This window comes from Bradyrhizobium forestalis (assembly GCF_002795245.1).
Lineage (GTDB): Bacteria > Pseudomonadota > Alphaproteobacteria > Rhizobiales > Xanthobacteraceae > Bradyrhizobium > Bradyrhizobium forestalis.
On the sequence record NZ_PGVG01000037.1, the window covers coordinates 1 to 57671 of the forward strand.

Genomic DNA, 57671 nt, shown 5'->3' on the forward strand with positions numbered 1-57671 from the left:
CCGCTTGGATCAGCGATTGGCCGAGCATGGTCTTCTAGGCGATCCAGATGCCCAGCGGGTGCTCGGAGCCCAAGTCCGAAGCGAGATCGCTGGCGAGATCAAAGGCGAGGTCATGCACCGTGTGCTCGCAGAGCGTGGCCTCGAACTATGAGGCCTCGATCGTCAAACATCTACGGCGGTCTCGACTCCCTTGTTGATCTGGATCCACCCACACCCCACGACTTGCGTGACGATGCGCGCTCCGCGCCAGCACCTGAATTCACGGCCGCCTCGCCGTTCGCAGGACCGCCGGGGGCGACTTCGGAGCTGCGGGACATTGGAGCGATCGTTGGCGCCAACTGGCGCCACGGCTCCCAGGCGGCTTCAGACGTGCTGATCGATGTATTGGGCAACATCAATCTGCTGCCAAACCAGTTCGGGCCAAGTCAGTTCACGATCAATGGGGAGCGCTATTCGGCGACATTTGGACCGCGCGGTCGCAGGGATATTCGCCTGATCCATCACCCGCACGCCGGTAGAATGAACGAAGCCGGGCCATCCCGGCCGCTGCATTGCCCACCGCCAATCGTAAGCGCAAGGCCAGCCGGGGAAGGTCCAGTCGATCTTGGCCATCTTATCCGGGGCGGCTGGGAGCATAGGGAGCGGTTCCTGCCGCCTTACCTCGTGCGCGTTTTGGAAGGCGAGCGCCTCATATCCTGATCGTGGCTGAAGAGGTAGCAGGGCTGCAATCTCAGTCTATCGGCGGGGCAGCTCACGTGAGCTAGCGCTGCAGATCGAACGCATTCGTAGTCGACGGAGCGCACGCGACGGAACAAGGACCAAGAACATGGCTACCAGACAAAGGTTTGCTGACGAAGGCTGCTTCTCCTGATGCGCGGGCCAAATTCCTCCGCGAGCGCGGTACTTCGCAACCTGCATTCGTTTAAGTCTTCATGGGCAGTTCAGTTACTGCGCTATAGAAAGTCTCCTCGCGATGCCTTGCAAACACCTCTTCCGCTCGGTGCACGGTGCAAGTGCCCGCCGGATCTTGGACGCGATTGAAGCAAGGTTCGTGGGAAAGAAATCGATATACCATCATATAGCTCGTTTAGCCCTTTCCTTTCGGTATTTATCGCACAGTCGGCTATTGGAGCGTAGACTCTCCGTGGCGATTGTCTCCGCCGTCGTCGGACAGGATTTGTCGCGAGCTACGGCTGATCGGAAAAGTGTGCCGAGATGTTGATACATCATGTAACAGCAAAGATTATGCCTGAGACAGCGCACGATCGCGATCTCGCTTTGGACTTCACCAAAGGAGTGCTCATCATTTTAGTGATCGTCGGTCACCTGATCCAATATATCCTCTACCGAAATGAAGGGTTTTGGGATTCGGCAAGTTTCAAATGGATCTACATGTTCCACATGCCCCTCTTTATGGGAATAAGCGGTTATCTTTCCTGCCGAGCGCTGCTGGAAAAGTCCTTCATGCAAGCCATGGGCGATCGTGCGATGCAGCTCCTGGTGCCTATGCTGTTTTGGTTCTCTCTCCTGGCGACATTAAAGTTGACCGTGCTTCCCCGACTGGCGAGCGCACCAGACAACGCTTTGCAGTTCCTGAATGATTTCGCCGGCACATACTGGTTCGTCTGGGCCGCGTTCATTTGTTTTCTTCTCGCTAAAACTATTTCGATCTTCAGTCATTCGTCACCATGGGCCTTGTTCGTATCGGTCATTCTGGTGGTCCTTGCACCTGCGACCTTTTCCATATTCCCTCTCATAAAGTATACGTACCCGTTTTTCTGCCTGGGGTTCTCATTTGCAATGTCGAGAGAACGGTGGACCAGCATGATGCGCTCTCACAGGCCGTTCTTCATTATGTTTGTCACAATCGCGGCTATGATGTGCTTTCCGATCTGGCGCAAGGACACTTATGTCTACAACAATCTAGCTTTGGTCCAGGATTTGCAGTCGGCAAAAAATGTGCTTCTGATGTTTCTTGGCTCCGCAGCTGCCTCAGCGGTGATGATTAAGGTCCTGCTTCGATCCTGGAATATTGGTCGTTCAAATCGGGTGGTCCGCTTTATCGCCGCGAAACTGGGACCCAGCACGCTGGTGCTGTACTTGATCCAGGGTACGGTATTCCGTCTCATGGATTCGATACAGTATGGAGAATCTTGGGACGCCACGATGAGGTCGGCCGCGGCTGCATTTCTCGGGACAATAATTGTTGCCGCCGCGCTAACGGTTCGCTGGGCCGTGCGCGACATTCCTTATCTCTCCCAGCTCGTGCTCGGAGTGCCACCCCGCTCCTTGTCGGGCAGCCAAATCAATCAGGAGGCTCTCGCAAACGATCGTAGCTTGCGGGACTTGTGAACCTGCTGTCCATTCATGGCGCCCCAATCTGGGTGCCTCGCCGAAAAATGTTCCAGAAGATTGCGTCTTTGCTCCACGTGATTTGCTTCCTCCGAAAGTGACGGAGTAGGGACAGCGATGAGGCGGCTTTGGATGTCGACGCACGAGATGCTGACAAAGAGTTGTTGGCGAGCGTTACAGATCGTCAGACCTCGCGGAGAATATGCGAATTCTGGAAGGCTTCGCCACCATCACGGGCTTCCATCGCAAGTACGCCATGAGGTCTTCTGTCAATCGGCTTCCAACTATTGCAGGCGGAATGACAGCCGTAACGGTGACTTCGCGCGGCAGTAGCGTGCAGGTCAATAATGCCGGCTCCGCAAGCGACCGTCCAACGCTATCATTATCATCGACACGATCAGCTCGAAGCTCTCATCTCGCCGACTTCATCGCCTACAACTATGCACGGCGGCTAAAGACCTTGAAGGGCCTCACGCCTTACGAGCACATCTGCAAATGCTGGACGTCCGAGCCAGAACGATTCAAACTCAATCCGCTCCAGCAAATGCCGGGACTAAACACCTAACAGGGCAGTTACAATCATTCAGATTCCTCGTCAGCTTCTCGAAAGCTAAGCCTCGTAGCAAGAACGCGTTTATCCAGGTTCGACGTTAGCTGCTCAGATTTGTCAGGAGAATCGGATGGATGCGTTCAACCACCTCCACCCCGTCGAGGCCCCAGATGTCGAGCGGGCGTACGACGACGAGCTGGGACAGCAGCAGGATTACCAAGCGGGCTTTCAGCAGCACCTGAACGAGTTGCATCCGCACGAGCGCCCGCCCCAGAATTCAAATAACCTCAGCGACCGCGACGTTGTGTCGAACAGAGATGCGGATTTTTTGAGAATGCCGCACGGGGATCGCGTCGGACAAGGCACCTCGCGGTTGCCCTCGGATTCGCCTGCCTTCTCTGGACAAGGCGTCAATCAAGATCTGCTTTTTCCGGGCGCGGATCGGAGTGGTCAGTTGCCAGCCGGCAGTTTCAGTCTGACGGATGGTTGGCGCGGCGTGGATGCAGCTGCCGATTGGCCGACGCAAAGTTTCGATCAGGAGGGGCATTGGTGGGCGGAGCCCGGTGATGTGGTGCCTGAGTGGCCAACGACCGCGGCAATTCCTTGGCAGCAAGATCTCGGAGTATCAATCCTCGGCCGACAGCCTCGGCCGGGCGATGGCAGTACGACGGACCTTGAGGACCCCGTCCTCAGGCAATCGCGGCTCGACCACGTCTTGGACACCTGGGCCGGCGAGGAGGGGCAGACGCAAGACGAAGACCGCCAAGAGGCCGTAAGACGAATAAGAGCCTGGGCAGAGGCCGGCGACGTCTATGCAGGGCTGGAGCTGCATGATCTGGGCCTGACGACACTGCCTGCCGCCCTTCCGCCCGGGCTCCAGTCGCTCAACGTCAGCGACAACGAGCTGGTGCGCCTGCCTGACACCCTTCCGTCCGGCCTCCGGACGCTTGGCGCCAGCAACAACCGGTTAACCGACCTGCCGGACACTCTGCCGACCGGACTCCAGTCTCTGGTCGTCGGCAGCAACCAGCTGACCGGGCTGCCTGAAACGCTTCCGGAGAGCCTTTCGACACTCGCCGTCTGCAGCAATCGGTTGACCAGCCTGCCAGACAACCTGCCGGCCGGGCTCCAGGACCTCGATGTCCGCGGCAACCTGTTGACCCGCCTACCCGACACCTTGCCGACCGGACTTCAGTCGCTTGCCCTCGGTAGCAACCGGTTGACCAGTTTACCCGACACTCTCCCGCCCGAACTCAAAGAGCTCGAAGCCGACGGCAACCGGCTGACCAGCCTGCCCGACACTCTCCCGGCCGAGCTCCTGTTGCTCTTCGCCCGCGATAACCGGCTGAACAGCCTGCCCGAGACTCTTCCGACTGAGCTCCAGAGACTCCACGTCAGCGGCAACAGCCTGTCGAGCTTGCCCGAGAACCTCCCGACCGAGCTCCAGATGCTCGAGGCACGCAACAATCGGCTCACCAGCCTGCCAGAGAGCCTGCTGACCCGGCTAGGGTCTGGGTGCATGGTTTATGTGGAGGATAATGCGCTGCCCGAGCAGGTGCGGACGAATTTGGCGGCAGCCCTGAATGCGCCGAGCTATGCCGGCCCGCGGGTCTTCTTTTCAATGGGTGGAGGAACGATGGTGGACCAGGAACGGCCGCTGGCCAATGCGGTCGCGGACTGGTTGAAGAGCGAGCCGGAGGCGATCGCCGTCTGGCAGAACTTCGCCCACGAGGAGGGAGCCCCGGAATACGCGCTCTTCCTCGACAAGCTGCAGAAGACTGTGAATTATGACAATCCCAAATTCCGAGAGGCGGTGGCCGAGGATCTACGGCAGGCGGCGATCAGGCCGGAATTGCGGCGGCAGTTTTTTGAGCTGGCCTACGGGGCGAGCGAGACCTGCCAGGATCGCGTCACCCTGACCTGGAACGGCATGCAGACCGCACGTCTGAACGCTGATGTTGAGGACGGAGCCTATGACGATCGGCTCGGCGAACTCATCCAGCAGGGGCGGGTCCTGTTCCGCCTGAACGCGCTCGAGCCGATCGCCCGTCAGAAGGTCGACTCGCTCGGGTTCGTCGACGAGGTCGAGGTCTATCTCGCCTATCAGGTCAAGCTACGTGAGCGGCTGGACCTACAGCTCATCGCTCCGGATATGCGATTCTTTGATGTCGCCCACGTCACTGAAGACGACCTCACCGCAGCCGAGATCCAGGTGCGCAACGAGGAGGCGACGGGGTTCGCCGACTATCTGGCAACTCGCTGGCAACCCTGGGAGATGGTGGTGAGTCGGATTGCCCCACAAGCTCATGCACAGATGGAGGGCCGGCTCAGGGAGGCGATGGACGAGGAGTTTCCGAGCCGCCTTGAGCAACGGCTCGCCGAGCATCAGCTAACCGGAGATAGCGATGCCGAGTTGCAATTCGGAGCCCAGATTAGCGAGGAGATCGCCCGCGAGATCAAGGGTCCTCTGATGCGCCAGGTGCTTGGGGACCGCGGGCTTGAGCTGTGAAATGGCCATCCTTGCGAGGAGCGTCAATTTTACGGGGACCTATATCTCAGTGACACAGCGTAACTGGCGGCTCAGTCTTGCAAATATCGATTCGTGCCGAGCCTCTGCTAGTCCCGGCACCATCTTCCACTTCCGGCAGCCGCGAAATGCTGTGGCGCTGAAGACATCGATGAAGCGATGAGCGGGTCAGGTGCGGAATCGTGGCCTGAAGAGCGTAGAGACAGTCGTCGAGCGGCAACAGGGTATGCTTGCGAAAGGCCACGATGATGGCCTCGTCCTCTACCGATAGAGAGGTGGACTTTGGCTCCTTGGGTCCTGTCTTCAGATCAGTGACGGAGCCGCGCCTCTTCCACTTGGCGACCGTTTTGGGATTGATCCCATAGCGCTTAGCCACGCTCTTAGGCTCTCTTGACTATTTTGTATTGCTCGACGGACCGCCTCCGTCGTGGTGGCGCAGCCGTGTAAAATTTGTCCCATAGCGCTTCCTTCGAATCGTGCGATAAGGATGCACCATCAAAGCCCCGGACTAAACATCTAGTGCCGGCGGCGTTGCCGCATGAGGAACGAGATGGCGGACTGAGCAGAAAATGGTCTGTTCACGAAGCTGGTATTGTGTCCTGCGTGCAGCCACCCTTATAGCCACCCTCCGGCCACCCGGAGTCTTTGCGTTGACTAAACCTATGCGCGGGACAAGCCCGCGAAGTCACCCTTCAGAGGCCCTGGATGCTGAAGGTGTCATTCGGCCTACAATATTGGCTCTGACGCAATCTTGGTGCAGCTCGTTATTCTGCGCCGATTAGTCTCGCTTGAAGCAGATCGAGTTTGCCGCGGCCGTACATCTGACGTCTGACGAGCTTGAGGCGCGTGATCTGACCTTCGGTCTGGCCATTAGACCAGGGCAAAGTGATTGCTGCCCGGACCGCTGCTTCGTCCCTTGCGACGCCACTGGCGAACGAGGCGACGAGACTAGCGCGGGCGCGCTCTATCCACGTCATGAGACCCGCCTCCGTCTTGCGCTGGATCATCAGATGGAATTCGGCAATGATGTCGCGTGCCTCGACCAAGGTTGGCACGCCAGCTTCGATCGCCGCGACCGTCATGGTCTCTGCTTTCGTGAGCAAGTCTCGCCCGATTGTCATGAGGCGCGCGATCGTTCTGGCCGACGGAATCCTCTGAAGGTTTTGTGTGTCGGCTCTTTCCGCTCGTCGTCTGCGGGTTGCCCACTCGCTGATGACGCGGAGCGAGCCTCGGAAGCCCCGCACTTTTAAACGACGCCAAAGTTCAGCCCCGTTACGGCAGCCGGACGCCCACTGCTCGTCCAGCCATGGTAAATGTAGATCCAACGAACTTTGTCGGGTTCGGAAGACGTCGTGGCGTTCGCCGCGGACCACCTGTCGCACCAGCTTCCTGCTGTGGCCGGTCTGACGCACGATCTGCTTGATAGGTATGCCGTTCTTCGACAGAGCCAGGATGGCCGCACTGGTCTCCTCGCGGCGCAGATGGCCCTCATACTGAAGACGCTCGGCGGCTGTGAGCAGCTTGGGGTCGATCGTGGTCGCACCGATCACGGTGCGGATCTGTCGCATCGACTTGCGCACGGCCTCGAGGAAAGCCCGACTGGCGTTCTCCATCAGATGCCAACGATCGGCGACCTGTACTGCATGCGGCAGGGCCTTGGCCGCGGCTTCGCCGTATCCGCCGCCACGATCACGGGCGACGATTGCGATCGTGGGATGAGCAGCGAGCCACGCTTGTGCAGTTGCTGGTTCACGATCCGGCAGCAGGGTGACCATCCGACGCTTCTCCAGGTTGCAGACAATGCTGGCGTATCGGTGATTGCGCCGCCAGGCCCAGTCGACAATGCCGATAACCCTGAGCGGGTCAGTTGGGGGACGGCTTTGGCGCCGGACCACCCGAAGAAGCGTATCTTTGCTTACCGGCAGCATCAGCCGCTTTGCAAAGCCTGCTGCCGGTCGACCGCCAAGCGCCAGGCCGAGGTGATGGACGATGGAGTCCAGCCTTGCCGTGCGTCGCGCCGATGGCGCCAGTGCGCCTTCGGCGAAGCGCTCGGTGAAGATTTGGCGCCCGCTTAGGACGGCGTCACAGCGGAAGCGGCGGGCGATCACCAGGAGCTGGACGATCCGCCCCGAGAGCGGCAGATCGGTCACGCGGCGTCGATAGCGGCTATGGACACGTCGGGAAGCCGTTCCGCAAGATGGACACAGGCCAACGCTTCCGGAAGCCCGAACCACAACGATCGCCATGTCACCCTCGTAGTAGGCACTCTCTACAACAACCCCACGCGGCACCAAACTGGAGCGGTGGAGTGCCTGCTGCATGGCGCTGATTCTCCTCCAATCAAAGCGCCAGACATCCCGCAAACTGCATCAAAAGTGAGTCAGAGCCAAATTTGCAGGCCGATTGACACCAATCAGGCGGAGTCATTCTTTTCCCGCCTGCGGCGCGCTGAGATCGGCATTCATCACCACGTCGCCGGTCCTTATCTGGCGGCCTACGCCAGCGAAATGGCTTGGCGCGAGAACAACCGCCTCATTAGCAACGGGGAACAGTATCTAATGACCTGCGATGCTGCTTTGCAGCACCCAGTTTCGCGTCAATGGAAGGGTTATTGGCAGAGAAATTCTCGCTAAAGAGTTGAAAACTCGCTAGATTCGGCAACCCCTGGTTTATTTACCACAATCGAACCGATAAACGATTTGTAAGGACGGAGAGGAACCAAGGGTGTTGACATCTGTTAACGGATCGCCAATTGTTCGGTGCAAGGATGGCTAAGAGGCCTTCCCACCCAAACAAGGAGATCGAAGCTGCGGTTACCTATGCCGAAGAGCAGGGGTGGTCGTGGGTTAAGGTCAATGGTCATGCTTGGGGAAAGCTCTTGTGTGAGCACCATGACAGAGAAGGATGCATGATCTTTGTCTGGTCTACGCCAAGAAACCCTCAAAACCATGCCAAGCAACTGAAGCGGGAAGTGGACCGCTGCCCCCACAAGAAAGAGGAGGAGAACGATGAAAACGTTTGAGTTCAGCATCATTGCTTCCGGCCTCAACCCGGAGGCGGAAGATTTCGCAGATCGGTTTTTCAAGGCCGGTTGTGACGACGCGACCATTTCCTTTCAAAAGGGCCACATCATCGTTGATTTTGCCCGAGATGCGGAATCAATCAGCAAAGCGATTGCTTCTGCGTTAAAGAACGTAGAAGCGGCTGGAGCCTCGGTTGATCGCGTTGAACCGGACCCGCTTGTAAGTTTGTCCGACATTGCCGCGCGAACGGGCATGTCTCGCGCGGCAATGACTCAGTATTCCAAAGGCCAGCGCAGCAAGGACTTTCCCGCACCTGTTGCACGCGTGACGTCGGATAGTCCTCTTTGGGATTGGGCGACAGTTGCGAAATGGCTTTTTAAGAATGAAAAGCTATCCAAGGAAACTGCTCTTGAGGCAGAGGCCGTTCGGATGGCTAATGCTGCCATTGAGTCCGACAGGAAGAAGCTGGAAGAGACTTTGCAGGGCCGACTAACTGAATACGAGAAGCAGTTAGAAGCCGCCTAGCGCGCAATCTCCCAAAGCATGTACTGCCCCGGCCCCTGCTCGCATCGGACAAGGCCGCGTTCTCCCGCTGCGTACCGAGGGCGACCCCATTGGCGACGCTTGCCGCGTCGCCGCACCTCAGTGACCGTGATACCGTTTCCGCATCCGTCGGTCGCGTAGAGACACCACGTTCTCTTGACTGGCTTCGCCGTCGGACGGGAGCTTCCGCTTCCTGCCCGGCGGCTTCTTCTTTTTGGACCGCTGAGCATCCGCCGATCATGTTGCAGCGTATCCTGCGGCGATGAAGTAGTTGCGGCATTCGGTTCCTGTGATGCGACCAATCGCGCTCCAGAGGCCGTGAACGGTTCGTTTTGCGGCCTCTACGCAAGAATGGCTTGAGCTTGGCGAAGGCGTTCTCGATGGGATTGAAGCCGGGGCTGTAGGGAGGCAGGTAGAGCAGGCGTGCACCCGCAGCCTCGATCATCTGGCGCACCCTTGGTTCCTTATGGCTGGAGAGGTTGTCCATGACGACGATGGCGTCTGGCGCAACGTCGGCGATGATAACCTTCTCGACATAGACTTGGCGTATCTGCAGTACCGCATGGGTACATCGATGCGGTTGATTTCTTCGATGAACTCCAGCGCGAAATGAGAAAATTCGCTTGATATCTGCGGTGCCCGGCAGAAATTGGCGAATTTTCCTCTTCATGACGAGGTAAGTTTTCAATTGTGGACGGTGTCCGGTCGAAGGGCCAGGGTCCGGACGAAGGCTCAAGCCGAATGAGCTCACGCCGCAGCAGCTTTTTTCTATCGATGCCGAGCAGCTAGGCTGCTTCGGGTGCTGCACACCAGGGTTTCTGACTCCGGAGTTGCAGAAGATGAAGGCGTGGGATCGTCGCGAAGGCTTTAAGTCTCGCCCAGGAGCGACAACTGGAAGTGATCGGCATCTCGGCATGTCGGCTCGCTTCGATCGGGGTCCGTGAGAGTGACCAAAGTTGGTCCTCTCCAAAGCGTCAGCGCGGCACGGTGTGTGTTCCCAGCCGATCGCCGCATTTGCCAGAATTTCGACGCAAGGTCGCGAGGAAAGCGGCTCGCAGGACTGAGGAGCTGGCTCAGATTCGACTTTGTACGAACCCTACCCAAAGACACACGGTCCGCAACATGGATGACGCGATACTCATGTTAAACGTGCCGACGAATCTTCGCGTCGCCCTCAAATTCGGCGGCCCCTTCGAGCCCTCATCGACAATCCCTTTCAGCGTTTGCCGATACTTGGTGACAACACTCCGCGCAAGATTGCGATAAGAGGATTTTACTAGTTTGTTCTGATTGGAATTAAGCGAGTCCTGTTGTGAGCACTTTCCAATTTATCCATACCGGCGACATACATCTGGACAGCCCCCTGAGAGGCCTGAGCGGACAGGGGGGGCCAGCGGCCGAGCGTATTCGAACGGCGACCCGAACTGCCTTTGAGGACCTCATTACTCAGGCAATCGATAGACAGGCGGCTTTCGTGGTCATCGCCGGAGACCTCTACGACGGCGATTGGCGCGATTTTCACACCGGCCTGTTTTTCGTTCGGCAGATGGGTCGTTTGCGGGGGGCGAAAATCCCCGCCTTCGTGTTGCACGGCAATCATGACGCCGAAAGCCAAATCACGAAACGGCTGACGCTTCCCGACAATGTTGAGGTGTTTAGCTATCGAAAGCCTCAAACTTTCAAGCTCGATGATTGCCGCGTCGCCCTTCACGGTCAAAGCTTCCGCCTGCAGGCGACGACGGAAAATCTGGCGGCAGCCTATCCCGCGCCGATCAAAGGCTATTTCAACATCGGCGTGCTGCATACTGCACTCGGCGGAACGGGTGGTTCTCACGAGAATTACGCCCCTTGCACGCTCGAAGAGTTGGTCAACAAGGGGTACGACTATTGGGCGCTCGCGCACGTGCATCAGGGCGGCGTACTGCATCGAAATCCGCACGTGGTGTTCTGCGGCAATCTACAGGGGCGCCACATCCGCGAAGCCGGCCCGAAATCGGCGCAGCTCGTTACGGTGCAAGACGGAGCGATCGAAGGCGCTGAGCTGCTCCAAACGGATGTCGTGCGGTGGATGCATGTCGATGTACCGGTCAGTGGTAGCGCGCGGTTCGGGGATGTAGTAGATCAAATCAAATGCTCGATCGACGAGGCGGCCAAGAACGCAGAAGGCCGACTGCTGGCTTGTCGCATCAAACTAACTGGCCCGACGGCTCTTCACGCCGAACTGATGGCGTCTGCGCCGCAATTGTTGGCTGAAGCGAGGGCCGCAGCACTGGCTCTTGGCGAAGAGGTTGCATGGATCGAACGTGTGATCAATGCGACCGTGCCTGCGACGGCAGTTTCTAACCAGCCAGAGGGCAGCGCGATCAACGATCTCAATGTCCTGCTAGCTCAGGCTGCGGGGGATTCCGATCTCCAGGCAGAAATCGCGAACGATCTGGGCGACCTTGTCCGCAGGCTTCCTCACGACGCGGCACTTGATATTGACGATTTTCTTCTCGAAGCGGTGATCGCGAAACAATACTCGGTTGTGATTGAGCAGGCTGGCGAATATCTGAGCGCACGTCTGACTGCGGAAAGGCGTTGATCGGTGCGTATTCGTTCTCTTGACCTGATCCGTTACGGACATTTCACCGGCACGACGCTTCATTTTCCGTCAGGCGAACCTGACTTTCATGTCGTGTACGGCGAGAATGAGGCTGGAAAGTCGACGACGATGTCGGCGATTGAAGATCTTCTCTTCGGTATTCCCGGGCAATCATCCCGTAATTTCCTGCATGAGAATGCGGCGCTGCGCATCGGCGCCGCCCTAGAACGCGACGGCGCGCTGCTTTCGGTCCGGCGTCGCAAGGGCAACAAGGACACGCTTCTCGGTCCGGACGATCTGCCGCTTGCGGCTGGCGATGGCATGCTTGCTCCTTTGCTCGGCGGGATGGACCGCGCGTTTTTCTGCCGGATGTTCTGTCTTGACCATGAGCGCCTGCGGGCTGGCGGGCGGGATATCACCCAGGCCAAGGATGATATCGGCGCGGCATTGTTCGCCGCCGGGGCCGGCGTGTCAGGTCTCCGCGATCGGCTGGGTGCGATGCAGGCAGAGGCGGATGGGCTCTGGGCCAGCCGCAAGGCGGGACACCGAAAATACTACCAAGCGGAAGACCGCCTTAAAGAGGCTGATGCGGCGTTGCGTCAACACACGGTGAGCGTAAACAAATGGCAGGAATTGAAATCCGCATTTGAAGAGGCGCGCGGCCTTTGCAATCAGATCGAGAAGGAAATCGAAGAGCACGTTTCCGAACTTGCGAAGATTTCTCGAGTCCGGCGCGTATATCGCGGTGTGCGTCGGCTTCAAGAGATTGAAACCGAGATAGTGGACCTCGGCGCGGTGGTCGAATTACCTCCCGACGCGGCTAGCCAATTTGAGAAGGCCTCGGGCGATAACGCTGCTGCAGAAGTGCGTATAAGCGCATTCCGCGAACAGATCGCAACAATCGGCACGGAAATTTCCGGACTTGTGGTTGACGATGGCGTTCTGCTCCACCAAACGGAGATTGAACGACTTTCGAAGCGCAGCATACAACTCTCTTCGGGCCGGGCGGACTTACCGAAGCGACGGGTCGAACTCGCCGCAGCGGAAGAAGTCCTGAAGCGCGCGGCGATTGAATTGGGGTGGACAGGGTCCGTCGCCGACCTGGTCGAGAGAATTCCGCCGCGGGCCAAGGTTGCAGCAGTCCGCGGACTGTTGACATCGCGTGGCAGCCGATTTGCCGCCGTTGATAGCGCTGAAGCGGCGCTAGAGGATGCCAGCGAAAAACTCGCCGATATCCATGCACGGATTGAAGCGCTCGGAGCGCAGAAAGACCTTTCGGTGTTGGCTGGGGTCGTTGAGTCCATTCGTGCTTTTGGCGATCTCAATGCGCGTCTCCTGAGTATCCATCAAGAGCATCAGGATGCCGATAGATCATGTCAGCGGCAAATGGCTGATATGAATCCGCCTATCGTGAGTGAAACGAGTTTGCAGGCCTTGAAAAGCCCGACGGAAGAGGCGGTAAGGGCGCATCGCGATGCTGCCCGCGAGCTTCAGGCGCGTATTCAGCGCCAGCAAGCTGTGACGCGTGAGCTGACGCGTACAGTCGAAAACAATCGAAAGTCTTATGCTCGTCTTGTGTCAGATGAAAGAATTGTCGGCGTTGAGGAGTTGAAGAAACTGCGCGAACGGCGAGATGCCGGATGGTCTATCATCAGGCGCAGACATGTCGACAAGATCATGGTGCCAGAATCGGAGGAGCTCGCTTTTACAAGCGGCGAGCCGCTGCTCAATGCCTATGTGAAGGCCATCGAAGACGCCGACACCGCGGCGGACCGTCGCTTTCAGAATGCGCAGTCGACGGCTGCGGCCATGGTGCTGGCGCGGCAAATCGCTGACGAGCAAGACGTCCTTGAATCCGCCAAGCAGGAGCTTTTTTCGTTCGCCGAAGAGCAGAAAGCGTTGGCCGAGGCTTGGGCGATCCTCTGGAAACAGGTTACCGATGACCCGCGTTCTCCGGACGAAATGCTGGAATGGCTCGATGCGAGGGCTGGCGTGCTCGATCAAATCGCAAAGCGTGACGCCGCGCTTCATGCAGGGTCCTCGCTCCAGGAGCAAATTGCAAAAGCCAAACAACAGCTCGCCAGCTTGATGGCGGACACGGCAATCGCAGCCTCGGCAGATATACTGCCGCTGAACGGAATTCTTGGGGCTGCCGAAGCGCGCCTCCGCACGGAGGAGGGCAACACACAAAAGAGGAATGAACTCGCGCTCGAGGAACGGAAGGTCGCAACAGAAGTCGAACGCAGGCGCGTGGCTGTTGAAAACGCTGCGAAAGAGCGTGATGTCTGGAACGCGCAATGGAAGGAGGCCCTGAGGGGTCTCAATCTGTTACCCGAAGCCCCGCTTGAGACCGTTCAAGAGCAAATCGAAGCAATCGATCAGATGCGGGAGACGTCTGCCAAGATCGCGGATTTGAAGCACGAGCGCATTGGAAAGATCGAGCGGGACATCACGGCGTTTACGGAGGATGTCGAAAAGCTCGTAAATGCGATCGCGCCACGGTTTTCGGGGCAGAATGCAGATGAAGCAATCCTCCAACTCCATGCGCAATTGAATGCGGCGAGGCAGACTGTCGTCTCCCGCGACGAAAAAGCTGAGGCGATGCGGAGCCTCCAGAAGAAATTGGAAGAATGCGACAAGTCCAGGACGGACGCCGCGGCCGTAATGGATGGCCTCAAAAGGGCCGCAGCCGTCGATTCGATCGACAGATTGCGAGCGGCTATTCTTCAGTCCGATCTACAACGCGCGCTTCGGGCTGAGCGATCGCGCTTGCGGACCACGCTTGAGGCTGATGGCGACGGGCTTGGTGTCGAACAACTCGCCGAGGAATGTCGCAGCGCCGATCCCGATCAAACAACGGCTCGGGAGCAAACGCTAAAGGCAATACTCAAAGATGTCAGGGAACGCCAGCTGATCGCAATTCAGAGTCGCAATGATACTGAGCGTTTGTTCGAAGCCGTCGGCGGCGACGCCGCTGCGGCCAAAGCTGCTGGTGATCGTCAGCTGGCTTTGGCCGAGATGAAGGAGGTGGCGGCGCAGTATGCGCGCGTTCGCTCCGCAACCATCATCCTGAGGTGGGCGATCGAGCGGTTTAGGCGCGAAAAGCAGGCACCATTGCTCAAACGGGCAGGGGAGCTGTTCTCTATTTTGACCGGCGGCTCGTTCCAACGCCTTACGCTCGAATACGACGAAAAAGATCTGCCACATCTGGCGGGCGTGCGTGGGGACGGTGGAGCGGTGCCCGTATCAGGTCTCAGCGAAGGCGCCGCCGATCAGCTCTTTTTCGCGCTGCGCATTGCTGCCGTTGAAGAGTATCTGATGCATGCTGCGCCGGTGCCATTTATCGCCGATGATCTTTTCATCAATTATGACGATGCGCGCGCCTCGGCCGGTTTCAGGGTGTTGCAACTGCTTGCGGAGAAAACGCAGGTGCTTTTCTTCACCCATCACCAGCACCTGCTTGATGTGGCGGATACTGCGTTTGGCAGGAGTGTTTCGACGGCAACGCTTGAGCCTCGCCCACATCAAATGAAGAATGTTGCTTAGATGGATTATAAAATGCATGTCTCGACATCATTATCGCTAAGTTCAAACGCAGTCCGCGACGCGGAGTTTGCGTCGATATGCTTCTCGGACTTCCTTTGAGGAAGATCAATCCCGGAAAGTTCACGTCCTGCAGGCCCTTCGTCGCCGCGACACCAAGCGTAACCTGATCGGCTAAGGGCTAATTTCAGATTTAGCGAGGGCGAAATTCTCGCCGAAATTGTTCCATTCACTAAATCTCATGGGGATGACGACGGCTGTAGTGGATACAGTCCGCGTTGGCCGGGAAGGGACTGTATGGCGGCCAAGAGCGCGCCGGAGATGGCGCAGGAATTCGCGCAGGCGGCGCTTAGCGCCACACCGGTGATCATTCTGGGCAGCGGCGCCTCGGCTGCACACGGTGTGCCCGGCATGGGCGGCTTGGCGTTGCAGCTTTCCGCTATCAAGCCTCCCACGAACTGGACAGCAGACGAGAGGAGCGAATGGGGTAAGTTCGTCGCGCAGCTTGCGGCCGGCAATGATCTCGAAAGCGCACTCCAGGCCGTGCGCCCGACGGAACGCCAGACCCAGTTCATCGCCACCGAGACCCGCGCTGTCCTGCTGCCCCACGATCTTCGCGTCCTCCAGACGCTTGTGGCGGATCGGCGCGCGCTACCCCTTTCGCGGCTGTACCGCCATCTCTTCGACAGCACGCACAAGACCGTCCATGTCGTCACGCCTAACTATGACCGGCTTGCCGAATATGCCGCGGATGCCGTCGATGTAAGCACGTTCACCGGCTTCAACTACGGTTATCTGCAATCGCGCGCCCGCGATTCGAACACGCGCGTTTTCGTTAATCGGCAGGTAACCCGTACCGTTGCCGTCTGGAAAGTGCATGGCTCTCTCGACTGGTTCCAGGATTCCGCTGGCCAGATCATCGGCGTTCGCGGAATGCCCCAAGTGCCGGCCGGATACTCGCCGCTGATGATCACGCCGGGCATCGATAAATACCGGCTGACACATGGCGAGCCGTTCCGAACGATCTTGGGCTGCAGCGACGCCGCGCTGGAGAACGCCCGCGCCTATTTCTGCGTTGGTTATGGCTTTAACGACGAACACCTTCAGACCAAGCTGATCGAGCGTTGCGACCGCGATTCCGTCCCGCTTGTCGTGATTACCAAAGAGCTGACCACGTCCGCCCGGACCTTCCTGGGCGGCGGACGCTGCCGGCGCTACCTCGCGATCGAGGAGGGGACGATGGGCGCGCGCGCCTACATGCACGACGTGCCCAACGGGTTCGACGTAGATCAACCGATCTGGCGGCTCGACCGCTTCCTCAATGAGATGACAGGAGTCTCCGCGTGAGCATTCTGAATTTTGCGGACGCAGAAGCGCTGGGCCGCGTCCAATCGGTCGACACGACCACGGTGATCGTCCACGTCGATGATGTCGAGGCGCTGCGGGCGCTGCAGGTGAACCGGCTGGTTGCGCTCCAGAGCAGTCTTGCCGGCCATAAGTTAATTGGGGTGATCCAAAAGATCATCCGTACCGCGCTCGGTGAAGCGAAGATCGCCGATGTCGAGCTAGGCGAGGCCGCGCATCCCGAAGTCAATCTGGTTCGGATTATGTTGATCGGCACGCTGCTCGATCGGGACGGACCGCGCGCCAATGTCTTCCGCCGGACGCTCGAGACCGTCCCGGAGATCGATGCCTGCTGCTTCGCTCTCGAAGGCGAGCGCCTTACGCGCTTCATGGGGGTGATTTCGGAGGTGACCGGCGGCGCGCAGCGCCTGTCGCTTGGCGCCTATACGCTCGATCCCAACGCTCAGGCGTTCGTCAATGGCAATCGGTTGTTCCAGCGTCATGCGCTCATCGTGGGCAGCACCGGCTCGGGGAAGTCGTGGACGACCGCGCGCCTGCTCGAGCAAATCGCCGAGCTCGACAGCGCCAATGCCATCGTGTTCGACATGCACGGAGAATATGCGTCGATGGCTGGCGACGGTTTCGTCCATCTTCGCGTCGCAGGCCCAAGCGACATCGAAGCGGGGAAGGGGCTGAACGATGGTGTGCTGCATTTGCCCTATTGGCTCATGAGCTACGAGGCGCTTGTCTCGATGTTTGTTGACCGCTCCGATCAGAACGCCCCAAACCAGGCCATGATCATGTCGCGTACCGTCGTTGACGCCAAGACGGGCTTCCTGAAAGCCGGCGGTCATGTCGAGGTGCTCGCCAACTTCACGATCGACAGTCCGGTGCCTTTCAGGATGGAAACCGTGCTAGGCGAGCTCAACCGGCTCAACGCCGAGATGGTACCGGGAGCCAAGGCGGGCACTGAGAAGCAGGGCGATTTCCACGGCAAGCTCAGCCGTCTAATCCAGCGCCTCGAGGGCAAACGCACCGATCGACGCCTCGGCTTCCTATTCCCTGCGTCCGGCGTGGCGGACAGCTATGATTGGCTCGATCGCGCAGTTGAGCTGCTGCTCGGTGGCAGCGCGGCCAAAGGCGGCCACGGTGGCGTCAAGATCATCGACTTCTCTGAAGTTCCATCCGACATTTTGCCGCTGATCGTCGGCATGGTCGCGCGCATGGCCTTCCATGTGCAGCAGTGGAGCACGCAGGGGCTTCGCCATCCGGTGGCCCTGTTCTGTGACGAGGCGCATCTTTATATTCCACAGGATCCGACTTCGGGCGCCGCGGAGAATGCGATCGCTACCTTCGAGCGCATCGCCAAGGAGGGGCGGAAATATGGCGTCGGGCTGGTGGTGATCAGCCAGCGCCCCGCCGAAGTGAACCGCACGGTTGCCAGCCAGTGCAACAATCTCATCGCGATGCGGCTAACCAACGGTGACGACCAAGCTGTCGTGCGACGGCTGCTGCCCGACAGCCTCGGCGGCTTCGGCGACCTGCTTCCGGTCCTCGACACGGGCGAAGCACTCGTCGTTGGCGATGCGATTCTACTGCCCACGCGTATCCGCATTGCCAAACCGATAAACGAACCGCTTAGCGGCACGATCCAGTTCTGGGATCGTTGGGCCGACCCAGCGGCTGCGGCGACGCTCGACAAGGCTGTCGAGAGCTGGCGCCGTCAGACGCTTGTCAAATAGTTGCCTTCCGGCAAGCCTCTTCCGCATCACCATGCTGGGCGCGACGCTGCAGAAACTGATCCGGAGGGTGATCCTGCCTGCTTGCCACCATCTTTATGCACTCGTCTTGGCAGTGCGTCCGCTACGTGGTGCTGATGCCGTTCGAGATGGTTGGGGCGAAGGCAAATCTTGGCTGTCTCATCATCAACAGTCAGTACACGTTCCTGATGCCTCAGATGTAGGGCATCATCAGCATCACGATGATCGGACTTGCTTTCAACGCCGTTCTAGAGGCGTTGGAGCGGCGCCTCATGCGGTGAAGGCGCCGGGCACGAATTGAGTGCGGCGGTGGCTGATTGGGCTCCTTCGATGAAGGCCGCCTTGAAGGATGGGACGCGGAGAGCAACTTCTTTCATCAAGGCGACAAATAGCAAATTTATGATCCCGAGATCTTGGCCGCAACGCCGGCTCGGTCAGAAAAGCCTACCTAAGCGCCGCGCCGACTGGCCGCGGATCATTCACTACTCTTGAGACCAGCCAGCGAATTCACACGGCGCTTCGCGCCATCAGCAATCGATATGGCCATCTTCTCCGGAAATCCTTTTGGAAGCGCATTCAGGACCTGATCTGTGGCTTTTGCGGCTGTATCGCCGAGCTGCTGGATGACAGCCTTGACTGTTTTGTCGGATAGACCGCAGCTCTTAGCAGTCTGCACGAAATGTCGGCCGAGAACCGTGTGGACGACGTAATGCCGGTCGCTACCGATCGCCATGGCCAGCTTCATTTGGTTTTGGCTGATCTGTCCAGCGTCCAGGCTCGGTTGGGTCGAAATGATGTCGTAAAGCGGGGCAAGATGAAAACGTCCGCCCGGCGCCAAATGAATGCTAAAATTCTTCGCATGGCCATCGGTGGCGGCAAGCAGCCAGAACACGATCTGCGCCTTGAAGAAAATGGCCCGGTCGTCCTCAGGCGTATCGCTGCCCTTGAGGAAATCCGAGATTTTGCGGATGCCAGGTCCGCCGTCGGATTCATACTTGCGCGCGGGCGGAACCGATAGTGCTTGGCAGCAGTCTTCCTGCGGCAGCCGCAACAGCCGGCCGTCGCGCGTCCAGGTGCGATCGAACCGCTCAACTGCGAGCACGCGGCGCCCGGCGAAATCGATGATGCTTGATTTGGCGACCGGCAAGCCGAGTGCGGCAACCAGCTCGAGGCACAGATGCTCGTTTTCAACGCTGCTGGTCAGGTCGATTCCGTTCGGCAACTTCCCGATCTGCGGCTTGATGATGTGCGTAGTTGCGGTCGTGCCATGAGGAACGTACCACTTGTCTTTCCAGTAAAGCAGCGCTGTCTTTTCCTGCACACCGGCCAGAGAAATACGGAAATCCTGGTCGGGGCCGATGCCGAGTGGATTGCTGGCAAGATTGCCGAGAATGGCTGCAATCTCCTGATCGCTGGCGGCACGGCCATCAATAGCGCCGGCGGCTCCGGGCGCGGCACCATCGGGCAGGAACTGCAGCGCACCAATGCAGTCGCGGCCGATGGCGGAGAGCAGGCTGTAAGCGTCGGGGCCGTCAGCATGCGCACGTTCAGCGACGCGTTGGCGAATGTCGTCATTGTCGGGCAGAAGATTGTCAAAGACAGCGACGACTGGATCGCCAATATAACGATCCTCGCGCAGAGGCAGCGACACCGAAACAGGGATGGCATTTTCCCACGCGAGCCACTGCCTGTCGTACTGGAAATCGATTGCGCCGCTGCTCTCGCGTCGCAGCCGGCCGACCAGCCGCGTGTTGAGGTAAACATTTAGCGGCGCCCGGGCAGGACGACGCGCCATCAAAAGAGATCCTCAATCGCTTCAGCCGTTAATTTGGTGCGCGGCCGGATGACAAGCTCGAGGTCGAGCCCGGCCAGCGCATCCATCAGGATGCGCAGCTGCGTTGCAGGTTCGCCGGCCTCGAGCTTCGAGACTGTCGCTTGACGCGCATGCATCTTCTCACCCAGGTCACACTGGGTAAGCTTCTTCTGCCGCCGGAAGCGTCTGATTCCAGCGCCAACTTGTTGCGGGGTGCGGGCGATCGTATCCATCAAATCACGATACGCGAGTGCGTATATGACGTCAATATGCGCTTTCGCGTATATTTACATTTAATACGCGATTGCGTATGAATGGGAGAGCATGGACCCGGTCGATGATGGAAAAATGCTTCACAGATGTTTGTTAACGTTTTGGCGAAGCGGTAACAAACGGTTGTATCTCTCGCGCCAGCAACTCCTTGTATCGGAAGAGTTATACAATTCAATGCCTTGAGGCCGGCTTGTTCCGTATCTAAAGACCGGACACAAACTCCGATCCGACTTTTGGAGCCTCGACAGCGATTGAGCTGGAAAGCTATATTAGAACATACTAAGAACGAATCGATCTTCCGGTTGTATCTTCAAGACCCACTCTCAATAACAATGTTGTCGGGCACATCATGCGTTTAGCGTCGCCATCTCAGCATGAAGTCGGGCCCAGGAGCCGCGTCATTGACCTTGTTCCGCCATTTGCATGACGACGCGTTTTTGGCCTTCTCGCGCGATCACAAGCACCTGTACGCGGCCTGTCTGCTCGATCTGCACGAACACTTCTTTTCAGGCGCACCGTCGTTTCCGACCCCGCAGCAGGTCGTCCATGCCATCTACGATGTCATGCGCGCCAACCCCGCCCTCTGGAACGAGGGCGATGATTTCGGCAGCCTTCCGGAATTGATCTCCGCGGGACGCCGCCGGATCCGCAAGGCCGACGTCGCGCTCGCTTCCGAGAAGGGCGACAAGGCGCTCGGTCTTGCCCGACAACTGTACGCTAGGCTGCTCGCCTGGGGATGGCTCGAAGAGGAGGAATACGGGCTTCGCGTTACCGTGGACATGGCTATGGGACCGCTGCTCGTGATCCAGCGGCTCGCGAGCCTCAACAAGGATCTCTCGCAGCGATTCGGCGGCTTGATCGTGCAAATCCGCCTCAACCTGGAGGCCGTTGAAAAACTGAGGCCCGAGATCACCGACCGCAAGCAGCGCGAAGCCGCGCTCGCCGTCCGCGAGGCGCGCAATCAGGCCGATCAGTTCACTAAGAGCCTGCGGGCCATTCTCGCCGACCTGAAGCGCGTCCGGCGGACCGTCATGGAGTCGAAAACAGTCGCTACCCGGCTGGAAGCCTTTTTCGAGGAGTTCGTCGACCAGCTCCTGCTGAAGGATTTCGAGTCCATCCTCACCGTCAACCATCCGTACCGCTTCCGCGACGCCATCGTCGATCTCGCGCGGAGGATCTCCTACACCCCGCAAACCATGCAGGTCCTCGCAGAGGAGTACACAGCTTCCAGCATGGCAGCCGATATCGAGGACGGTCGAATGGCCGCGGCCGACGACCTGCTGGCCATCGAAAGCATCTTCGATCAGATCGGGGAGATGTTCGATAGGATCGAGGCCTTCCGCAGGCAGCTCGAAGCCCGGGTCCGCAACACCATTAAGTACGCCGAGCGGGGCGGGCAGGGACTGGTCGGCCGGGCCGGCGACCTGGTACGGCGCCTGGATGCCCTACTGCGGGACGGCAGACACCACAAGGCAACTATCGAATGGAGCATCGAGCCGCTGTGGTCCCCCTGGTCGGAGCACCATCAGGCGCCGGCCAGGCAGCCGCGCCGTCCCGTCGAAGCAAGGGAGCTCGCCGAGCCGCCATCGGACCCGCTGTACGAACTGCGCAAGAAGCTCCGCCTCGAGTACATCGCTCGAATCGCGCCCCGGCCCGAGGATGTCAGACGATTCCTCGAGGGCCAGGTGCCGCCCTTCGCGACCAGGGAAGCCCGCTTCATGGAAATCGAGACCGTGGACGACTTTCTCGCCTTCGATTGCGCCCGCCGATATGCGTTGACAGGCGAGGTTCCGGCGCAGGTCGCGGCCGGGTTCGATCTTGAGCCGCGCCCAGACACGCCGCCCCACGACAGCCAATGGCTTCGGTGCGCGAACTTCGTGGTCAGGCGATCCGGCCACTTCCGGAAAGCAGAGGCAGCCCGTGCTCAGTGAGTTCGAAAACATCGAGCGATCCTTCGGCGCGGAAAAGGCAGCTGACCTCCGCAAAGCGCTGCACTTCCTGCTACGGCGGCAGTTCGTGTTCGCGGGAGATCCCCGGACTGGGACAGTCTACAACATGATCATGGATGGCCGCTTCCGCGACGTGGTCGACGGCTTCTTCGATAGTTGCGGATACCGCGTCCATCGCGATCCGGAAGCGCAATGGGCGGGCATCGTCGCCATGGACGAGGATGTGCCGCTACCCCGGATGAAGCTCGACGAAACCATCGTCATGCTGGTGCTGGCGGCGTACTGGCAGCAAGAGGTGAACGTCGGAGCGGTCGAGGACCGGGCCGTCGTTGTCGCCACCTTGAACGACCTGTTCGATCGCTACCGTGAGATGGCGCAACATGGCGGCGGAGGCGCGATCTCGGCCGCCCGTTTCCGTGACGTCCTGCGCGAGGCGGCCCAGCGCAACCTGGTTGAGATCGGGGACTTCGACGACGAGCAGCAGGACTGCGAGATCAGGATCCGCCCGATGATCAAGCTGATCAGTGGCGGCGATGCCCTCCAACGGCTTGAGCGCTACGTCCGTAGCGAGGAGGCGCGGGTTCCGCAGCCCGCAGGAGACGAGGCATGATGGAGCTGCGACACCTCACGATGGTGAACTGGCACCTGTTCGACATCGCCGACATCGACGTGACAGGACACGTCGGGGTCCTGGGCGAGAACCGGTCCGGCAAATCGACAATCCTCGACATGGCACAGGTCGTTCTCACCGGCGGAAGCCGGCGGTTCTTGCGCCTGAACGCGGTCGCCGGCGACAGCGGAAAATCGCGCAGCGGCTCGAAGCGCAGCGTCGTCGATTACTGCCTTGGGACGCTCGGCGAAGACCAGCGCAGGCGCGACGAGGCGCGCACCTACGTGGCGCTAGCGTTCGAGGACAAGGAAGGCGATCGACCGCCGGTCACGATCGGCATGGCGCTTGAGGCGCGCAAGTCCGACAGCAGGGAGACCGTGCTGGCACTGTTCGTCGCCGTCGGGACCGTTTTGAGCTCCAGGGACTTCATCGAGCAGCGAGGAAAGTCGCAATTCCCGGCGCCTTGGGAGGACGTGCGCGCCCGGATCGTCGCGGCGGTCGGCGAAGGCAACTTCGTCAATCATCGCGACCGGGCGAGCGACTATGTCCGCGAGTACATGCGCCATCTTCTGCCGCATTCGCCCTATGGCGAGCAGAACGCCAGCGCCCTTCAGAAATCAATCGTCAACGCGATGACGCTCGACCACAACCAGACGGCCACGCAGTTCGTGCGGAACTACATCCTCGAAGACAGCCCGATCGGCATCAAGGAGCTGCGCGAGTCGATCCAGACATACCGCAACATCAGCGAAACCATCAGAAAGATGCGCCTCAGGCTCGAAGCCCTGAGGGCGCTTCGGGTCGTCCTCGGCACTCTTGAAGAAGCGCTCGAGACCAAGTTCAGGGAGGAGTGGATCGCAAAACGCGCGACTTGGCTTGCGGCGCGCGCGATAAACCTGGACTTCAAGACCAAGCGGCGTACCGAGATGGCGCGCCGGGACGCCGCAGCAAAAGAACTCGATTTCATCGACGACGACGTCAAGGCCATCGATAACGAGATCGAGCGCCTCACGGCCGCGATCGCCGAGCACGATGCCAAGACCGGCAGAAAGTCCCTGCAGCAGACCGCCGATGCGGCCGGGCAGGCGGCGCACCGCGCCTCGGCGGACTTCAAGGCTCGTATGGAGAACATCCGCCGCCTGGAGCCGCTCCGCGCGATGTGCGTGGACGGTTTCGAGGACTTCGTTCCTGCCCTTGAGCGTCTTCTGACCGCCACCGCCGGGGCCGACATCGGGCGCGTCTCCGACGAGCTCTCCGCGGCCGAGAAGTCCTTCGCGGCAAGCGGCCAGGAATGGCTGCCGAAGATCGACGAAGCGCGTCAAAGGATCATCGCGGAGCTTTCCGGGCTCCGAGGCCGCCGCGACGAGGTGCTCGAACGGATTCGACAGCACGCCGCCGGAGGGGCTCGGGCCTATCTCGGCGATGACACTGAGCTCCTCTGCCGCAGGCTGCGGCAGAGCGGAATGGTCCCGCGCGTGCTCTGCGAGATCATCGAAGTCGCCGAACCCGAGTGGGTGGGAGCCGCCGAGGCGCTCCTCGGCCGCGACCGAGAAGCCGTGTTCGTGGACAGAGGAGATATCAGCGCCGCCACGTCGATCTTCAAGGAAGGTCGCCGCGAGTTTCGCCATGCATCGCTAGTGAGCCTAAACAAGCTCGAGCAGTTCAGGGCCAAGCCGGAGCGCGGTACTTTCCCCTCGATCTTCCGGAGCCAGGATCCGGACGCGATGGCCTTCATCATGCGCCGCTACGGCACGGTCCGCCTCGCGGATACGCTCGACCAGTTCAACAGGCCGGGGCGGGCTATCATGAAGGACGGCCTCTACGACGACGGACTCGTAAGGACCCATCGCTGGATCGAAACCTCGCAGCACAAGATTGGAAAGGCGGCCCAGGCGAACGCCCTGCGCTCCCTGCAGGATCAGGCCGAGGAACTGGATCGGCTCCAAACGGAAAAGAGCAAGGAGGCCCAGGCGGCAGAGCAGGCCTTTACCGCTCTGAAGAACATCTGCGAGGAGCGTGACGATCTGAAGGCTAGCGCCGCTGCCTTCGCAGCCGCGCAGACCGAGATCGCCGAAGCCCAGGCGAGGCTCGAAGCGCTTGACGGGGCGGGCGACGGCGGACTTCGCGACAAGAAACGAGCGCAGCAGAAGCTGAAGGAGAAGAGGCTCGACGAGCGAAAGATCCAGCAGAAGGCGTTCGGCGAGCATGACGGTGAGGTCAGATCGGCAGAGAGGAGGCTCGGAGAGGGCGAAAACGTACCCGGCTCCGAGCTTAACCTGCGGGTCGCCCGGTCGATCTATCGCAAGACCTTCCCGCTCTACTCCGCCGCAAAGGGTAGGATCGTGTACCGCGAGCGCCTCAATGCCGCAGCTCAAAAGGGCTTCGCGGAGAAACACCGCGCCATCGCGGACAGGGCACTAAAGGATGCGGACGCCTCCGACGCAGAGCGCGCCCGCATCGAGCGGCGGGTCCGCGAGCTCCTCTACGATTACTTCGACCAATTCGGGATGAGCTCGCAAGTCGGCGCGGAGAGCGAGCCGCTGAGAGAGGTAAAGCCCTGGATGGAGCAGCTCATCGCGGATATCGAATCCAACGAGCTGCGCCAGTACGAACGGCAGGCTCGGGAAGCGGCGGAAAAGGCCTCCACCCTGCTGCGCGGCGAGTTCATCAACGCGCTCACGGCCCGGATCGGCAAGATGGAGCGGGAGCTGCAATCGTTGAACCGCAGTCTCTACGCACATCCCTTCCACAACGAGCGTTATTCATTCCACCGCACCCAGGTCGTGGAGTTCCAGCCCATCCTGAAGATCATTGAGATCGCCAAGACGTCGCCGGAGGCGCTCGACATGTTGTTCCGGGGCGACGTGCCCGACGACTTTCCGCACAAGGATACGATCGTCGCACTCGAGGCGCTGCTTGAGGACTCCGACAAGGATTTCACCCAGTTCGAGGACTACCGGAATTTTTACACCTTCGAGATTCACATGGAGGATGTCGCCACCGGCCGCTCGACGCGCTGGGAGCAGCGGCGCGGGACCGGGTCTGGCGCCGAACAGCAGGTGCCTATCTACGTCGCCATCGGCGCTTCGCTGGCCGCCGTCTACGGCAGCGCGGAGCGTCGTGCCGGCAAGCCCGCCGGTTTCGCCCTGGCCATGTTCGACGAGGCCTTCTCCAAGATGGACGGCAAGAACCAGCGGCAGATGATGAGCTTTTACAAAAACCTGGGGCTCCAGTTCGTGATCGCGGCGCCGTTCGAGAAGCGGGTCGCCGTGCTCGAGCACATGGACACCATCGTAGAGGTGGACCGGATCGGCGAACAGTCCAGGGCGACCGTGGTGGAACTGAAAGAGAAGGCCAAGCGCGAACTGATGGCCATCGATCCGGACCTGATGTCCGAAGATGAGCTCGCCACTCGTCTGGCCGCCGAGTAGCCATGGCGCGACGTTTCACGGACGCGATCGGCCTGCTTAACGACCTGCTCGATCGCTTCGAGGCCGGGGCCGCAAGTCCGATCGCCCACCCGGACTATGTTGCTTTCTCGTCGGTTGTCGCGGCGGACGCTTTCCTGAAGCAGATCAGGAAAGCCGAAAGTGCCGGCGCGGTGTCCATTGGCTGGGGGCGCGGCGCCAAGCGAGACCAAGTGGCACACGTGCGGTTGGCCTCGGCGGAGATCTTATACCCACATCTCGGCCGTACCCCGGCGTCACGCATCGCGGAGGACGCCGCCGCGCGGCTATTAGCCGGAGTGGCGCTGCACGACTCCCTGAAGAACAGCGGCTCTCAAATCGCAGAGGTGTGGGCGCGGGGTAAGACGTGGCACGGATTCGGTTCGTCCGACGTGGACACGCTGCGCCACGCATTCGTTCTCGCGCAGGCGATCCTCGATAACAAGCATCTGGACGTCGACTACAAAACTTTCTCGCGACGTACGGTAGGGCACAGCAAGATACTCGAGCGCATCGAGGGTGCCGTGGTCCGGCTTTTGAGCGGCATAATGGACTTTCCGCCTGGCGCCCGCCCCCGCGAGGCACTGCGAGCGATCGGACTGGAGCGCTTCGCCCCGCCGCTGCTGATCGCGGGCAAGATCGACCTCGATGGAGCCGACCTATCCGGTATCTCTCCGCATTATCTCGGGATCAGTCCCAAGGAAGCAGATTGCATTCGATTCCGGGAGGCGCCGGCCTACGTTCTGACGATCGAAAACTTCGCAAGCTTCAACCGGCACATCGCCGAGGCGGACCCCGGCCGATTAGGAACGACCATGTATGTCGGCGGGTACCCCTCGCTTGCCACGCAGCAGGCGCTGCGGACGATCGCAGGATTGGTATCCGAACAGACGCCGATCTTTCATTGGTCGGACATCGATCCGGACGGCACCTGGATCTTCCACACCATCGAGCGCGCCGTCGATCGACCGATCCGTCCCCACCTCATGAGCGTCGAAGTTGCCGAGCGCTTGGGGCAAGTGCCGTTCAAAAAATCGGCACCCGCTCGGTGTCCACCGGCCTCCGGTATCGCGGCTCTGGCAGCGTATCTGGCGGAAGATGGAGCCAAGACGCTCGAGCAGGAAGAACTCGATCCAGTCCTGCCAGAGCTTCATTAGAAAATGCCCGCGGATGAACGCGGTGTCGATCCGGATGGCTGGGACAACTTCCATCATGAGCCGCCAGTAGCTGCGCAGCTCTATTCTTATGTCCCGGACCAGCAATCGATCTTCGACAACCTCGCGCAACGACTTTTCAAGACCGTTCTCATGTGCCGAATCGGCAGAGGGGTCTCGTACTGCGAAGGCGTGTCACCCGGCGGTAGGGGGTACTACGACGCAATACTATCGCTTGCGGGCGACAGGTTCGCAGCGCATGTGATGGTAGCGTTGTCGGACTTTGAGGTTCGCGCGCAGCTTGGCAGGACACTGTGCCGCGCGCATGCAAAAACTGCGCTTACCCTAGTGAGGGCAACAGTGATCAATCAACGCCTGCAAGAATGCCTCGATTACTTGATTGCAAACATCGAGGCCAACCCCGGATGTGCCCATGGCTCCGAATTCAAAAAGTTGTCGGCTGGTCACATTAATTGGAACTAACGTTTGCGCGCGGCGGCTTCTTAATCCGCTCTGGCGCTTAGGAATATCACTGCCATCTTGGTCGTGTTGGCCGGAACGTGGTCAGACGGTAGCTGCTCGCGCCGTCTTGGGCAGGCTGCTGCATAATGCCGCCCGCTCCGGGCCGATCATCGTGCGAAGTCGTTCCAGATGCTCAGAGGGCACATGCATGCGAGCGCCGTTCAAAGCGCTCAACAATGCGTCAGCTTGCGCCTGGACACCGATAGCCAATGCAATGGCGTCATGCATCAGAAACTCTACGGTGCACGCGGCGAGGAACCCTGGATATTGGCTTGCGCATAGGGATCTTGCCTTGCGCTCGTCTATGAGCGCGATCCCGGAAATCTCTTTCGCATAAGCGATGGTTGCGGCTTCACCGTCGTCAAGTGTCTGCCTGGCAGAACCGTCGATAAGGCTTTCATAAACCGCCATACCCGGACCGCTAAGAGGAGCGCGGCGTATGAGGCCTGCGTCAATCAGCTCAAGAAGCTGTTCGTGATCCCTATAGCCCTTCTGAGATCCCGCTTTTAGCTCAGCCGCGGCGTTCTCCGTGATCGAAAACGGGTTAGGCACAGCCTTCATTATATCTGCAGCGCGAGCCGTGGCGTTCAAATTGATCATAACGCTGGCATCGGCAACTAAACCCACGCGGGGATTAATGAGGAAGCTTGACAAGCTCATTGGCTTCGCTTTCCTCTTTCTCCGCGCCCTCCAGAAGCTCTCTTACCTCGTGGCGATTTAGTTGCAGCAACCGGGCAAGTTGTCCTTCGCTATAGATATCCTTCTTCCACGCCTCGCGGGCGAGAAGGGCGAGACGCGGTGGGACCAAGCCCTGCGCCCGGGCGGTATAGACCTTTTTGTCAGGCAACTCGCCAAGCACCTGACGGACTTGATCGTCCGTAATCCCGCCATTAGCGACAAACCAATCCCAGGTACCCTCGCGGGCGAGTTTCAGTTCCTCCAATCGGCGCACCATAGCTTCACGCGACACGCCCGAAGTGTGGGCAAGAAGGATGATGTGGCGGCGCGTGAGGTGAGATTGACCCGCGGTTATTTCCGCGAATTGTTGACGCACAACCCGTGCCGGCGTGATGAAAGAACGCTGAAAAGCGTTGGCATAACGTTCTTCCCTCGACGTGAAACGCTCGTCATCCGTCAGCACTTCGGGCTGACGGCGGGTCGAAATAAGATGCGCGGTCTCATGCACTCCTGACTGCAGCAGCCGCTCAGGGGGATGATTCGCATTCAGAAGAATACATGCGCCCGCGGTCTCATCATAAGCAAAGAGGCCCGATACCTTGCCGTTGAGGGGCCGCACGTAGACGCGGACGCCGAGCTGTAAATCCAAGATGGAAACAATATCGGTGATTGGGCCGGGTCCCAGGCCGAGCCAATCGCGCAGTTCTTGCGCATCTTGCTCCGCCTGCGCTCGGATATCGCCCGGCAGGATTGGCCGCTCGGGGGGATAATTGCGCGTACGGACGACGCCCAGGGCATTCTCAAGCTCCACTTCGGCGCGGACGAGGTCGTTTAGGAGGCGCGTTGCAGCTTCTACCGCATCATCGCTGCTTTCCTGCAACTTTCGGAACCGAGGCACCATATCAAGATGCACCGCCTCACGCCGCAAGAGAGCGTTCGCGGAAGTCCGATAAGCGATAGCGAGCTTTTGCAGCTCATCCATCTGGACGCGGCGCTTTCCCTGTTCGATCGCAACAAGGGTGGTACGCACAACTCCAATTTGGGCGGCGGCATCGACCTGCGTCAGCTTCGCGTTCTCACGCGCTAGCCGCAGGCGCTCGCCGACTTCCTTGTCCGTTAGTCTTTCGCCGCTCATTGACTCGCCCGCGTCCATTTCCTGATGAACGAGTTTTCTCCCAACCCGTCCAAAAAGTTGCTCCATTCCGCAGCATGCCGTTCGAGCATGCCGATAATCTTGTCCTCGGCGTCTGCGGTCGAAATTCCGAGTGCCATCCCTGTCAAAATGGCGTGCCGCTGGACAGCGGGACGCGCATTTGCCCCCGCCATGTCCGCCATATGATCGAGGTGAAGTGTACCCGCGATCGCATATTGCTCGAAAGCGCGACTGTTCCGCGTAAAGTCAGGGTGAATCGCGGCATCGAGCGACGGCGCACTCAGATCCGTGCAGATATAGATTCCATCCTCTTCGCGCAATCCGGCGGCGTGTACACTCATGCGGCGCAGCATGCAGGCCGCGCATATGCCGCACTGTAAATGTTTGTGATCGAGCGCGCTCCAGCGCTCATCTCTCCAGCAAGATCGCGTCGTTTTCCACGTCTCGCTTTCTGACAGCGTAGTGAATTCGCGCAGCGTCTCGCCCTTCGTGTTCCAAAGACGCGGAAACACAAACTCCACCGGATTTTTTAGCAATGCCGCGAGGAAGCGGGCCATCCGCTTGGTGAAGAGAGGATGATTTCGGTAATCCGGGTAGGCGTGACTGACGGTTACCAGAGCAGGACCGATTGAACCCTGGCCGCTCTCCGGCACCAGAATTTGCCGGGCATCGGCGAGGTAAGCGGCAAGACCGCTGATCAGCGCGAATTTGAAGCCACGGGTCCGGGCGCTTGATTCGCGATTGCTCGTCTTGATCTTCTTGAATCTGTAAGGAACTCTCGCGAAAGGCAGCGGCTGACCGTCGATAGTGGTTTTGTCGGCAGCCTTGGAGCCGACGCGGACGCGGACGAGTTTGTCGCCGAGCGTTTTGCCTGCGAGGCCCGCAACAGCCAGGGAATCCATGCCTTCGCTATATGCGATCACGGCCTCGGTCGGGCGCGGGAACGGTAGGCATTCCTGAATTGGAGCCGCGACAGATTTGGACCGCTGTACAAATTCAAGCGTCCAGAAGTCACCCGTGAGGAAACCGAGCGCGTCATGCAGCGCATTGGAAACTAGAGGATCACTCCAGCGAAGGGGATCATGCACGGGAATTCGCAAGGTGATGCGCCGCGCCCAGCCGCGTGACTGAGAGATCAGCAAATTCAATAGAGGCGGAAACGACCATTGCATCGTAGATCACGGTTTCCCAGCGGGCGAACGCGTAGGACCTTAGCGCCTCAATGCTGAATTCGAGATTTTGGTCGAGATTAAACGCGATGCGTCCTTTGCGCGGCTTGCGGCCTCCTTCGACTATATCGATCGATTTCTCGCTGATCGTCGCGTTGTATGCCGTCACGGTCATAGGGGCGGCCCTTCATCAACGCCCGACTGGCGCGGTAACGTGACGGAGCGCGGCGATGGCGGGGTCGCGGGCGCTAGAAGGTCTCGCGCGAGAGCGCCGCAGTCGAGCTGTTGGCTGGCAGCGTCCAGTCTCGTCCGCACGTATCCGGCGCTGCGGGACGTGGCTTCGCGCTGGTAATGCTCCTCGATCCCGCGGAGGGCATTGCACGTCGTATCTTGAAGCGCGTTCTGCAAAGCTGCGTGAGTGCCTGCTTCTCCCGTCAAACCAGAAGCGGCGGCGGCAATGGCGCAGTCGATAACGTGAGTGGCGGCCGCCGAACGGTGAGCCTGCCGTAATGCGTCCAGGCGCTCGATGCGCAATTCAGGAAACAGGGTGTCGCCGCCCATAATATCGCGGATTTCTTTGATGGGGGCCGAGAGGATTTCCTTCTTCAGCGCATGGGGCAGCGCCTCCGAAACTTGGTCCGGCGAGAATGCGGCCTTCGCCGATCGCTCGGCGAGGTCCTTCCAATGCCGCCGCATGGGCAGGCTTTTATGTGGTCCATCACTCATTGGCTCATCTCCAATGTCATGATTGTAATTAAAAAATACTGACAATGTCAAATTTATGGAACTCTTAATGAGATCATTTGCGTAGGGTATCGAAAAATGATACTTTACGTAGATGATTTCGGAAAGCCGCCTCTCTGCCCGGGACTACCTGACGCGACTCGCTGCCAGCGGGCGCTATCATTTTGAGTCTGGCGACGCGCAAAAGGCGCTTGGCGTCTCACCGGCAGCGGCGAAGCTGGCTTTAAACCGTCTTGCCAAGCAGCGCCTGATCGCCTCTCCGGCCCGGGGCTTCTACGTTATCATCCCGCCCGAATATCAATCCCTAGGATCTCTGCCTGCGGACCAATTTATCCCCGCCCTCATGAAAAGGCTGGGGCTGACGTACTACGCCGGGCTGTTAACGGCAGCTCAGTATCACGGCGCTGCTCACCAACGACCCCAGGAATTCCAGGTAATGCTGGCAAAAAGCCGCCGCCCGCTCGTGAGTGGCGCGGTGCGGGTCGCCTTTTTCGTCCGAAAGGACATTGCCGCGATCCCTACCCAAAGCTTTAACACTCCGCGCGGCCCCGTGCTGGTCTCCACCCCGGAGGCGACGGCTGTCGATCTTGTCGGCTACCCCAGCCACATCGGGGGGCTCGATCAGGCCGCAACTGTCCTCGGAGAACTGGCGGAAACTATAAACTCTGAGAAGCTCGTAACGGCGGCTCAAACGGCACCGATGCCGTGGGCGCAGCGCCTCGGTTATCTCCTGACGAAGGCGGGTGCGGGCGATAAGGCAGAACTTCTCAAATCTTATGTCCGGCAGCATGCGCGGCAGACGGCGGTGCTTTCGCCGACTGCGCCTCACGATGAGGCCGCCCGTGACGATGACTGGAAGCTGATCGTCAATGCCGAAGTGGAGCCAGAGCTATGATTCCACGCGACTACATTTCGGAATGGCGAGCTCACGCGCCCTGGGTGCAGGATATCCAGGTAGAGCAGGACCTTGTAATCTGCAGGGCGCTTGTTGAGATATTCACGCATCCTGTCCTGTCCAAGGCTCTCGCCTTTCGCGGCGGCACGGCCCTTTACAAGCTCTACATCACGCCCGCCGCCCGGTATTCAGAGGATATCGACCTGGTGCAGGTCCGCGCAGAGCCAGCTGGCGCGGTCATGGAGGCGTTGCGTTCCGTCCTCGATCCGTGGCTCGGAACGCCCCGCTGGAAGCAGACCGAAGGCCGCGTAACTTTCGTGTACCGCTTTGCTTCCGAGGATACGCCGCCAATCAATATGAGGCTCAAAGTCGAAACCAACACCCGCGAGCATTTTGCCGTCCACGGTTTCAAGCAAGTGCCGTTTAGCGTCAGTTCTCGCTGGTTCGAAGGCAAATGCGATATCTCGACTTACGAGCTTGATGAATTGCTGGGCACCAAGCTCCGCGCCCTCTATCAGCGCAAGAAAGGCCGTGACCTGTTTGATCTTGCGGTCGCCCTCAAACAGGATGGTGTTGATCCGGACCGTATCGTGAAGACCTTTGCGACCTACATGGATCACGGCGGACATAACATCACTCGCGCCCTATTCGAACAGAATATGCATCAGAAGATGACCGATGCTCAGTTTACCGCCGATATAAGCCCGCTACTGGCAACCGGATATTCTTGGGATATCAACCAAGCGTCCGACGAGATTGCAGCGGCATTGATTGAGAAGTTGCCGGGAGATCCCTGGAGGGGCGGGACATGAAGCACAAGGCCGTAGACCAAACGACCCAAGCCATTTGAAATTCGTGCATTCGCGCACCCATCCACAAACCAGAACTCCGTGGAGAGCAACTTGAGTAAATCAATTCTTATCAGTCCCGCCGTGAGAGACAAAGACCTCGTAAAGGAAATTGTCGAACTTATCGAGGAAGGGATGGGGGTGCCGGAAACCGAAATCTTCTGTTCGTCCTTGGATGGCTATGGCATCCCCAACGGCCAAAACTTCGTGACGTACATTAAGGGTCAATTGCTCAGTCCGAAGGTTGTCGTCCTCGTTCTCACGCCAGCATATTTCGAAAGTAAATTTTGTATCGCCGCAAACAAACCTTTTAATTGCCACTGAAGGAAGCTCCGATGTGCATATTCTAAAACGCGCATTTCAGCTCTTGCGGCCAGAGATCGCGGATTTTTTCCGATTCATTGACGTAAGCGAGCGCCATCCGTTTTCTGGAACAGGCAGTTTGGTTAAGTTTGCAGAAGGCCTCGCGAAAATAGACGTTCAAAACCGAACCGTCTTTGTCCTGGATAACGACGAAGGATTGAGCGCTTTCCGAAAGATTCAGGCGCTTGCGCTTCCAATCAACATGCGAGTCACGGTCCTACCATCGCTCAAGGAGTTTGGATCGTTTCCTACCACTCGTCCCGGGCGCGCGGCGCTGGCTGATATAAATGGCCGCGCCGCTTCCATAGAATGCTACCTCGATTTGCACGTCGGCGGTCTTCCTGCGCCTCTGGTCCAATGGACAAACTACAAAGATACGGGAACATATCAGGGGGGCCTCCAAGAGAGGAGCGCTACAGCAAGGCGTTTTATAACAACGCCGGTCGAGGGGGTTCATACGATACGTCAAAGCTTTCCAAGGTTCTCGACTCCATCGTCGCCGTTTGCACAACGATGGCGGGAGACCTATGCACAAACGAGGATAAGTAAGAGCCGCGTTCCAAATTATATGGAAATAGCAATGACATACGAGTTCCCAGTTTCATCCTCTCGGGCGCGGCTGGGAGCATAGGGAGCGATTCCTGCCGTCTTAGCTCGTGCGCGTTTTGGAAGGCGAGCGCATCATGCCCCAGCCCGGGCGGCCGTCGAGATCCGCGGAGTACCTTACAGGGGCGAGTTGGTGGAAAGCGAAGGACGCCAGCGCGTTCGCGTCTACCCCGAACCTCGGTAGAGAAGCAAGTTGGCTGCAATTCCAAATGCTCGCGGGCAGCTCGCGCGAGGCGTTCTATCACGCGGCGCTTGACCGGCCATGCACCCAATCGATGCAGATCGCATAGGTGGGCGTGAGTACGGACTCCGTTTCATGCTATGCTTCAAGTTCGATGCCGACACCTGATCGGCCAGCACGTCGCGCAGCCACCAGCGTCGAACCAGACCCGCAGAACGGGTCTAGCAGAATTGCGTCCAGTGGGCAGAACGCTTCTATCAAGCGACTGCAAGATACTGATTGGCTTCTGCGTCGGGTCGGACCTCGTCGGCTCGACGGCGCTCTCCACACGTATGGACCCGGAGGACCTACGCGAGATCATGTCGGCCTCAGAGATGCGTCACTGTCGGGTCAGGCGCTTTGGGAGCTTCGTAGCGAAATACATGGGCGACGGGGTGCTCGTTTACTTTGGGTACCCTTCCGCACTTGCCAAGCTCGCTCTTGAGAACGCTGCTCTGCGTCGGATGCGACGTGCCCGTGCACGAAAGCGGACTCTCGCCGTTCCTAAAGCTCCTCTGGTTATTCATCATCAAGCAGTCGCCGAAGCTCCCAACGGGCTCGTCTGGCGCCGGTCCCTCCAAGAAGATCGCGAAGCTGAAGTCCCATGCGGCTCGAGAAGGTGGAACCAAAATGGCACTTGCGATGATCAGAAGAATATCAACGTAGATACCAACAGATTGAGCGCGTGTTCCGTTTGGGGCGTGTGCGTGATGCTTGTGGGGTTATGAATGTATGATAATCCAACGCCTGCATATATTCCCGGAGCAAGGCGGGCGGTATATGTTCCGGTGATTGCCGTGGTATCACGATGCGCAAGCTGGCCTTTAGCCAGAGCAGCATCCACCGCAAATTTGCTCCAGCTCGTCTTGCTAGCAACGAGTGCAATCAGATCACTGGGCCGGCTATCAAAGGGGCCTTTCGCATAAAGACGAAGCTCGCAATATTGGCTGATCCTGTTGAGGTCAGGCGGAGCTCCCATGATGGAGAAGCCGCCATAGATGCCGCGAGACGGCAACCCAAGGGCGTCGCTCTGCCAGAGCTGCCTGTCCGCAGCGATGTAGTGAAAATGATTCCCAGTCTCCCTTTGTTGCTTGGGGTCCGCCAAATTCGTGTAGCGGCTATTGTTGAAACCAACGCCCGCCCGCAGCCACGTGTCGGGTACGCCGGGAGCCGCCTTGCTCTTGTAGCCGGCTTCGTCAACGAGAAGGATGCCTGCATTGGCCGTGCTCCAGCTCAGGCCGGTGGGATTCTCGATTATGTGGGCATAGGCACCATCTGGGCTGATTGAGCGCTGGACGGAGACCTTGTTGTACAAGCGATCGTCAAAATTGTACTTCAAGTTGACCGCCGGCGTCGGCGCAGCATTGGTGCTCATCCCTGCCTGGAACAAGGCAGACATGTTCGATCCTGTAATCCCTCCGAACAATGTGCCGGTGAACTCATTTTGGTTTCTGAGGTAGCCAAGCTTGAGTTCTAGCGTCCTGTCGAAGAAAGTCTGGTAATAGGCGAGCGTATTGATTCCCACTCGATCTGGTCCCGGGCGATCCCACGTCCAGTATTGCTGCTCGGCTCCTACGACAATCTGTCCGTCGGCAATGCCAAACCGGCTGAGATCGTAGGTGACGATCATGAGGTTTACCGACGCGAAGGTCGGATTCTGGCCCATATAGAGCTGGTTTGCGATAGTGCTTCTGGCCGCATTCGGCAGCTGGTTGTTCGCAAAGCTGTTGTGTGTCCAGCCGATGTAGCCAATGCCGACATCTGCCAGCGCCGATCTAACGCCGTCCTTGTCCTGATCAATCGTGTCCGCAGGGCCAGGTATGTTGAACCACAACCCGTTTTCGCGCAGCTTGTCGTACCTTTCGAAGGGATCGATCGTCTTTTGCGGTCTCGTCTGAGCACGCCTGCCCGCATTGCCGCGCCTCTCGAAAGGCACTCCGGGACCTGCTGCTGGCGCCGGGGCAGGAGGGCGGATTGCCTGATGAACCAGGTCGATCGGGAGCTTTGCGGCCCGATCGGAAGTGTTTCCTTTCTTGCCGGTCTGATCCACAGGGTGGTTACTAGGATCAGGTCCGCTTGCGGTTTGGGCCAGGACGGAATTGCCGACCAGACAAGCCGCTAGCGAAAAGGCGATAACGAGCCCAGATCGCTTTCCCCGTGGTCTGAAATTGAAAGAAATTGCTGCCCCAGCCGAGTATGTCCGACGCGAGCTCGTCGCAAGAAGGCAATCACGCATGGCGTACTTCGGGTCCATGTCTGCCGGCCATGATTAAATCGGACTGCGGCCTCATTGGCCCACAGTGAGCTCCCGGCGTTTTTGCGTCCGAGGGCGAGGGCGACGAGCCAGAACACGATCCATCCGAAGAGAGTCACTCAGGCTTGCTGAACCTCTCAGCTCGCGGCGCGATGATGATCTGGTCCGAAACTCTGCTGGTGCATAACGCCGGTGCGCCGATGGCCAGAGCACGGGGCTGGCTCGGCAAATGCTCACGACGAGCGCGCGGGGGCTTGCTGGCCCGGCCGCCGAACATTGCGAATGTCCGCCCTGCTCACTGTGAGTGGAGCGAGTCTGGCGCTGTCGCGCATCTGCATCGAAGGCGGCTTTCTGAACTAAACGGCAGCTTCCGGAAAGCAAGGCTCGCCGTGCAAGAGGCTTGCATTCACGACGCGCTTTAGCGATATGGTTGTCAGCGAAACACGAGACAATCGCCAGGCTTGAAGTTGCGCGCGCGGCAACCTCACCACAACATCCGACGCGATCGGCGCGGAGACCGCAGGAATCAGCCATCGAGCAGCTTTGGCGTGTATCGCCGAACAGTTGCTGGCTGCCGTGAGCGCGGCAAAACCTGTCTTGCATCCGAATCCTTGACGTGTGCGGCGTTGGTTGGTCACGCTTGCCACGTCCCCGTCATCTCGAACAATCTGCCGGAATTGGTAGTTGACCAGGTACAGTGTTTGCCATTCCAATCGACCATTGCCGTGGTCTCGCCGCCGTGAGGGAGCTCCATCGAACACACTGCAGGAATGAGTGAACGATTTGCATTCGTGCCGTGGGAAAGAAAATCTCCAGGGTTCTTCTGAATGGTGAAAAATTGCTGCGCCTTCGCCGGCGAAGATGAGTACCGTTGCTTGCTGGTGACGCTATCATGGAGAACGCGCGCAAATTGTCGCGTTGCGTTGCTCAAGAAGTAGCGTTTCATAGGAGCAGGACAGCCGATCGGGAAGCTCGGCAAGATTGACTATTGTCGACGCTGGCAGCTCGCTGGAACGCGTGAGCATCGCAGCCTATCGCGTCGACAAAACAAGCCTGCTGGAATGGGATCTTGGGCGAGGGACAATGGACTTGATCGATCAAGCGGCCGCTTCAGACTTGCGGCCGCTCTTGCGCGGTCCGTCAAGACGGATTCTCCCGGTTTTGGTGCTCCCGCTTGTCCTCGTCAGCTCGTGCGCTGCTGGCGTCTGGCTTTGGGCTAACCTTGAAGCGGTTGTCGAGAAGCCGGAAGCCCGGGACGTCGCTTCAACGATGAGCCTGTCACTGGAAGACAGGGCAGCCTTGTTTGAGATAAACTGGGCACAGCAGAAAACTGGCGACGAGATCGCAGTACTCAACAGCCGGATCAATGCCCTGCGGGATGACCTCAAAGGGATCCTGGATCAGATCACCATGCTGACTTCGCGGATCGATTCGCTGCAGAGTTTAACACCTGTCCCTTCTGCTGCGTCCGAGCCACCTTTGTCGCCAGCCCGGGCTGCTTCGAGCGTCGCCAGGAAACGCTTCAGGCGGTCCAAACCACAGGGGCCTGTTTCCGTCGGAGGCGCGCCGGTGATCGCCGGACCGAAGAGAGCCGAGCCTTGAGGTCTGAGACGCTGCAGGCGTGGTCAACTTTGCTCGATGAGGTGGACCGTAGCTTCGCAAAGCTGCCTGCCGCCGTAAAATACACGAAGCTTGTGCGGGCGCCCTCGTCTCCAGCGGCATGTCGCTGAGGCCGTCACTATCATCGAGCGCACTCCAGGACAGGTGGCGCAGAGCATTTTCCGCATGATCGAGCCGTGGCCCTGAACGGCGGAATCCGCTGCGCCTTTCCTTATCAGCTCTCTTCTATTCAGCCCCGCCACTTTTTGAGATCATATCTGAAAGGTCGTGTCATCTCACTGCGGCTGCATCTTCGAAATCTGGCCTGTCTGCCCGAGGCGCTTCTTCGGATCGCTCCTTAGCGAAGAGCTTCGAGGTTGGGATCTGCTCACATGGTGGCTTAGTTAATAGGAATGCGGTCGAGATAAGTGTCAAACGCGGCAGCAACAGCGCGAATGACAAACCGGTGCTTCTGCTTGACTCGAATGAATCCCTCTTCAATCTCCACTATCCCGTCTTCTGCAAGCATTCCCAGGCGGTCGGCCGAAGCGAGAAGAGGAATCGGATCAAATCCGTGAGCAGCACAGATCGCTGGTACGTCGGCCTGCAAATCGCACATCAGACGCTCGATGATTGCGGCGCGGAGGCGATCTTCGGCGGTGAGACAGTAGCCTTTTGAGGTTGCCAGACGGCCAGCCTGAATGTGTTGGTGATAGGAAGCGGTTTCGATCTCGTTCTGGACGTAACCGTCATGCAGACGGCCGATGGCTGACGGACCTAAGCCGATCACGGCTTTGCAGGTATCAGCCGAATAACCCAGGGAGTTGCGGCGCAGCCGACCAGCTTTCTGCGCCTGCGCGAGCTCGTCATTGGGCAGGGCGAAATGGTCGAGCCCGATCTGGCAGTAGCCGGCCGAGACCAGCGTGTCTGCAATAGCCGCGGCTTGCTCACCGCGGGCGACATTATCTGGCAGCGCCGTCTCGTCGATCTGGCGCTGACGTTTCATATAGGAGGGGACGTGAGCATAGCCGAAAACCGCAAGCCGGTCTGGCCGCATGGCCAGGGCCGTCCGCGCGGTCTCCACGCAGGACCGCACCGTCTGATGCGGCAGTCCGAAGAGAAGGTCGAAATTGATGCGGCTTATGCCATGCTGGCGTAGACTTTCGACGACCGAAGCTGTGAGCTCCTCGCTCTGCACGCGGTTGACCGACCTTTGAACCACCGGATCGAAGCTTTGCACGCCGATGCTCGCGCGGCTGATTCCGGCCGCTTGTAACGTTTCGACCATCTCGGCCGTGACTCCGCGCGGATCGATTTCTATCGCGATGGTAGCTGATTTACTGAACGCAAAGCAGTGGCGCAGGAGTTCCATCAAAGTGAGAAAATCGCGCGGTGCAATGGTGGTCGGCGTCCCGCCGCCGAAATGCACGTCGCTCACCGGCAGAGCGCACGGCACTTGCTCTGCGACCAAGCCGATCTCGTCCCGCACTGCTGCCAAGTAATTGCCGACCGGTCGCTCGCCGCGAGTGAGGCTTGTAGGGAAGCCGCAATACCAACATATAGAGCGACAGAACGGAACGTGGATGTAGAGCGATACGGGCTCTTGGGGCGGCAGCCGCCTCAGCCATGTCTCACAAGTCTTGGCACCGACCATCGCGGAGAAATCCGGCACGGTTGGATAGATGGTGTACCAAGGCAGGTGAGCATCGCAATATTTGTTAAGGAGGGAGGTCTGCAAGGCTTAACTTTCCCATACTCGAACAGCATGAAGCTGACCGATGCCCTCTCTTGTGTCTTTGCGTTATGTCAAACCCGGCTAGTGGTTTCTGAGATCTAGTCCGGTTTTCGATGTTACTGCCAACGCAGCTTAGGCGCAGAGCAGGGAGTGAGAGCCGCTCGTTGGCGATTATCTGGACGTTTAGGTATGAATTTTCTCGGGCGTGCACGGTTGAAGCGGCTAGTCGTGCCCGACGAGCCGGCGCGAACGATCAATCGCCCATCACTTCGGTTCGTATTTGCTGGTCGCCCTTTATTTTTGCGACGAGAACATGGGCTGTAGGTCCCACCAGGAGCAGCTGAGCTTCCCCGGATCTTCAAACCGGAAGAAAAAGCCGATTTGGTTGCTCACAGTGTTCAACGGATGCCTCCCGTTCAAGGCCGGCGCGCCACGAAAGATGAGTTGGTTGCCAGATGAGAGCGCGAGGAGCGCAATCGCACAACGTGACGCGACGTGCGATTCAAGTCCTTTGGCGCAGGCGACGAAAACGAGTTTTGATCTCTAGTATCGAACGCATAAGCCTCAATTCCGCCACGCTGGTTGTCTCATTGCCACAAGCATCATCACGGATGTACTGATGATGTTGGGGCGACCCCAGCGCACTTTCAGCCCCCCGGCGAAGTGCGTCGGGGCGCCTTGGTTCGGCGGCGTCTCGTCGCTGTCTAATGTAGCTCACCAACTCACAATGGAGCTATCGGTCCTTCGCCAGATCCCGCATATCTATTCCGTTAGCCTTCCTTGGCGTCGCATTGATGCGATCGCAGTCAGTTTCACATAGATTGCTTGGTCAGGCGTCGACCATCCCGTCACTATGTTCTCGATGCTCCGAGCTGGAGCCGTCTATGCAGGAGCCGGCTGGGAGATCTTGCGCCTGTTCATTGCATGAAATTAGCCTTCGCATCCTGTCATTTCAGTCCATTCACAGCGGATCGAGGAAGTTTGGTAAGCCCCAATCAAACCTGGAGCTCGTCTCCCGGAAATGAGAGCTGAGCCTAGCCAGGCAACAAGGAGATTGCGGCCAAACAGCGTGATCAGTCGAAAGTGGGCGCCCCACCAGCTTCTGTTGTACAACGCCGAAGGCATCGAACTCATCGGGGACCGGTGAAAGGATGACTATTGTGGCACGGATGATTTCAAAGGCTGCACGCGCGACATTTTGACCGCTTCGTGGCCGAGGCGGCTGATTGCCGCGCCTTCGCATCCATGCCCTCTCGAATTTGCCTGCGACTTTTGGCGCTCAGCACATCACCTTCCCTGACATTCTCCATGAGAACGTAACCGGCACACGCGCGGGAAAGGAAATTGCGCGGCGTGCCGGTTCTGAAGTAGATCTTCCAGGCTCCCCACCGCTCTTGAGAAAGTCGAAGACGCCCCCTGGCGCGATCCGCAGGTGAGCGCGGTCGTGCTCGATCCTCGCCCATCAGATGCTCTTCTTCCTCCGTTACTGCGCCCTAGATTAGAAGGCCGCGCAAGCCATAGACGAGATCGAGGTAGGCCTCATCCTGCTTGCGCGCCCCGCCAACATTGAGCTTCCCGCCAAATTGAAAGCGCGAACGGGATGTGACTAGGTACGGACCGCTCGGCTCATAAGAATCAGCTGGGATGCACGAGGTGATCCGCCCCATCGCCGCTCGGCCCGACAGCTTTTCGTGGTCGCGTCGGCGGCTTTCAGAGTTAGGCAAGGCGCGCGCACCAGAACTTAAGTTGCGGCCTCCATCATGTTCTGACCGTGCTGGATCTCCTGCCGATCTCACGAAAGATGGGAGTTGAGACTTTCAAGTGAGAACCAATTGGATGCCGGCAACGACCAGAACCGCCACGAGGATAAATCTGATGCCTGCCGGGTTCAGGCAGTTCAGGCTGACTACCGTTCCAGCGACCGCACCCGCCAGCGCAGAGATAGCGTAAAGAGCCAAATCCGGAGAGGGAAATTGGCCGCTGAAAAGAGCTCCGACGAAGCCAACTGTGGAATTGGCCAGAATAAAAGCGGGTGATAACGCGACGGCCTGCTTCGGTGATGCCCAATTCAGTGTGATGAGCGTCGGCGCGAGGAACACTCCGCCGCCCACGCCGGTCAGGCCGGAAACCAGGCCAAGGGTTGCGCCAATGCTCACGCTTGCCGTGAGTGGCGTTTCGCAAAGACGATCGGCAGCTCGTCCCCGCTGCATGATCATCACTGCGCTCGCCAGAAGAAGAACGAGCCCCGTCAGCGTCTTGTACGTGTGGTCCTCGAGCACAATCAAGCCACCGGCAAGCGACGCTGGCACCGACGAAAAGAGAAGCGGGCGCAGGAGTGCCCAGTCAACGACCTTGTTGCGGTTGAAGAGCCACGTAGAATAAGTCGCGACGACAATGTTGAGAGCAAGTGCCGTCGGGCGCATCTCTGTCGATGACATACCAAAAAATGCCATTAGCGAGACGAATGCAGTCCCACCAGCCTGGCCAACGCTCGCATAGAGCAGTGAGATGATCGCGAAGAGCAGAGAAGCCATGCTTCACCGACCCTGGCGACGATCTTCGCCGTTTTCCACCCAGCCCATCATGATTCGTGCATCAGGTGCGATCTAACTGTGTTTCTGCTTGGGGACGGATCTAAGCGCTTCGCCGGAATCGCTGGCAGGAGGTGCAGTCAGTTCAATTTCCTTAACGGGTGCCATGTTTGGACCGTCCCATCAATTGCCGAACTTGGCACTTGACTGGGCTGGAATAGGGCTGCGTTTGGGCCCTAAGGGGGCGGCACTCGAGGGGGCCGCCGAGGTGAGCTGCATTTCTTGCTGTGGCTCACCTCGTGCCGCGCCTGGCAATGGTGTTGTCGCCTTTCTTCCGCATGTCATTAAATGCTTCGAGAGTCCTACGTCGCAACCAAACGTGGGCGTTCGAAGCCCTTTCTGCGACGTTTGATTTTGGTGAAATCAACAGTTGGTATGACACTTGCTGGTTTGGCGCGGGTTCTCTCCCTGCTGGAGAAGCGCATGCAAAGTTTCCTTCGCATCAAGCAGATCTCGCCGTTACGAGTATCTCTCGTTGCGCCTTTAAGGTGGCCCCTTTCTGCACGTTCGGTCCGTTTGCGCCAAGCCTGCCGGACGGAGTCGATGAGACGCCGCACAATGATGCGAGGCGTATGGCTTTTGCGCCGCCTGTTTCGTGTTGCTCATCGATCGCGTCGCCGGCGCCGTCGCACGGCGGAGAACCGGCGAACGGTTAGCGATGGCATCTCTCAAGATTGGGAAAAGACATGACTCTCCCGTTGTCTTCGTCTCCGAGCAGAGAATGGATGCTGAGACGCTCGTCGAGTCCCGAGCGCCCAAGCCGCTTGAGCTTAGCTGTATCGCGCAGATCAGAGCCGAGGATCTCGTCGTGCTCGGCCTCGAGACAAATCAAAGCGTCGTTCGGCTTCGTTTTCCCGCCATGCAAGCTCAACAGAGCCAAGCCTCTAGCCGGTGGAGCTGTTTCGAAGCTCAGTCCAGGACCCGCGGACCTTCTATCGGTGCCGGCATCATCAAACAGGACACCGTTGGCTTCGTATCGATGGCACAATCCTTCAACACCGATGAGGGCGATGATCTCCGATCTGGCCAGTGCGCTATCGGCGAACTGGACCGATCACTTCCGCTCAGCCTCAGGGGCAGGGATGATGGCGCTATCTCCGGTTTTTCAAGCAATCATGCCGGCGCATTCGGCGGCAGGGCAACGAATTCGGCGAATGGCGCCCGGCACAGCGCTAGCGTTCAGACTGCACGAATAACTAACTCTCGAGTTCAGCTCATGGACTGGAATTTGGCTCCGCCTGAAACAAGCGCAAGCGAACACGATGACGGGAAGCTCGATCGTCGTCCTGAGGCGCCCATCATGGACCTCTTTAGCTTCACCGAATGCGCTAACCAAACGCATTCACTCAGAGCGCTATTCGAGCTTCTTGTAGGCTGTGCCACCAAGGAAGGTTTCAGTGAAGTCGCATACGGCGCTCTCAACTTCGTTGAGCCACTTCGGCTGGCGGAGTATCCACCCCCGACAGTGGCTGTGAAGTGGCCGCCAGACTGGTGCGATCGATACTTCAAACGCAAATACCATACTATCGATCCGGTGGTTCGGCGGACGCCGATGCTTACGCGGCCGTTTTTGTGGGATCAACTCGCCGACCACTATCAGCTTCGACCGGACGAAAGACGCGTACTGGACGAGGCGAGAGAGGCGGGGCTGAAGCATGGCATGAGCGTGCCGTTGTTTGGGCCGTTGGGTCGGATATCTGTGGTGTCGTTTGCATCTGCGTTCGACGATGCTGATCCTCAGGACCGCATCGGTCATCTCAAGGCGCTGGCTTGGCAGTTTCACACCGCCTATGGCGACATCGCTCGTCCCTGCGATAATGGTTGCGAAAGAAAAGTTGCACTATCGCAGCGGGAGATCAGTTGCATGCGGTGGGTGGCAGAGGGGAAATCGTCATGGGAAATTGGGAAGATCCTGGGAATCAGCTACAATACAGTCAACTTTCATGTCAAGAACGCGATGCGCAAGCTGGATGCGACCAGCCGAATTCAAGCGGTTGCTATAGCTATTCGCCTCAATGTTCTTTGAAATTTGTGAACGGGGCACTAACAGCCAAATCTCCGGCTTCCAGCTTCTGGCATGTTGAGCATGGCACCTTCGGCGAGCTCACCGATGCGCTCCTTGGAGCAAGTCCGCTATCTCACGCTGCGTGAGGTTGTGGGAATTCACGAGATCGATGAATTGTCGAATGACTGACCTGTTCTCCCAGTGTGTTGGCGGCATCTCGGCTACACTCCAGCCAGCCTCTGGATCCATTACTCAGACGAGCTCGCACCTGGTGCTTCGGAACTGGACTGGGCGCCGGCGGGGAGAGGAGCAGCTGAGGAAAGAACCCCGACCGGGGTCGGGGTTCCGATTCACGCAACCGCGTGGAGATCAGTATTTGGCAAAGGGCGAGCCAAACTTGTAATTGAGCCGTGCCGTGATGAGATCAATGTCCTGGTGGGCGCGGTCCGTGCCGAGAAAGCCTGGGAAGCTTATGTTGCTGCGCTGCATGAACAAGTGATTATACTCGACGCCAGCTGACCAGGTCGGCGTGAGGCTGACTTCGGCACCGGCCCCCAGCACGCCACCCCAACGCACATCATTGCTGTTGGCAAGCTCGGCGCCAGAAGCGACCGAATTGAGGACATAGTTGTTGCTGGTCACCGCAGCACCACCCTTTCCGTAAAGTAGGACGGCATTGAACGCGTAGCCGATATGTCCCGTGAGTAGACCGAATGCGTCTGTCGTGGTGCCAACGGTGTTTGCCGGAAAGGCGGTGCTGACATTGGAGCCGCTGAAGTCGGCCCAGTTGCCCTGACCTTCGATGCCGTAGACCATGTTGAAGATCTGCCAACGATAGCCAATCTGGCCGCCAATGGTCCCGCCGGTCGAATTATGGCAGCCCTCGGGAGTGACGCCATTGAAATCCCAGCAATTGTGGCTCGTTCCCCAACCACCATTGACACCGATATAGTAGCCGGACCAGTCGATAATCGGGGCTGCGACCGGCAGCAGTGGCGCCTTGACCTTGACGGGCTGTCCGGCCAGGTCCGTGCCGAATGAGGGAGCGGCGGCGCCGAGTGCGCCAATGCTTGCAGTCAGAATCAGAATCTTTTTCATTCGAGTGTCGTTTCCTTTCGGTGCCCCCGGCGTCGTGCCTTTAACAATATGAACGCAAATTGCTGTAACTGCCGCACAACATGTCTTCGAAAGAAATGGGTCCAATCGCACGCCGCGTCAGATTGTGGAGCGCGCAACGTGCCATGCACTGCCTCGACCGAAATGCTGGGCCTGACACTGGTCGCTTCGCGCCGATGCTTCTTCGAATACGGTCCGTTCGTGATGACCTGTGACGGGACGCCGCGCTGCGAGCTGTTTGGCTCCCTCTGTCGCTGACTAGCGACAAAGCCAGGCTGAACCAACACGTCACGTGCATGCTCGCTATTCAGAGAGTTCGGTAAATGAAGACCGCCGATCGAAGGACGCGTCTTGTGCGCTCAACCTCATTCTCCCGTCAGCACCGTCGTGCTGCCGCTTGCAATCGTGAGCGATGCGGCGATGATCGATCACAGGCCTGGATCGCGTTTGACCCAGGACCTATCGCAAGTGCAGCACGATGATCCTCAAGCTCGACCTCGATCGACGAGTGTCAAGGAGCCGATGCGGCTGTGCCTGATGAGGATCTTGCTTGAACATGCAAGCTCGTGCCGAGCCAAAAGTCAGGAGAGGAAACGGTATGGCTTTTCCTGCCGTCGGCGACTATTAGCTCGGCTGTCCCGTCTCGTCGCCGACTTTCTCTGCGTTGCAGGTGATTGGTCTGTGGTCACCAGAAGAGCTGCAAAGGCGACAGTCCTCGTGAACGTGCTCGTCTTCAGCGGGGCTGAACATGATTGGATTAAGGTCAGCACCACCACGCTCTGCCCCGGTTGTTTTGCCGCCACATAAGGCCCCTCCCAAGGACTTGACAAGCCAAACTCATGTGACAGTAGAAGTTCAAGCGCCCTATTGCGCGGTCGACGGCGCCAGTTCAGCCCGCAAGCTGCGTATCGCCTCGTTAGCCAGATTCAAAGTATTCCGTTCGCCCTTCTTTATCGAAGACTCAAGAAAAGTGCACAACCGGCTATAGAGGATCGTCTTGCGATTATGCGCCAGCAACGGATCCTTCTCCACAAAGCGCCAGGCCTTATCAAAGGCTGCGCTTACGATAGCATCTTGCATTTGCACTTGCTCGGATAACAACTGATCCATCTCAACACTCCACCACGTCCTGATACAAGGAAGTACCTTCGCAAAAGCAAACCGAGAGTCTGTGGCTTGTCCCAGCAAATAAGATATCAGAGCCGCAGTACGCTCGGACATCGAGCTGCTCTCGGTGCTTCGACGAATTTATAGATGTTTGTTGAAGTTCAGATGACCCCGAATGTTGTATTTCCGGGCCCATTCGAAATAATTCTGAAGCGGTTGAGACGATCTCGCGTTTCACGGCTTCGTTGCCGAAGTGCTCTTGTTGCTCGGTATCGGTCAATAATTGTGGCTCTTCTTCCTGCAATTGGAAGATCAGCGCCATGCCAGTCACGACTAAAGCCGCACATCGATGAAAATAGATCGTTCCGCTCCTTTCGCAGTCTCTAGTTTCTGGAAGCATGTGGCGTTCTCCCGTCACTGCTTGTTTGCTTTCTGACATGTGTCCGCGTGACGTCGTCCTTTGCTCGACCCTGCGCGGCCTCCTGCTCTCGGTGCGGGCTCCAGCTTTCGAGCATCGCGACGATCAGTCGTGACATGGAAAAGCCAGCGGCACCGGCGCGATTACGGGGCGGTGAGCCATAAACGCCAACTCGTCGATCCCTGGTGCGTACGGCCGTAGCAGTCCGCCCAGCGATAAACGTTTGATAAGCGCGCCATCAACTGAAATCTCAGTCCGCTGCTGCACGTGACAGAATTAGTTTCGCGATCTTCATTCGATTGGCGGGGGTTCGGAGCACTGCCGGTAATGCCGCCACGGCCTGATCGAGAAGGCGTCCCAAAACCTGAAGGTCTTCTGGGTAGTAAACGCCACGGTCTCGCGACAGTCGCGTCGTTTGCCGGTCGCCGGCGCGGGTTCTCGTATCGCCGAGCCGGCCGAGCTCCAGTTCCGCCGTAATCATCTGATTTGTGAGTGCATTTAGCAGTCGGACCGCTTCGAGCTCGTTCCCCTCTTCGCGTATGAGGGCGGCCACGATGTCGAGTTGCAGGTCGATGCGATGCTCGAGGTCCTCTGAGCGTGAATTGGAAGGGTCAAGTTCCACGGTGTTGCTCCAAAGTAGTTGAATGCAGGCAGCAGGCTGAGAACGGTTGTGTCGTGCCTTCCCGTTCGCGGGACGGCAGACGGGCGATAGAACGAATGGCTGCTGCACAAGGCAAGGTGCGCACGCACGGTCGCCGAAGGGTGAGGGTGGCAGCATGTGCCGCGACAGGGCCGCAAAGGCGGAAACGACTATAGAACGCTGCGAACTGCGTTGTAGATGGCCCGTCATTTGATTCGACGGCCGAGCCGGTGCAGCGCGACGGACAGTGACAGTGACTCCAGCCAGTGGGGACACCGCTGATGACGGCAGGTCGAGAGAAGTGCGGCCCGAACTGGTGCGGGATTGCTTGCCGCCTGTCATAGCGATCCAGACATAACCTGAGGCCTCGCGAGGCAGAGTGCCATAAAGAGCGCTTGGCGCTGGACGAAGCTGTTGCTGAAGGCACGCCGTCAACTGGTCCAGACCGGCCTCCTCATTATGCCAGAAAATTAAATCCCAGCCCATGCCAGGCAACTCAGAAATAACATCCGCTACATACGTCTGCGGTTTCTCTCTCCATTCGTTGACAGGCGTTGCCTGGTCCGACGAGGGTGCGGATGGGCTCCTGGAAGGTGGGGGCGCTAAGAGACAAGACCGGCAGATCGCGTATCTCCACCCCTCGTTCCGATGGTGATGTAAGGAATGCTGAGAAGGGATAACCGCGCCAGGATATGGTCGAACAGCGCCAGCGCATAGAATGAGATGGGGTAGCGTCAGTCTGTAGGAAATGGGTGTGGAATCCGCCTGCCGACGAAGACTGAGGACGCGAGCAGAGTGAGACACCACGGTCACACGGCGTACGGGGGCGGGCAGTAAGATCGCTAGGCTGGTCTCATCACACCGATCGACATCATTGCCTCGTCCTGGCCGGAGAATATGCGGCTTGCACGTAGCGTGGTCAGATAGCTGACCGCACTGCTTTGTTTGAAGGCTGCGACAGCGTCGGATTGTCGGCGGCGCCCGCCTGGTCGGGGCAAATAGTCCAGCCCGCACCTTCGTAGAGGGCAGTTCGCCTGCCCCAATGCTATGCAGCGCACGCATTTACCTTGACCAACCGATGTGCGTGAGAGTCGATCTTCTTGGAGGGCCTTCGTATGATTGCAAAAGGGGAGGCGCCAGCGCGATAGGTTACGCGCCCGACGTTGCGATTAGCCACCCGACCGCATTTGCGCCGCACGTGCATCGATTCCAAAGATTGATGGGTCTCGTTGGCGATGCAGCCGCGAGAACCTTGAATCTGCCTGCGACTATGCTGAAAGCAAAAAGGGTCCATTGCTCACACGACATTCGTGAAATGTGCTTTCCGGAAAACCGGCGATCGACTTATGGGGTATTTGTCTGAAATTGGTAAAATCGAAAGTGTTGATGGGATGTATCCAGTTCGTGGATCGCGCACGCGCGTAATCGTTCTCTTACCTCGAAAGCGAGTTAGTGTTTCCCGCCGTCTTGCTGCGGTGATCTTATGGGCACTTTAGGCGAGCCTGCTGATTCGTCGATGACGGGGTGGCCATGATGGAGAAGACAGAAAGGTCGCAGCTCTGATCGCTGGCGAATACCTCTAAATTGGACGTCAGATGTCACGAAGATGCCAGAAACACTCCTCGATCCCATAAGCCGAAGACAGGGTCATGGAGTCTCGTCGGCGACTATCCGACCAGCTCCGGCCTCCCGCAGATGCAGGATGAGCCTGAGCAATCGCGCGCCTTCATTGAAAAGGCCCGCGAGATCGAAGCGAACGAAGAGCGTTCGGCCGCGGATGAGTTGATAAAGCGGTTCGCAAACGCTCGCTAAGCCAAAGCTCGCCCCCAAATAGGGGCGCCAGGTGGTCAGATATCGCGGCCATTGAGGCTGACGGTCGCCTTCGTCCCGGGCAAACGACAACCAAAATCGCGACCACCTTCGGTTAACCTCAGTGCGTCGGTCTACTTGCCACGCATACGATCCCCCAATGCAGACATTATTCGTCAAAGCTATCGAGAATTTCAGCTTTGATTGCGGTTGCGGTGTACAGGGAAATCTCCAGCGGAAGGTCTCCGAATGCAAGCTGGCAAAGTAAGTAGTTGGCACCTGCCACTTCCATCTGCTGAAGAAGAAGCTGTCGGACGGAAGCCGGCGTCCCAACGACGCACAATTCGCTCTCAAGTGCTGCATCGAAGGTCAGCGGAAGGGCGGACGGTGTCGGAATGTGCGTTAAGCTCGTAAAGGAACTTAAAGCTCTCCAGCCATCGCCGATACGCAGTTTCGGCCGTCGTGGCCCACTGCGCCGTCTCAGCCCGATTGGCTCGCGATCCAGATAGGCGGATATGGACGTTGATGAGGCCTCAACATTAGGGGTACTTCGCTGAACTCGAAGTGGTGTCCCTGATAAGATAGCGTATGTCCCTTCAGCGCAATATTGAGGATTTCACTGGCCCCGTATAACGGCTTGGTGCAGCGTCGGCAGTGATGCCGAAATAACCCCATTCAATCGGCTGGGAGCCGCGGCCTATCCCGACCTCGAGCCTGCCGCCGCTCAATTGGTCAAGCATGCAGATCTCTTCGAATGCGCGCAATGGATGATAAAGGTTGAGCAACAGGACGAGCGGACCGAAGCGTAATCGCCGGGTTCGGCCAGGTGATAAGCGTAGAAACCGAGCGAGTCGCAGGCCTCGGTCAGCTTGAGACGATCTTCATATTGTCGTGCGGCATCTCGGCCGTCGTCATCCAAATGGTCGAAAATACCGCACCTTGGTCTTGGAAGGCCACTCTTCACTCGATTAATCTCCGATGATGGGGCAGATGGCGAGGCCTGATTGCTTCATACCGTCGCGCTCAAAGAGGTCTCGTTCGTCGTTTGACCACTTAGGCCGTTTCTCTTGGCGTGGATCTGAGCTTGCACCATGTGAGTGGATCACGAGAATGCGCAAATGGCGGTCCGGTCGCACCATTGACAGACGTTCCCGAAGCGCCTCCACAGCGAGGATGTGCTCGACCAGAAGCATCGTTAGCCGCTTCAGAGGTCCTGTGCCTTGCGTGCCAGATCAGCTCGGTACGGCTCTATTTGTCTATCATCGGACGTAGCGTCTCCGTCAGGTCGACATCGGCTAGCTCTGCGAGCGCTGCAACGAACGCGAAAAACGCTCCGAAAGCTGCAAGTATAAGAGAGCTTGCGAGTATCGCTGCTCCAACGACCTGACTGCGTCCCATCATCCGTTTCACTTTGGATCTGGGGAGGCGGCGATGCCGCCAATCAGTTCTGCTCGACAGTTTCAACACGGCCGTCTCGCCAGCGGTAAACCAGAAAGCCAGGAGCCGCATTGTCTCCCTTTCTATCGAACCGGACTGGGCCAATCACGGTATCGGTCGGCCGTGAACGAAGTGCCCTAGCTACGCGCACAGCATTGAAAGAACCGGTCCGGTTCACCGCCTCTGCCCATGCTTGCACGGCCGCATAGGCGTAAAGCGTGTAGCCTTCAGCGGACAGGTTGGAAGCTTGGAGTTCGGCCACCACGCCGGCCGCATTGGCATTCCTGGTGGGGTCCGGCATGAAGGTAAACAACGTGCCAATTCCGGCGCTGCCTGTAATGGCCCAGAATTCAGAGGTCATCAAAGGATCGTTCGCCATGACCATAAGTTCCGCTCTTGCTTCTGACGCCTGGCGTACAAACAATCCGATTTCGGTATGATAACCGCCGATATAGGCGACGCGCACCCGTTCCTTCTTCATCCTTGAGACCAGCGCCCTGTAATCCTTTTCACCGGCTACATAGCTTTGGCGAATGACTTGTTCACCAAATCTCCGAAGCTGGGCTTCAACAACGTCGGCGACACCCTTGCCTGCGGTGCTCTTGTCGTCGAGCACTGCGATCTTGTCGTTAGGGAAGGTCCGGTGAATATACTCTGCGGCAACGATGCCCTGTTGGTCGTCGCGGCCGCAGATACGAAAGACAGTCTCAAGGCCCCGTTCTGTTAGCTGAGGATTTGACGAGCCTGGTGACACCTGAATAATGCCTGCTTCGGCGTAGATCTCGGAGGCCGGGATCGACGCAGAAGAACAAAAATGGCCAACGACCAACCGGGCCCGCTCTGTCGTGAGCTTATTCGCGACTGCGACAGCTTGCTTCGGGTCGCACGCGTCGTCGGCGACAGTCAATATCACCTTGGTATCGAGAAATAGGCCAGAAGCGTTCAACGCCTCGACTGCCGCAGCTGCACCATCGCGCATTTGTGCGCCGAACGCAGCGCTGCTTCCGCTCATTGGGCCAGCCACGGCAATATTGACGTCGGAGCCGCGCGCAACAGAGGAGAGGGCGCAGAAGAGAAGCGCTGCACTCGCAGCAGACGCGCAACGATTCAACATTGTAGAGCTCCCAATGTTCACCTGAAGAGTAACCGCCGGCAGCTGTAATCAGACATGTCTACACGTTGAGACTGTCTGTCAAGGCGAAGCTTGTGTTGGTCGGCCAGAGTGGCGACCACGGTAGAACTTACAATTTGACGTTAGGTGCGTTTCAAGGCCGTTTTGAAGGAGCCTCGATGGTGCGTCAGGGAGCGCGGATCGACGAGGTCACGACGACTGTCCGGTTCAGTCCATAAAACTGTTGGCCCGCATCAGAGCCGACGAGCGCCTATCGGCAATGCCATGCGGAGCCGGCCAGGAGGACGTCAGTACGGCTGATCCTCCAACCCGCCAAGGGCCAGATCGAGATATTGCATGAGGCAGGGATCCCAACCAGCCAGACTACGGGGGGCGCTTAATCGTGCAAGTACCTTCAGGATCGTCGAAACGCGTGAATCGGCGCCAGCGATTTCGCCGATCAGCAAGCGTGCTGCGACTGCGACAGCCTTTGCCCGCTCGCCGCAAGGATGCTCCCCTCGATCCATACAATCACGCAGGTCGTCGCGGATCCGCCGCCACCGCTCCTCGCGATCTGCAGCTAACTTGCAGGTGCATCGGGACGTCTGATTATGCGTCTCGACCCGCGACATGGCATTGAGGGTGGCAGGCAGCTCATCCACACTTACCTGGATATCACTGTCGATGGTCATGTTGCGCAAGCGATCTCGCAGCAGAGTTGCTCGAGCGACTTGAAGTTCTATCCGTTCTAAATGTTTGCGCAGAAGATCGGTAAGTGAGGTCGTGCCCTCCATAGCTTTACGGATCTCGACAAGGGAGAAGCCAAGCTCACGTAGCGCTCGAATTTGGTGAACCCGTTGCACGCTTTCGCGGTCGTACATCCGGTGGCCGCCGTCAGTACGCTCTGAAGCTGCTAGGAGCCCGGTGTGTTCATAATGATGCAACGTGCGTACCGTTACTCCGGTCGCCTCTGCAAGTTCGCCAATGCGCCATCGACGCCTTCGTGGTATAGCTTTGCTCATGTTGTTCATTTCAAAGCCTACAACCTGACGTCACGTGTGATTCAAGCTATTTCAAAGCTCTAGCTGGATCGTCTTCCATTCCAGCGCGAGACTGGTGACTATCCTCAGAATGGCGGGGGATCAACCCTGAGGGGAAATGGTGATCAACAAGTTCGTCAGGCTTGCCAGTTGAGCCTCGCCAGCCGCTGTACGCTCCAGGATGAGTTTGGCGATTGCTGTGCGATTTTCCGGACTTCGCATCGATGGGGGGAGCGCGGTGATCGCACTATCATAAAGGCGTCCCAGGACGGAAAGCTCTTCCGGATCGAACACGCCGCTGCATTGCTCCAACGTTCAGCTCCTTGCTTGTCATTGCGTCATGGCAGCGCACGTCGTCAAGACGTTTGGCTGCGATAGGGCCAAAAGAAGTCAGACCCGCGGCGCGGAGCGACGAAGATGCGATGTACTCCCATGTGATGCGGCAGGGCAACATGCGTGCGCGATGCTTGCCTCGACGGCGCAAGAGATCGTGGTCATGTGCATGATCGATGACCATCACGCTCACGGCGCGTGATGGTACGGCTTCCGAAGAAGCTGAAGCGTCTCCGCTCTTCGGGAGCCGCTACTGATTCGGAGAGTTGACGAGGGCAGCCCAGCCCCGGTTCTGCTGTATCGACGCAGGTGCGCCCGGCGGCCGGGTGCAACGTACGTCCCTGTCTCTAAAACCAGGCCAACAGTCTGACCCGCCGCTCGCACGTCGAGCCTATTGCCAACGTGCGAAAGACCTACACAACGTCGTCATGACAGCCGTCTTTTGCGACGATCTTGATAGAGCGACCATGAATTCGAGCGAGGCGAGACAAAACTGTATGCGTTGAGACATTCGTTGGGATATGAGGTTCGCAGATCTTGCGAGCGTCCTCACGACAACGGCGGGACAGATCGTGCGAAATCTCCGGCAGTATCAGCCCGTTCCGAAGTGCAGATGATGGAGGCCTCTTGCCCAGTTGCCATGCGGGTAGCCTCCTGCAACAATATCTCTCGCATCCACAGGCTTTCCGGGTCGCTATTGTGAAGCGCGGGCCATTGAACCGCCTCAGTGAAGGCGGGGAACGGCTGCGGGAGCTCCGCAATGCGAAGGGGCACTGTTCTTTGGAAATGCTTTACGAGCCCTAATGGCATCGTCCCTATGCGGTTGGTACCTACCAGCAGGGGCGGGATCATGCTGAAGCTCTGCACGAGAATGTCGATGCGCCGATTGAGACCGAGATCGAGTAAAAGGGATTCTTCGACCGGCGTCTTGCGCGCACCTTTGACCTTAACCGCAACGTGGCCCATCGACATATATCGATCAAATGTAAGCCCCCGTAGTAGTTGGCTGTTCGTGCAGCAACCTACGCAGACGAGTCTCTCCTCGAATAGGGCCGCCCTGGGGTGCGCGCCGGACATGAATAATTCCGGCAAGATAACAAAATCGACTTCGCCGCGGCGAAGAAGCTCATCGTGCTCATCGGTGAGCGCGACCAGTTCGAAGCTGACGGCCGGTGCTTCTCGTGCGACGCGCTCCACGACATTTCGGAAGAATACGACTGTTATAAAATCAGAAAGGCCGATCCTGAATCGCCGGTTCGATCGAGCTGGATCGAACACGTCCCGCGCGATAATTGAAAGATCGATGTGCGTTAGAGCCTCGCGTACAGGGGCTGCGAGTCCTTCCGCGCGTGAGGTCGGGACAAGTTCCCGCCCCCTCATCCCAAACAGCTCATCACGGAAGTAGGAGCGCAGCCGGGCAACGGCTGCGCTCATGGCCGGCTGACTAAGATTCATCTTGCGAGCCGCTGCGCTGAGGTTGCGCTCAGTCATTAGAGCATCCAGCGCGACGAGAAGATTTAGATCCAGACCTTTGAAACGCATGTCTTCTTATCCGGCATGAACGTAGTTGCGGCGCATACAACGAGCGGTGACGGCTGCGTCTGGGGAGGTCCTATTGGCTCGCCCGAATGGACATCGTTTCCATCCTGCGATCGCGAAAAGGACGCTCGTGAAATGAGCGCAACAATGGAGAGCAAGGCGGTAGGCCGACCAGCAGCGGCCGGAATCCGTCAGGAGTCCCGAAGTTGATCGGTCTGGCCGCTTCCGGCGAGCCACGCAACAAGACGCGGTCGGTTGGTTAACGGCAGATCAACCCAGTGTCCGGCCAGTGCCGTGAGTTCGCCAAAGCGCCCAGTCGAGGGCCGCATAGCGCAGCGTTAGTCACGGCGGCCAACCTACAACCTGACGCAGTGTGCGGTTCAAGCGATTTTATGGGGCAAGCCAAACATTATTGTACTGGAGGAGGCGTGTTGTGCCGCGATAGCGTCGGGCGCCGCCTGTTTGCGGTTTAAGCGCACCAAACCTCACCTGCGAGGTCACCACGCTCACACTCGGCAAGCCTTCGCAGCCGATCGTCCGTCGCTGGCAGCTTCGCCTCAGAGACGTTGAAGTGACGAAAGCGGCCGAGCAGGTCGAAGGATTGTTAGCGTGTTTGGAACGCTGCCGAGAGTGGCTTACGGTGAGCCTAGCAGCGCCTGCGAGTTGGACGCTCCTGATGCCCAGATGCCATGTTGGATGCTTCCTCCAGCAATATCCGCCGCATCCAAATGCTCGCCGGATCGGTATTGTGGAACGCAGGCCACTGCACAGCCTCTGTGAATGTGGGCAGGGGGAGCGGCGGTTCGATGATCCGCAGTGGCATCCGCTTTTCGAAGTGTTTGGCGAGTCGTAAAGGCATTGTGCCGATACGGCCTGTGTCTAACAATATGGGCGGAATCAAGCTAAAGCCCTGCACAACGATCTCAATGCGTCTCTTGACGCCGTGCTCAAGCAAGAACCATTCTTCGATGTTTGGTCTGAGCGCCCGTCCGAACTTCGCCGTAACGTGTCCCATCGAAATGTATTTCTCGAATGTCAGCTGCCGCGTGAGCTGCTTGTTCTCGCGGCATCCCACGCATACGAGGGTCTCGTCGAACAGCGTCGCCTTAGGATGCGCGCTCGACATGAACAGCTCCGGCAGAATGAGAAAGTCCACCTCCCCCCGGCGCAGCAGCTCATCGGGTTCATCGGAAAATGGCAGCAATTCGAAGCGTACCGCGGGAGCTTCCTGTGCAATACGGTCGACAATTTTGCGAAGAAAGATGATCGTCATGAAATCGGAGAGAATGAACCTGAAGCGTCGGCTCGACTGAGTAGGGTCGAACGCGTCCCGCGATATGATCGAGAGTTGGATGTGCAGCAGGGCCTCGCGAACCGGACCCGCAAGCGCCTCCGCGCCAGGTGTCGGGACGAGCTCGCGACCTCTCATGGTAAATAGTTCATCGCGAAAATAGGTGCGCAGCCGCGCGATCGCAGCGCTCATAGCGGGCTGGCTCAGGTGAATTTTGCGCGCCGCCGCTGTGAGGTTGCGCTCCGTCATCAGAGCATCGAGGGCAACGAGAAGGTTTAGATCAAGTCCCTTGAACCGCATGTTGTAAGTCTATCCATCGTGTGGATGTGTTCCATCGGAACTATCGATTTTACCAAGTTGCGGGATGTTGGATAGCAAACATAAGTTTGAAAAAAGTAATGAGGCATACCACGATGGCTGCTGCTCGCTCACGCTGGCTCAGAGAAAAGCTCCTGGAGGTGCGAGCAGCCGGCGCATCCGCTTCGAGGGCGGCTATGGGCACGCCGTGCGAGCCGCGTCGCTTCTTCTCGGTACGAAGCTCGTTCGATCGAGACGCCAGGCAGGTCTCCATAAACCTTGGTATGCGTGTTTCATCCGTTTCCATATTGCAGGTTTACCCGCGTACACTTGAGAGCGCGTTCAGCCGCATTCTAGTGTCGGGAAATAGCGGCAGGCGCAGATTGCGGATGCCCAAGAATTCAGGCGACTCTCCAAATGGCTCGCCTGTCCACCGCATTCAGGGCGTGTCGAAGATGTATAAGAACCAGTGTGATCTGATGCCACTCGGTTACGCCATCGATGAGGCGCCGCGCATCGAAGGCCTGCCCGCAGACGTCAAAACGTCGACAGAGATGCTGGACGAGGCGGAAAAGCTCCGTGGTGCAGACAGGTTCTGGCTAGTCCAATCGCCTCGTCGGCATCTTCCGGGATATCTCGCGCAGGGCATTGGCCGGATGACGAGTGCGAACCATGAGATC

At 58.6% G+C, this 57671-nt stretch carries 41 protein-coding genes and 6 pseudogenes (1 of these 47 running past the window's edge); 21 read left to right on the forward strand and 26 right to left on the reverse strand.

Features of this window, described 5'->3' with window-relative positions; genetic code table 11:
- Positions 1-363: 363 nt before the first annotated feature.
- On the reverse strand, positions 364-612 hold the full coding sequence (locus CVM73_RS39845) for a hypothetical protein (protein ID WP_158237622.1): 249 nt from the start codon (positions 610-612) through the stop codon (positions 364-366).
- Positions 613-1215: 603 nt separating this feature from the next.
- Between CVM73_RS39845 and nolL the strand changes: the two genes are divergently transcribed.
- From nolL to CVM73_RS30835, 3 genes and pseudogenes are all read left to right on the forward strand, one after another.
- Complete coding sequence (gene nolL / locus CVM73_RS30825) at positions 1216-2352, forward strand: nodulation factor fucose acetyltransferase NolL (protein ID WP_100235550.1); 1137 nt, start codon at positions 1216-1218, stop codon at positions 2350-2352.
- 362 nt (positions 2353-2714) lie between these two features.
- Positions 2715-2917 (forward strand): annotated as a pseudogene (locus CVM73_RS30830) (IS481 family transposase); the annotation flags it as partial.
- Between the two features lie 115 nt (positions 2918-3032).
- A complete protein-coding gene (locus tag CVM73_RS30835; RefSeq protein ID WP_245452477.1) occupies positions 3033-5411 on the forward strand; it encodes an NEL-type E3 ubiquitin ligase domain-containing protein in 2379 nt (792 codons plus the stop codon).
- A 124-nt stretch (positions 5412-5535) separates the two neighbouring features.
- On the opposite strand, the pseudogene CVM73_RS30840 reads toward CVM73_RS30835, so the two are convergent.
- A pseudogene (locus CVM73_RS30840) lies at positions 5536-5888 on the reverse strand (transposase family protein); the annotation flags it as partial.
- 305 nt (positions 5889-6193) lie between these two features.
- Positions 6194-7750, reverse strand: a complete 1557-nt coding sequence (locus tag CVM73_RS30845; RefSeq protein WP_100235551.1) for an ISL3 family transposase — start codon at positions 7748-7750, stop codon at positions 6194-6196.
- Between the two features lie 87 nt (positions 7751-7837).
- Between CVM73_RS30845 and CVM73_RS30850 the strand changes: the two are divergent.
- Positions 7838-8062, forward strand: a pseudogene (locus CVM73_RS30850) (transposase); the annotation flags it as partial.
- 375 nt (positions 8063-8437) lie between these two features.
- Positions 8438-8977, forward strand: coding sequence for a helix-turn-helix transcriptional regulator (locus CVM73_RS30860; protein ID WP_100235553.1), 540 nt, complete (start codon positions 8438-8440; stop codon positions 8975-8977).
- Positions 8978-9232: 255 nt separating this feature from the next.
- Here the strand turns inward: CVM73_RS30860 and CVM73_RS41225 are convergent.
- A pseudogene (locus CVM73_RS41225) lies at positions 9233-9539 on the reverse strand (transposase); the annotation flags it as partial.
- Between the two features lie 768 nt (positions 9540-10307).
- On the opposite strand from CVM73_RS41225, the gene CVM73_RS30870 reads away from it, so the two are divergent.
- The 4 genes from CVM73_RS30870 to CVM73_RS30885 all read left to right on the forward strand — a co-directional run bounded on the left by CVM73_RS30870 (position 10308) and on the right by CVM73_RS30885 (position 18208).
- Positions 10308-11579: a metallophosphoesterase family protein gene (locus CVM73_RS30870; RefSeq protein ID WP_100235555.1), complete on the forward strand. Its 1272-nt coding sequence runs from the start codon at positions 10308-10310 to the stop codon at positions 11577-11579.
- Between the two features lie 3 nt (positions 11580-11582).
- On the forward strand, positions 11583-15125 hold the full coding sequence (locus CVM73_RS30875; RefSeq protein WP_100235556.1) for a YhaN family protein: 3543 nt from the start codon (positions 11583-11585) through the stop codon (positions 15123-15125).
- A gap of 294 nt (positions 15126-15419) precedes the next feature.
- Positions 15420-16469 (forward strand): SIR2 family protein, encoded by a 1050-nt coding sequence (locus tag CVM73_RS30880; RefSeq protein ID WP_100235557.1) that lies wholly within the window; start codon positions 15420-15422, stop codon positions 16467-16469.
- Entirely contained in the window at positions 16466-18208 is a 1743-nt protein-coding gene (locus CVM73_RS30885; protein WP_100235558.1) for an ATP-binding protein, read from the forward strand. Before CVM73_RS30880 ends, CVM73_RS30885 begins: the two co-directional genes overlap by 4 nt.
- 493 nt (positions 18209-18701) lie before the next feature.
- Here CVM73_RS30885 and CVM73_RS30890 read toward each other — a convergent pair whose 3' ends face one another.
- A complete protein-coding gene (locus CVM73_RS30890) occupies positions 18702-20021 on the reverse strand; it encodes a type II toxin-antitoxin system HipA family toxin (RefSeq protein ID WP_100235559.1) in 1320 nt (439 codons plus the stop codon).
- Entirely contained in the window at positions 20021-20272 is a 252-nt protein-coding gene (locus CVM73_RS30895) for a helix-turn-helix domain-containing protein (protein ID WP_100235560.1), read from the reverse strand. Before CVM73_RS30895 ends, CVM73_RS30890 begins: the two co-directional genes overlap by 1 nt.
- A 441-nt stretch (positions 20273-20713) precedes the next feature.
- Here CVM73_RS30895 and CVM73_RS30900 point away from each other — a divergent pair, with 441 nt between their 5' ends.
- From CVM73_RS30900 to CVM73_RS30920, 5 genes are read left to right on the forward strand one after another with little or no spacing between them, the layout of a single operon-like run.
- Positions 20714-22243, forward strand: coding sequence for a Wadjet anti-phage system protein JetA family protein (locus CVM73_RS30900; RefSeq protein ID WP_245452478.1), 1530 nt, complete (start codon positions 20714-20716; stop codon positions 22241-22243).
- The gene (locus CVM73_RS30905) at positions 22233-22871 is read left to right on the forward strand and encodes a DUF4194 domain-containing protein (protein WP_100235562.1); all 639 of its coding nucleotides are present in this window, start codon (positions 22233-22235) and stop codon (positions 22869-22871) included. The genes CVM73_RS30900 and CVM73_RS30905 overlap by 11 nt, the downstream gene beginning before the upstream one ends.
- Positions 22868-26302, forward strand: coding sequence for an SbcC/MukB-like Walker B domain-containing protein (locus CVM73_RS30910; protein ID WP_100235563.1), 3435 nt, complete (start codon positions 22868-22870; stop codon positions 26300-26302). The genes CVM73_RS30905 and CVM73_RS30910 overlap by 4 nt, the downstream gene beginning before the upstream one ends.
- Before the next feature lie 2 nt (positions 26303-26304).
- Positions 26305-27474 (forward strand): Wadjet anti-phage system protein JetD domain-containing protein, encoded by a 1170-nt coding sequence (locus CVM73_RS30915; protein WP_100235564.1) that lies wholly within the window; start codon positions 26305-26307, stop codon positions 27472-27474.
- Positions 27475-27477: 3 nt separating this feature from the next.
- Positions 27478-27954 carry a hypothetical protein gene (locus tag CVM73_RS30920; RefSeq protein WP_100235565.1) on the forward strand — a complete coding sequence of 159 codons (477 nt, stop codon included), beginning with the start codon at positions 27478-27480 and terminating at the stop codon, positions 27952-27954.
- Positions 27955-28035: 81 nt separating this feature from the next.
- Here CVM73_RS30920 and CVM73_RS30925 read toward each other — a convergent pair whose 3' ends face one another.
- Genes CVM73_RS30925 through CVM73_RS30940 form a run of 5 tightly spaced genes read right to left on the reverse strand, consistent with a single transcriptional unit; the run spans position 28036 to position 31719 of the window.
- Positions 28036-28653 (reverse strand): PIN domain-containing protein, encoded by a 618-nt coding sequence (locus CVM73_RS30925; RefSeq protein WP_146006681.1) that lies wholly within the window; start codon positions 28651-28653, stop codon positions 28036-28038.
- A complete protein-coding gene (locus CVM73_RS30930; RefSeq protein ID WP_347338475.1) occupies positions 28628-29872 on the reverse strand; it encodes a helix-turn-helix domain-containing protein in 1245 nt (414 codons plus the stop codon). Before CVM73_RS30930 ends, CVM73_RS30925 begins: the two co-directional genes overlap by 26 nt.
- The gene (locus CVM73_RS30935) at positions 29803-30912 is read right to left on the reverse strand and encodes a 7-cyano-7-deazaguanine synthase (RefSeq protein WP_208639265.1); all 1110 of its coding nucleotides are present in this window, start codon (positions 30910-30912) and stop codon (positions 29803-29805) included. Before CVM73_RS30935 ends, CVM73_RS30930 begins: the two co-directional genes overlap by 70 nt.
- Positions 30905-31168: a hypothetical protein gene (locus CVM73_RS40740; RefSeq protein WP_208639266.1), complete on the reverse strand. Its 264-nt coding sequence runs from the start codon at positions 31166-31168 to the stop codon at positions 30905-30907. Before CVM73_RS40740 ends, CVM73_RS30935 begins: the two co-directional genes overlap by 8 nt.
- Positions 31165-31719 carry a hypothetical protein gene (locus CVM73_RS30940; RefSeq protein ID WP_146006682.1) on the reverse strand — a complete coding sequence of 185 codons (555 nt, stop codon included), beginning with the start codon at positions 31717-31719 and terminating at the stop codon, positions 31165-31167. Before CVM73_RS30940 ends, CVM73_RS40740 begins: the two co-directional genes overlap by 4 nt.
- 112 nt (positions 31720-31831) lie before the next feature.
- On the opposite strand from CVM73_RS30940, the gene CVM73_RS30945 reads away from it, so the two are divergent.
- From CVM73_RS30945 to CVM73_RS30955, 3 genes are all read left to right on the forward strand, one after another.
- Positions 31832-32632, forward strand: coding sequence for a type IV toxin-antitoxin system AbiEi family antitoxin (locus CVM73_RS30945; RefSeq protein WP_100235569.1), 801 nt, complete (start codon positions 31832-31834; stop codon positions 32630-32632).
- A complete protein-coding gene (locus CVM73_RS30950; RefSeq protein WP_100235570.1) occupies positions 32629-33444 on the forward strand; it encodes a nucleotidyl transferase AbiEii/AbiGii toxin family protein in 816 nt (271 codons plus the stop codon). The genes CVM73_RS30945 and CVM73_RS30950 overlap by 4 nt, the downstream gene beginning before the upstream one ends.
- A 90-nt stretch (positions 33445-33534) precedes the next feature.
- Entirely contained in the window at positions 33535-33804 is a 270-nt protein-coding gene (locus CVM73_RS30955) for a toll/interleukin-1 receptor domain-containing protein (protein WP_158237624.1), read from the forward strand.
- A 964-nt stretch (positions 33805-34768) separates the two neighbouring features.
- On the opposite strand, the gene CVM73_RS41840 is transcribed toward CVM73_RS30955, so the two are convergent.
- Entirely contained in the window at positions 34769-34960 is a 192-nt protein-coding gene (locus CVM73_RS41840) for a DNA methyltransferase (RefSeq protein WP_100235572.1), read from the reverse strand.
- Here CVM73_RS41840 and CVM73_RS41235 point away from each other — a divergent pair.
- Positions 34900-35094: pseudogene (locus CVM73_RS41235) on the forward strand (hypothetical protein); the annotation flags it as partial. The gene CVM73_RS41840 and the pseudogene CVM73_RS41235 sit on opposite strands and share 61 nt — an antisense overlap.
- Before the next feature lie 221 nt (positions 35095-35315).
- Here the strand turns inward: CVM73_RS41235 and CVM73_RS30965 are convergent.
- Both CVM73_RS30965 and CVM73_RS40745 read right to left on the reverse strand, forming a co-directional pair.
- Positions 35316-36719 (reverse strand): carbohydrate porin, encoded by a 1404-nt coding sequence (locus CVM73_RS30965; RefSeq protein ID WP_100235573.1) that lies wholly within the window; start codon positions 36717-36719, stop codon positions 35316-35318.
- An 838-nt stretch (positions 36720-37557) separates the two neighbouring features.
- Positions 37558-37869: a hypothetical protein gene (locus CVM73_RS40745; RefSeq protein WP_208639267.1), complete on the reverse strand. Its 312-nt coding sequence runs from the start codon at positions 37867-37869 to the stop codon at positions 37558-37560.
- 35 nt (positions 37870-37904) lie between these two features.
- Here CVM73_RS40745 and CVM73_RS30975 point away from each other — a divergent pair, with 35 nt between their 5' ends.
- Positions 37905-38525 (forward strand): hypothetical protein, encoded by a 621-nt coding sequence (locus CVM73_RS30975; RefSeq protein ID WP_245452479.1) that lies wholly within the window; start codon positions 37905-37907, stop codon positions 38523-38525.
- A gap of 397 nt (positions 38526-38922) precedes the next feature.
- Here the strand turns inward: CVM73_RS30975 and hemN are convergent, their stop codons facing one another.
- The gene (gene hemN, locus CVM73_RS30980; RefSeq protein ID WP_100235575.1) at positions 38923-40260 is read right to left on the reverse strand and encodes an oxygen-independent coproporphyrinogen III oxidase; all 1338 of its coding nucleotides are present in this window, start codon (positions 40258-40260) and stop codon (positions 38923-38925) included.
- A 1814-nt stretch (positions 40261-42074) separates the two neighbouring features.
- Positions 42075-42791: a sulfite exporter TauE/SafE family protein gene (locus CVM73_RS30985; RefSeq protein WP_100235576.1), complete on the reverse strand. Its 717-nt coding sequence runs from the start codon at positions 42789-42791 to the stop codon at positions 42075-42077.
- A gap of 1357 nt (positions 42792-44148) precedes the next feature.
- Here CVM73_RS30985 and CVM73_RS30995 point away from each other — a divergent pair.
- On the forward strand, positions 44149-44874 hold the full coding sequence (locus tag CVM73_RS30995) for a LuxR family transcriptional regulator (protein ID WP_100235598.1): 726 nt from the start codon (positions 44149-44151) through the stop codon (positions 44872-44874).
- Between the two features lie 348 nt (positions 44875-45222).
- Here CVM73_RS30995 and CVM73_RS31000 read toward each other — a convergent pair whose 3' ends face one another.
- From CVM73_RS31000 to nodD1, 10 genes and pseudogenes are all read right to left on the reverse strand, one after another.
- Positions 45223-45951, reverse strand: coding sequence for an outer membrane protein (locus CVM73_RS31000; RefSeq protein ID WP_100235577.1), 729 nt, complete (start codon positions 45949-45951; stop codon positions 45223-45225).
- An 882-nt stretch (positions 45952-46833) separates the two neighbouring features.
- Complete coding sequence (locus CVM73_RS31005) at positions 46834-47079, reverse strand: hypothetical protein (protein WP_100235599.1); 246 nt, start codon at positions 47077-47079, stop codon at positions 46834-46836.
- Position 47080: 1 nt separating this feature from the next.
- Positions 47081-47515 carry a hypothetical protein gene (locus CVM73_RS39415; RefSeq protein WP_146006684.1) on the reverse strand — a complete coding sequence of 145 codons (435 nt, stop codon included), beginning with the start codon at positions 47513-47515 and terminating at the stop codon, positions 47081-47083.
- A gap of 229 nt (positions 47516-47744) precedes the next feature.
- Positions 47745-48116 carry a NolY gene (locus CVM73_RS31010; protein WP_100235578.1) on the reverse strand — a complete coding sequence of 124 codons (372 nt, stop codon included), beginning with the start codon at positions 48114-48116 and terminating at the stop codon, positions 47745-47747.
- 1996 nt (positions 48117-50112) lie between these two features.
- Positions 50113-50907 (reverse strand): annotated as a pseudogene (locus CVM73_RS31015) (LLM class flavin-dependent oxidoreductase).
- Positions 50908-51384: 477 nt separating this feature from the next.
- The gene (locus CVM73_RS31020) at positions 51385-52494 is read right to left on the reverse strand and encodes a branched-chain amino acid ABC transporter substrate-binding protein (protein ID WP_100235579.1); all 1110 of its coding nucleotides are present in this window, start codon (positions 52492-52494) and stop codon (positions 51385-51387) included.
- Positions 52495-52799: 305 nt separating this feature from the next.
- Positions 52800-53513, reverse strand: coding sequence for a MerR family transcriptional regulator (locus CVM73_RS31025; RefSeq protein WP_208639268.1), 714 nt, complete (start codon positions 53511-53513; stop codon positions 52800-52802).
- A 120-nt stretch (positions 53514-53633) separates the two neighbouring features.
- A complete protein-coding gene (locus tag CVM73_RS31030) occupies positions 53634-53843 on the reverse strand; it encodes a hypothetical protein (RefSeq protein WP_167407154.1) in 210 nt (69 codons plus the stop codon).
- Between the two features lie 570 nt (positions 53844-54413).
- Positions 54414-55406, reverse strand: coding sequence for a transcriptional regulator NodD2 (gene nodD2, locus CVM73_RS31035; RefSeq protein WP_100235580.1), 993 nt, complete (start codon positions 55404-55406; stop codon positions 54414-54416).
- 643 nt (positions 55407-56049) lie between these two features.
- On the reverse strand, positions 56050-56994 hold the full coding sequence (gene nodD1, locus CVM73_RS31040) for a transcriptional regulator NodD1 (RefSeq protein ID WP_100235581.1): 945 nt from the start codon (positions 56992-56994) through the stop codon (positions 56050-56052).
- A gap of 386 nt (positions 56995-57380) precedes the next feature.
- Between nodD1 and CVM73_RS41240 the strand changes: the two genes are divergently transcribed.
- On the forward strand, positions 57381-57671 hold the 5' portion of the coding sequence (locus CVM73_RS41240) for a hypothetical protein (RefSeq protein ID WP_245452481.1). The gene runs 105 nt beyond the window's last position; 291 of the gene's 396 nt are visible here — the first part of the coding sequence; it begins with the start codon at positions 57381-57383; the stop codon falls past the right edge of the window.

Excerpts from the sequence above, each read along its gene's own strand:
- CVM73_RS40745 (WP_208639267.1), bottom strand. The coding sequence starts at position 37,869 with ATGAAACGCTACTTCTTGAGCAACGCAACGCGACAATTTGCGCGCGTT.
- CVM73_RS31025 (WP_208639268.1), bottom strand. The coding sequence starts at position 53,513 with ATGAGCAAAGCTATACCACGAAGGCGTCGATGGCGCATTGGCGAACTT.
- CVM73_RS30985 (WP_100235576.1), bottom strand. The coding sequence starts at position 42,791 with ATGGCTTCTCTGCTCTTCGCGATCATCTCACTGCTCTATGCGAGCGTT.
- CVM73_RS39415 (WP_146006684.1), bottom strand. The coding sequence starts at position 47,515 with ATGTCAGAAAGCAAACAAGCAGTGACGGGAGAACGCCACATGCTTCCA.
- CVM73_RS30845 (WP_100235551.1), bottom strand. The coding sequence starts at position 7,750 with ATGCAGCAGGCACTCCACCGCTCCAGTTTGGTGCCGCGTGGGGTTGTT.
- CVM73_RS30860 (WP_100235553.1), top strand. The coding sequence starts at position 8,438 with ATGAAAACGTTTGAGTTCAGCATCATTGCTTCCGGCCTCAACCCGGAG.
- CVM73_RS31000 (WP_100235577.1), bottom strand. The coding sequence starts at position 45,951 with ATGAAAAAGATTCTGATTCTGACTGCAAGCATTGGCGCACTCGGCGCC.
- nodD2 (WP_100235580.1), bottom strand. The coding sequence starts at position 55,406 with ATGCGTTTCAAAGGTCTGGATCTAAATCTTCTCGTCGCGCTGGATGCT.
- CVM73_RS30950 (WP_100235570.1), top strand. The coding sequence starts at position 32,629 with ATGATTCCACGCGACTACATTTCGGAATGGCGAGCTCACGCGCCCTGG.
- CVM73_RS30920 (WP_100235565.1), top strand. The coding sequence starts at position 27,478 with ATGCCCGCGGATGAACGCGGTGTCGATCCGGATGGCTGGGACAACTTC.
- CVM73_RS30910 (WP_100235563.1), top strand. The coding sequence starts at position 22,868 with ATGATGGAGCTGCGACACCTCACGATGGTGAACTGGCACCTGTTCGAC.
- nodD1 (WP_100235581.1), bottom strand. The coding sequence starts at position 56,994 with ATGCGGTTCAAGGGACTTGATCTAAACCTTCTCGTTGCCCTCGATGCT.
- CVM73_RS31005 (WP_100235599.1), bottom strand. The coding sequence starts at position 47,079 with ATGGATCAGTTGTTATCCGAGCAAGTGCAAATGCAAGATGCTATCGTA.
- CVM73_RS30835 (WP_245452477.1), top strand. The coding sequence starts at position 3,033 with ATGGATGCGTTCAACCACCTCCACCCCGTCGAGGCCCCAGATGTCGAG.
- CVM73_RS40740 (WP_208639266.1), bottom strand. The coding sequence starts at position 31,168 with ATGACCGTGACGGCATACAACGCGACGATCAGCGAGAAATCGATCGAT.
- CVM73_RS31020 (WP_100235579.1), bottom strand. The coding sequence starts at position 52,494 with ATGTTGAATCGTTGCGCGTCTGCTGCGAGTGCAGCGCTTCTCTTCTGC.
- CVM73_RS30925 (WP_146006681.1), bottom strand. The coding sequence starts at position 28,653 with ATGAGCTTGTCAAGCTTCCTCATTAATCCCCGCGTGGGTTTAGTTGCC.
- CVM73_RS30995 (WP_100235598.1), top strand. The coding sequence starts at position 44,149 with ATGGACCTCTTTAGCTTCACCGAATGCGCTAACCAAACGCATTCACTC.
- CVM73_RS30930 (WP_347338475.1), bottom strand. The coding sequence starts at position 29,872 with ATGGAGCAACTTTTTGGACGGGTTGGGAGAAAACTCGTTCATCAGGAA.
- CVM73_RS30940 (WP_146006682.1), bottom strand. The coding sequence starts at position 31,719 with ATGAGTGATGGACCACATAAAAGCCTGCCCATGCGGCGGCATTGGAAG.
- nolL (WP_100235550.1), top strand. The coding sequence starts at position 1,216 with ATGTTGATACATCATGTAACAGCAAAGATTATGCCTGAGACAGCGCAC.
- CVM73_RS30880 (WP_100235557.1), top strand. The coding sequence starts at position 15,420 with ATGGCGGCCAAGAGCGCGCCGGAGATGGCGCAGGAATTCGCGCAGGCG.
- CVM73_RS30890 (WP_100235559.1), bottom strand. The coding sequence starts at position 20,021 with ATGGCGCGTCGTCCTGCCCGGGCGCCGCTAAATGTTTACCTCAACACG.
- CVM73_RS30895 (WP_100235560.1), bottom strand. The coding sequence starts at position 20,272 with ATGGATACGATCGCCCGCACCCCGCAACAAGTTGGCGCTGGAATCAGA.
- CVM73_RS30915 (WP_100235564.1), top strand. The coding sequence starts at position 26,305 with ATGGCGCGACGTTTCACGGACGCGATCGGCCTGCTTAACGACCTGCTC.
- CVM73_RS39845 (WP_158237622.1), bottom strand. The coding sequence starts at position 612 with ATGGCCAAGATCGACTGGACCTTCCCCGGCTGGCCTTGCGCTTACGAT.
- CVM73_RS30945 (WP_100235569.1), top strand. The coding sequence starts at position 31,832 with ATGATTTCGGAAAGCCGCCTCTCTGCCCGGGACTACCTGACGCGACTC.